Origin of the sequence: Spirosoma utsteinense, assembly GCF_014282275.1 — a bacterium.
GTDB classification, from domain to species: Bacteria; Bacteroidota; Bacteroidia; order Cytophagales; family Spirosomataceae; genus Spirosoma; species Spirosoma utsteinense.
Genome location: NZ_VFIA01000018.1, coordinates 1 through 57671 on the forward strand (window position 1 = coordinate 1; position 57671 = coordinate 57671).

General features: G+C 51.1%; 47 protein-coding genes (1 of these 47 running past the window's edge). 19 read left to right on the plus strand and 28 right to left on the minus strand.

What is annotated here, in order from left to right:
- Positions 1-299: 299 nt before the first annotated feature.
- Positions 300-1034, plus strand: a complete 735-nt coding sequence (locus FH603_RS15235) for a DUF72 domain-containing protein (RefSeq protein WP_235985618.1) — start codon at positions 300-302, stop codon at positions 1032-1034.
- Between the two features lie 113 nt (positions 1035-1147).
- On the opposite strand, the gene FH603_RS15240 is transcribed toward FH603_RS15235, so the two are convergent.
- A complete protein-coding gene (locus FH603_RS15240; RefSeq protein ID WP_186738395.1) occupies positions 1148-1534 on the minus strand; it encodes a DUF983 domain-containing protein in 387 nt (128 codons plus the stop codon).
- A 583-nt stretch (positions 1535-2117) separates the two neighbouring features.
- Between FH603_RS15240 and FH603_RS15245 the strand changes: the two genes are divergently transcribed.
- Together FH603_RS15245 and FH603_RS15250 are read left to right on the plus strand one after the other, a co-directional pair.
- Complete coding sequence (locus FH603_RS15245) at positions 2118-2315, plus strand: hypothetical protein (RefSeq protein ID WP_186738396.1); 198 nt, start codon at positions 2118-2120, stop codon at positions 2313-2315.
- A 368-nt stretch (positions 2316-2683) separates the two neighbouring features.
- Positions 2684-3982 carry a hypothetical protein gene (locus FH603_RS15250; RefSeq protein ID WP_186738397.1) on the plus strand — a complete coding sequence of 433 codons (1299 nt, stop codon included), beginning with the start codon at positions 2684-2686 and terminating at the stop codon, positions 3980-3982.
- A 305-nt stretch (positions 3983-4287) separates the two neighbouring features.
- Here the strand turns inward: FH603_RS15250 and FH603_RS15255 are convergent, their stop codons facing one another.
- Positions 4288-5124, minus strand: a complete 837-nt coding sequence (locus FH603_RS15255; RefSeq protein ID WP_186738398.1) for a helix-turn-helix domain-containing protein — start codon at positions 5122-5124, stop codon at positions 4288-4290.
- A 119-nt stretch (positions 5125-5243) separates the two neighbouring features.
- Between FH603_RS15255 and FH603_RS15260 the strand changes: the two genes are divergently transcribed.
- The 5 genes from FH603_RS15260 to FH603_RS15280 all read left to right on the plus strand — a co-directional run bounded on the left by FH603_RS15260 (position 5244) and on the right by FH603_RS15280 (position 8191).
- A complete protein-coding gene (locus tag FH603_RS15260) occupies positions 5244-6113 on the plus strand; it encodes a 3-keto-disaccharide hydrolase (RefSeq protein WP_186738399.1) in 870 nt (289 codons plus the stop codon).
- A 373-nt stretch (positions 6114-6486) separates the two neighbouring features.
- On the plus strand, positions 6487-6885 hold the full coding sequence (locus FH603_RS15265; RefSeq protein WP_186738400.1) for a VOC family protein: 399 nt from the start codon (positions 6487-6489) through the stop codon (positions 6883-6885).
- Between the two features lie 463 nt (positions 6886-7348).
- Positions 7349-7684 (plus strand): PadR family transcriptional regulator, encoded by a 336-nt coding sequence (locus tag FH603_RS15270; protein ID WP_186738401.1) that lies wholly within the window; start codon positions 7349-7351, stop codon positions 7682-7684.
- Positions 7685-7696: 12 nt separating this feature from the next.
- Positions 7697-7888 (plus strand): permease prefix domain 2-containing transporter, encoded by a 192-nt coding sequence (locus FH603_RS15275; protein ID WP_222439553.1) that lies wholly within the window; start codon positions 7697-7699, stop codon positions 7886-7888.
- Positions 7889-8191, plus strand: a complete 303-nt coding sequence (locus FH603_RS15280) for a GNAT family N-acetyltransferase (protein WP_186750424.1) — start codon at positions 7889-7891, stop codon at positions 8189-8191.
- A 19-nt stretch (positions 8192-8210) separates the two neighbouring features.
- On the opposite strand, the gene FH603_RS15285 is transcribed toward FH603_RS15280, so the two are convergent.
- Positions 8211-8516 carry a hypothetical protein gene (locus FH603_RS15285; protein ID WP_186738403.1) on the minus strand — a complete coding sequence of 102 codons (306 nt, stop codon included), beginning with the start codon at positions 8514-8516 and terminating at the stop codon, positions 8211-8213.
- Positions 8517-9005: 489 nt separating this feature from the next.
- Here FH603_RS15285 and FH603_RS15290 point away from each other — a divergent pair, with 489 nt between their 5' ends.
- A complete protein-coding gene (locus tag FH603_RS15290) occupies positions 9006-9449 on the plus strand; it encodes a response regulator (RefSeq protein ID WP_186738404.1) in 444 nt (147 codons plus the stop codon).
- A gap of 35 nt (positions 9450-9484) precedes the next feature.
- Here FH603_RS15290 and FH603_RS15295 read toward each other — a convergent pair whose 3' ends face one another.
- From FH603_RS15295 to FH603_RS15310, 4 genes are all read right to left on the minus strand, one after another.
- Positions 9485-11338 (minus strand): sensor histidine kinase, encoded by a 1854-nt coding sequence (locus tag FH603_RS15295; protein WP_186738405.1) that lies wholly within the window; start codon positions 11336-11338, stop codon positions 9485-9487.
- Positions 11339-11891: 553 nt separating this feature from the next.
- Complete coding sequence (locus FH603_RS15300) at positions 11892-12884, minus strand: arabinan endo-1,5-alpha-L-arabinosidase (RefSeq protein ID WP_235985616.1); 993 nt, start codon at positions 12882-12884, stop codon at positions 11892-11894.
- Between the two features lie 88 nt (positions 12885-12972).
- Positions 12973-14256 carry a Y-family DNA polymerase gene (locus tag FH603_RS15305; protein WP_186738406.1) on the minus strand — a complete coding sequence of 428 codons (1284 nt, stop codon included), beginning with the start codon at positions 14254-14256 and terminating at the stop codon, positions 12973-12975.
- On the minus strand, positions 14240-14710 hold the full coding sequence (locus FH603_RS15310; RefSeq protein WP_186738407.1) for a LexA family protein: 471 nt from the start codon (positions 14708-14710) through the stop codon (positions 14240-14242). Before FH603_RS15310 ends, FH603_RS15305 begins: the two co-directional genes overlap by 17 nt.
- 420 nt (positions 14711-15130) lie before the next feature.
- On the opposite strand from FH603_RS15310, the gene FH603_RS15315 reads away from it, so the two are divergent.
- Together FH603_RS15315 and FH603_RS15320 are read left to right on the plus strand one after the other, a co-directional pair.
- The gene (locus tag FH603_RS15315; RefSeq protein WP_244968008.1) at positions 15131-17728 is read left to right on the plus strand and encodes a T9SS type A sorting domain-containing protein; all 2598 of its coding nucleotides are present in this window, start codon (positions 15131-15133) and stop codon (positions 17726-17728) included.
- A gap of 249 nt (positions 17729-17977) precedes the next feature.
- Positions 17978-18610, plus strand: coding sequence for a hypothetical protein (locus FH603_RS15320; protein WP_186738408.1), 633 nt, complete (start codon positions 17978-17980; stop codon positions 18608-18610).
- A 192-nt stretch (positions 18611-18802) separates the two neighbouring features.
- Here the strand turns inward: FH603_RS15320 and mnmE are convergent, their stop codons facing one another.
- The 4 genes from mnmE to FH603_RS15340 form a co-directional block, all read right to left on the minus strand.
- Positions 18803-20179 (minus strand): tRNA uridine-5-carboxymethylaminomethyl(34) synthesis GTPase MnmE, encoded by a 1377-nt coding sequence (mnmE, locus tag FH603_RS15325; protein WP_186738409.1) that lies wholly within the window; start codon positions 20177-20179, stop codon positions 18803-18805.
- 51 nt (positions 20180-20230) lie between these two features.
- Positions 20231-21310: an oxygenase MpaB family protein gene (locus FH603_RS15330; RefSeq protein WP_186738410.1), complete on the minus strand. Its 1080-nt coding sequence runs from the start codon at positions 21308-21310 to the stop codon at positions 20231-20233.
- Positions 21311-21413: 103 nt separating this feature from the next.
- The gene (locus tag FH603_RS15335) at positions 21414-22175 is read right to left on the minus strand and encodes an MBL fold metallo-hydrolase (protein ID WP_186738411.1); all 762 of its coding nucleotides are present in this window, start codon (positions 22173-22175) and stop codon (positions 21414-21416) included.
- A 114-nt stretch (positions 22176-22289) separates the two neighbouring features.
- Positions 22290-22670: a response regulator gene (locus tag FH603_RS15340; protein WP_186738412.1), complete on the minus strand. Its 381-nt coding sequence runs from the start codon at positions 22668-22670 to the stop codon at positions 22290-22292.
- 447 nt (positions 22671-23117) lie between these two features.
- Between FH603_RS15340 and FH603_RS15345 the strand changes: the two genes are divergently transcribed.
- Positions 23118-23555: a WapI family immunity protein gene (locus tag FH603_RS15345; protein ID WP_186738413.1), complete on the plus strand. Its 438-nt coding sequence runs from the start codon at positions 23118-23120 to the stop codon at positions 23553-23555.
- A gap of 90 nt (positions 23556-23645) precedes the next feature.
- Here FH603_RS15345 and FH603_RS15350 read toward each other — a convergent pair whose 3' ends face one another.
- The gene (locus tag FH603_RS15350) at positions 23646-25178 is read right to left on the minus strand and encodes a P-loop NTPase family protein (protein WP_186738414.1); all 1533 of its coding nucleotides are present in this window, start codon (positions 25176-25178) and stop codon (positions 23646-23648) included.
- A 196-nt stretch (positions 25179-25374) separates the two neighbouring features.
- Between FH603_RS15350 and FH603_RS15355 the strand changes: the two genes are divergently transcribed.
- A complete protein-coding gene (locus FH603_RS15355) occupies positions 25375-27174 on the plus strand; it encodes an IPT/TIG domain-containing protein (protein ID WP_186738415.1) in 1800 nt (599 codons plus the stop codon).
- Positions 27175-27235: 61 nt separating this feature from the next.
- On the opposite strand, the gene FH603_RS15360 is transcribed toward FH603_RS15355, so the two are convergent.
- Entirely contained in the window at positions 27236-28174 is a 939-nt protein-coding gene (locus FH603_RS15360) for an NAD(P)-dependent oxidoreductase (protein ID WP_186738416.1), read from the minus strand.
- 139 nt (positions 28175-28313) lie between these two features.
- Between FH603_RS15360 and pdxA the strand changes: the two genes are divergently transcribed.
- The 3 genes from pdxA to FH603_RS15375 all read left to right on the plus strand — a co-directional run bounded on the left by pdxA (position 28314) and on the right by FH603_RS15375 (position 31732).
- On the plus strand, positions 28314-30017 hold the full coding sequence (gene pdxA / locus FH603_RS15365) for a 4-hydroxythreonine-4-phosphate dehydrogenase PdxA (protein WP_186738417.1): 1704 nt from the start codon (positions 28314-28316) through the stop codon (positions 30015-30017).
- A 168-nt stretch (positions 30018-30185) separates the two neighbouring features.
- Entirely contained in the window at positions 30186-31073 is an 888-nt protein-coding gene (locus tag FH603_RS15370; protein WP_186738418.1) for a YicC/YloC family endoribonuclease, read from the plus strand.
- Positions 31074-31081: 8 nt separating this feature from the next.
- Positions 31082-31732: a DNA-3-methyladenine glycosylase gene (locus tag FH603_RS15375; RefSeq protein ID WP_186738419.1), complete on the plus strand. Its 651-nt coding sequence runs from the start codon at positions 31082-31084 to the stop codon at positions 31730-31732.
- Positions 31733-31833: 101 nt separating this feature from the next.
- Here FH603_RS15375 and FH603_RS15380 read toward each other — a convergent pair whose 3' ends face one another.
- From FH603_RS15380 to fucP, 10 genes are all read right to left on the minus strand, one after another.
- Positions 31834-34176 carry a mechanosensitive ion channel family protein gene (locus FH603_RS15380; protein WP_186738420.1) on the minus strand — a complete coding sequence of 781 codons (2343 nt, stop codon included), beginning with the start codon at positions 34174-34176 and terminating at the stop codon, positions 31834-31836.
- A 378-nt stretch (positions 34177-34554) separates the two neighbouring features.
- A complete protein-coding gene (locus FH603_RS15385) occupies positions 34555-36117 on the minus strand; it encodes an ABC transporter permease/substrate-binding protein (protein WP_186738421.1) in 1563 nt (520 codons plus the stop codon).
- Positions 36114-36851 (minus strand): ABC transporter ATP-binding protein, encoded by a 738-nt coding sequence (locus FH603_RS15390; RefSeq protein ID WP_186738422.1) that lies wholly within the window; start codon positions 36849-36851, stop codon positions 36114-36116. Before FH603_RS15390 ends, FH603_RS15385 begins: the two co-directional genes overlap by 4 nt.
- Positions 36851-37132: a DUF427 domain-containing protein gene (locus tag FH603_RS15395; protein ID WP_186738423.1), complete on the minus strand. Its 282-nt coding sequence runs from the start codon at positions 37130-37132 to the stop codon at positions 36851-36853. The genes FH603_RS15390 and FH603_RS15395 overlap by 1 nt, the downstream gene beginning before the upstream one ends.
- Positions 37133-37145: 13 nt before the next feature.
- Positions 37146-38147, minus strand: a complete 1002-nt coding sequence (locus tag FH603_RS15400) for an Rpn family recombination-promoting nuclease/putative transposase (RefSeq protein WP_186738424.1) — start codon at positions 38145-38147, stop codon at positions 37146-37148.
- A 120-nt stretch (positions 38148-38267) separates the two neighbouring features.
- A complete protein-coding gene (locus FH603_RS15405) occupies positions 38268-40220 on the minus strand; it encodes a CocE/NonD family hydrolase (RefSeq protein WP_186738425.1) in 1953 nt (650 codons plus the stop codon).
- A 340-nt stretch (positions 40221-40560) separates the two neighbouring features.
- A complete protein-coding gene (locus FH603_RS15410; protein ID WP_186738426.1) occupies positions 40561-40761 on the minus strand; it encodes a helix-turn-helix transcriptional regulator in 201 nt (66 codons plus the stop codon).
- Entirely contained in the window at positions 40758-41228 is a 471-nt protein-coding gene (locus FH603_RS15415; RefSeq protein WP_186738489.1) for a hypothetical protein, read from the minus strand. Before FH603_RS15415 ends, FH603_RS15410 begins: the two co-directional genes overlap by 4 nt.
- A gap of 166 nt (positions 41229-41394) precedes the next feature.
- Positions 41395-41721, minus strand: coding sequence for an L-rhamnose mutarotase (locus FH603_RS15420; protein WP_186738427.1), 327 nt, complete (start codon positions 41719-41721; stop codon positions 41395-41397).
- 84 nt (positions 41722-41805) lie between these two features.
- Positions 41806-43191, minus strand: a complete 1386-nt coding sequence (gene fucP / locus FH603_RS15425; protein ID WP_186738428.1) for an L-fucose:H+ symporter permease — start codon at positions 43189-43191, stop codon at positions 41806-41808.
- A 510-nt stretch (positions 43192-43701) separates the two neighbouring features.
- Between fucP and FH603_RS15430 the strand changes: the two genes are divergently transcribed.
- The 3 genes from FH603_RS15430 (at position 43702) to FH603_RS15440 (ending at position 49410) form a co-directional block, all read left to right on the plus strand.
- Positions 43702-47028 (plus strand): right-handed parallel beta-helix repeat-containing protein, encoded by a 3327-nt coding sequence (locus FH603_RS15430; protein ID WP_186738429.1) that lies wholly within the window; start codon positions 43702-43704, stop codon positions 47026-47028.
- A gap of 90 nt (positions 47029-47118) precedes the next feature.
- Complete coding sequence (locus tag FH603_RS15435) at positions 47119-48036, plus strand: serine hydrolase (protein WP_186738430.1); 918 nt, start codon at positions 47119-47121, stop codon at positions 48034-48036.
- Between the two features lie 273 nt (positions 48037-48309).
- Positions 48310-49410 (plus strand): transglutaminase-like domain-containing protein, encoded by a 1101-nt coding sequence (locus FH603_RS15440; protein WP_235985517.1) that lies wholly within the window; start codon positions 48310-48312, stop codon positions 49408-49410.
- Between the two features lie 36 nt (positions 49411-49446).
- On the opposite strand, the gene FH603_RS15445 is transcribed toward FH603_RS15440, so the two are convergent.
- The 5 genes from FH603_RS15445 to FH603_RS15465 form a co-directional block, all read right to left on the minus strand.
- A complete protein-coding gene (locus FH603_RS15445) occupies positions 49447-52512 on the minus strand; it encodes a right-handed parallel beta-helix repeat-containing protein (RefSeq protein ID WP_186738431.1) in 3066 nt (1021 codons plus the stop codon).
- Between the two features lie 239 nt (positions 52513-52751).
- On the minus strand, positions 52752-54353 hold the full coding sequence (locus tag FH603_RS15450) for a hypothetical protein (protein WP_235985516.1): 1602 nt from the start codon (positions 54351-54353) through the stop codon (positions 52752-52754).
- Positions 54354-54396: 43 nt separating this feature from the next.
- Positions 54397-55539 (minus strand): acyltransferase family protein, encoded by a 1143-nt coding sequence (locus FH603_RS15455; protein WP_186738432.1) that lies wholly within the window; start codon positions 55537-55539, stop codon positions 54397-54399.
- 174 nt (positions 55540-55713) lie between these two features.
- Positions 55714-57405: an IPT/TIG domain-containing protein gene (locus tag FH603_RS15460; RefSeq protein WP_186738433.1), complete on the minus strand. Its 1692-nt coding sequence runs from the start codon at positions 57403-57405 to the stop codon at positions 55714-55716.
- A 42-nt stretch (positions 57406-57447) separates the two neighbouring features.
- On the minus strand, positions 57448-57671 hold the 3' end of the coding sequence (locus tag FH603_RS15465) for a glycosyltransferase family 4 protein (RefSeq protein ID WP_186738434.1). The gene runs 982 nt beyond the window's last position; 224 of the gene's 1206 nt are visible here — the last part of the coding sequence; the start codon falls outside the window, past its right edge — the gene reads right to left on this strand; the stop codon is at positions 57448-57450.

The window sequence follows — 57671 nt, forward strand, 5'->3', positions numbered from 1 at the left end:
CTTGTTTGAGTTCGACACAGCGATGCCGCAGCGCTTCGTAATCTGCCTGTTTGTAGGTAGCCATAAAAACCCAAAGCACAAACATTAATGGACTTACTCACGCATCAATAATCAATTCAGTATTTTTTTTGAATACCGCATTCAATCACATCGCTTCGATTAAATTCCGCTGACACAGTTCAGCGAGTACTCCCTGCCGTTATAACATATAAAGCAATTTATGATTTGATAGTGCCGTTAACTAATCTCAGCGTTCGGTCTGATCAAAGCGAGCGCACGAAATCAGGTGAACCTACGCCATGATGAATAGTCCCCTACAAATTGGCACCTGTGGCCTTGGCGGCTCAAAAGCCGCGTATGCAAGGTTATTTTCCTGTGTCGAAATTCAGCAAACATTTTATCAGCCGCCCCAACTCACTACCCTGCAACGTTGGCGAGCGGAGGTACCAACAGACTTCGAGTTCACCCTGAAAGCCTGGCAGCTTATCACACACCCGGCCAAAAGTCCAACGTACAAACGGCTCAAACGAAATCTTTCGGAACAGGAGCGGGCAGAAGTCGGGTATTTTAAATCCACCGCCATCGTTGAGGAAGCCTGGCACTATACGTTGGCCTGTGCTCAGGCATTAGGCGCTAAAAGGGTACTGTTTCAGTGCCCAGCCAGTTTTACCCAGACGCCTGAGCATATTCAGAATCTGGTCCACTTCTTCTCCCGCATTGAGCGGAAGGGCCTCACCTGCTGCTGGGAGCCCCGTGGTCCCTGGGACAAGCCTGTGATAAAAGCCTTATGCCAAGACCTTGACTTGTGGCATGTGGTTGATCCCTTTACCACGATGAGTGTAACCCCGGAACAGGTTTACTTTCGGCTTCATGGCCGACAGGGCTGGCGGTATCAATATGAGTCTGATGAGTTGTCGGATTTAACGGAGCTAATACCTAAGGATGAAGTTGGATACGTTTTCTTCAACAATATTCACATGAGGCAAGACGCTTTATTATTTAAGCAACTACTCAAGGCAGGTTCTAATTATTGATGGGTGAATAAACCTTACAAGAAACGTATAATTCAGGCGACTATTAATCGGCGAACCAACAGCCTGGAAATCCCCTACCGAGTGGTTTACTCCGCTTCTTTTAGCTTTTTCTATCAGGGGCAGTGAGTGGGCTTATGAGCATCGTAAGAAATGAAAAAATTAATCCAGGTCAACCGAGCCAACCGAAATACCACTGGGGTTAGCAAAATGATTAAGCTGATTAAAATGGCTAGAAAGTAACCCAACTCCATCGCTAGCAGCACTTCCATTACGATAAAACAACCCACAATCAAGGCCGTATAATAGGCATAACTTACGTACAGGGCACCGGTATAGTAGCCCGGCTCCCGCTCAAAACGTTCACCACAGCAGGCACATTGTGGATTCATCTCATCAAACCGTTTAAGATTATAAGGGTTACTGACAGCAAAGAAGCTGCCCTGCTGACAACGAGGACAGGTGTTGAAAAAGATGCTGTATAGTTTTGTGCCTTTGCCCATGAGATGATAGAATTTAGTAGGTAATGGAGAGCCCATCCCGATTGACCGACGCGTCAGGAAGGGCGCGTTTCTTTACATGACCAACTAGGTGGGCACTTTGTTTTCCACTAGTATACTGGCGGCTCTTATTGAATTCCTCACCAGCCGTCGCCAGTGTATGCTGGGTGGCTGAAAGACCAAATTAGCTACGGCGGGAGCCTAAATCAGGCAATGTAAAACTTATATTATTTATAGGAGCTGCTAACAATTGTTGCCAAATGAAGCTGATGACGAAAATTAAACGAATCGAAGAAGTAGCGTCAGTGTGATGCTGAGTCGTAGAATGACCCATCAGTTAATTTCCGGGCAACGATCAGTTCAACTACCAGGCTGAATGTATAGCTTTCAGTATGGTAGTTGAACTGATCGTTCAAAAAAACCACCAGTTAGGGAGCAACATCCCCTACCCGGTGGTTATCAGCTATGTTGTAGCCATTCGTAGGTAGAGGGCCATTAGCATGACGCCCATAAAGAAATTCAGCCGTAGACTTAACATCTTTAGGGGTTGGCGGTTAAGCTTATCACATCTAAAACAAGTCAAGGAATGGAAGAAGTAGAAGTGCCACCGGAAGCAGAAGCCATTTTACTGGGATATACCGAACAGAATAACTCCGCTGGAGCCAGTGAAATAAAAGCGTTTTACAAGGGCAAAGCTCAAAATGGAAACAAACTGGTTGGTCAGGCGGATGGCTACCAAATTAAATATGACCAAAACGAAGATAAGTTTTACATCGTTACCTAACCCGCATTGCTCCCTGGGTAGTCTGCTTTAAGGGAGCGACTGCCCGTTTTCTCGATCAGGTTGCGACGACTAAAGTCACGGGGCGGCACCGTTCAGCCGCTAGTAGCCAAAAGCGCTACTCAACCAAGTAAACCAGGCCATCTAACCCGTTTTGACTGGGCGTGTTTAGCGGTTCCAGACTTGACAATAGCCATCAATGGATCATTCTGCCGAATCACACGGCAGAATGACACCACCCGTTTTTAGGTTCTCTTATTTTGCGTTTGGCCCGAGCCTAATCCTCATCATTCTCTTTACTACTAAACATGACCAGCGTTCCATCTGTTTGCTGAACGGTCTACAGACCGACTACTCAACAGATAGAACGAATGAATTACATATACGCGCTGATTATCAGCCTTTTACCGCTAAGTGCCTGGGCGCAGAAAATACCCAGAGCAACCAACGCTAAGATTAAAATAACCGAAATCCTGAAGGACCCCGAAGCCGCACCGCCCAAGCTGTTTCTGAACTGTCAGAACGTAAATTGTTTTGATGACTATGTGCGCACCCAGCTTTCGTTTTTCGACTTCGTCCGGGATCGTCAGCTCTGCGATATTGAAATCCTGACCACTCAGCAAACTACCGGTGCCAGCGGCTCGGAGTACACCCTGACGCTGCTGGGCCAAAATCGCCAACAGGGTTTAATTGATACGCTCCGCTTCACTACCCGTCAGACCGACACCGACGCCATGATCCGCCAACGCTTTGTGCAATCGCTTCGGCTGGGCCTGGTGCGGTTCATGACCCGAACCAGCTTTATGCAGCAGGTCCTTGTCACCTTTCCCAAACGAAAAGCCGAACCGGATGACAAACCCAAAAGAGACCCCTGGCACTTTTGGGTTTTCATCCTGAGCGCCAATGCATCAGCCAACGGCGAAAGTAACCATAAGTACCTGTCTCTTAACGAAGATGTTAAGATCAACCGCGTGACGCTGGCTTCTAAGTTCAACTTCGACGCCTATTACAACACCACCCGCAATCGGTATGATGTAAACGAACAAACCATTGACGTTAAAAATATTGAGTTCGGGCTCTCGGCGCTGTATGTGCGTAGTCTGTCGGAACACTGGTCGGTGGGGGGCCTCTACAAAGGCTATCATTCCATTTACCAGAATATGGCCTTCTCCCAGAGTGTGTCGCCAGCCCTGGAGTATAATCTGTTTCCCAACTCGGAAGTGACCCGGCGTCAGTTCCGCTGGATCTATCAGATTGGCCTTCGCTCCCTGAGCTACATTGACTCAACAGTGTATAATAAAACCGCAGAGACACTGCCGTTCCAGCAACTGACGGGCATCTTCGCCATGACTGAGCCATGGGGTTCGCTCAACGCCAGCATCGCAGGCTATCAGTTTCTGCACGATCTGAGCAAGAACCGACTAACGTTTCAAACGACCGTTTCGTGGCGTATCCTGGAGGGGCTGATGTTGCAACTTAACGGGGAGGTTAGTTTGATCAACAATCAGATTTCACTGGCCAAAGAGATTGGAGATCCCAACCAGTTTTTGCTGGGTGGGCGGCAGTTGCCCACCCGGTTTAACTATTCGTCGTCGGTGGGGCTGAGCTTTACGTTTGGTTCGATCAACAACGCGGCCGTCAATCCGCGCTTTACTAACGTCGATTTTTGAGCATAAGCACCCGGATTTCCGTTGATAATCACTGAAACCAGTATTCAACTAATGAAGGCTTTTCTGAACGCTTTGTGAGCAACGTTTATAATTAACAAGAGGTCAACTTATCAGCTGTTCCGTGGCTATTTATAGTTGGGTATAATGAAAAGAAAGATTGCCTTATCTCCTTTCCAACTACGTGACATCACAACCTTATCTTTCTAAACTCAAGTCAGCAAAGGCGCTCAGTTGAGGAAGCCTTTTTCATGGTAATAAAGAACCTGTTTACACTTTTATTTTTCAAGTAGAATTAGGTGGTTTTGTCAAGTTTGTCTGCGGAAAGCGGTTGGCGTACTGCCCGTATACTTCCTGAACTGCTTACAAAAGTGACTTTCATCCGTGTAACCAAATTCATCTGCAATCTGGGCCAGGGTTAACGGGCTATACAGCAGTCGGGCTTCAATGAGTTTAATTCTGTGTTTGATGATGTATTTCTTGAGGGATTCACCCGTTTGCTTTTTAAAAAAGAGACTAATATAAGCTGGCGCATAATGGAACACATCGGCTAAGTGCTCGATACTGAGTTCTTTAGGCTGGTAGATGTGTTGCCGTACATACATCAGAATCGCTTCCACCGAAGCGTTGATGCCGGGCTTTACCAATGTCTGGCCAAAGAGATTTCGAGCCAGGATTATCAGCATACTTCGCATCAGGCTGTCCCGAATAATGGCAAAGTAGGGCGACTGATTGCGCTCATACTCTTCTTCCAGCACCATCAGCAGGTGGTGTAGCTTCTGCTTCTCCTGTTTATCGACAACAATAGAGCCACGACTCTGGGAAGAGGTTGTCAGCAAGGTATGTATGATCGGCTGCCAGGGGCTGTCTTTGTCCACCACAGGATGCTTATGACTCGATTCGTTGAAGCGAATAAAGCAGAATTCGGTTACCTCCTGAATAACAAAATCATGATAATCCTCTGGCCCTAACAGAAATACATCACCCTGGCTATAGCCAAACGTATTACCGTTGATATGGTGAAGACCCTTGCCTTTTAGTATAAAAATAATCTCGAAGTAGGTATGCTTATGAACTGCATGCAGCCAGGTTGTAGCCTCAAAGTGATAAATGTTAAAGGGCGTGTGCAGTATATATCGTTTCATCAGCCAATACAGAGTTATAAACATACCAGTAAAGAATGGATTTTTACAATTTGTCCAACTTTATCCTGTCTTAGTTTTGCTACCAGTTAACGAGTTCCCCTACCAAAAAAAGTATATATATGAAATACCTTGTTTTACTAACACTCAGTTTGATAGCCATTTGTATACTGCCATCCATGCATAAGCCCGACGAATGGGAACCGCTTTTGGATAAAAAATTATCTCGATGGGAAAATTACCTGAGCTATGCGCATACGCTTGACTATAATGGAAATATACCCAAAGACGCAGCAGGTAATCCATTAAAACCCATTGGTTATAACAAAGACGACACCCATGTTTTTTCCGTCCTGGATGAAGCGGGTGGCCCCGTCCTGCGGGTGAGTGGTGAGAAATATGGATGCCTGTTTACGCGCCAGTCATACGAAAATTATCACCTTGTCCTTCAAGTCAAATGGGGTACCCAAAAGTATGAACCCCGAAAAAGTAAACTGCGCGATTCGGGCATACTCTATCATTCCATTGGGGAAGCGGGTGCCGAATACTGGCGTTCCTGGATGCTCTCGCAAGAGTTTCAGATTATGGAGGGGCATATGGGTGACTTCTGGTGTCAGGCCAACTCCGCCATTGACATCCGTTCTTTCCAGTCTGAAGGTGTTATGAACCGGGTGGCAGACGAGAAGCAACCTTTTGGCACCTTTAAAAAGGGCAGTGATTCCTATTGCCTTCGGTCAGCAAATTACGAAAGTCCGGCAAGCGAATGGACAACGCTGGAACTGATCTGCTTCGAGGGGAAGAGCCTGCATATCGTCAACGGACACGTGGTGATGGTACTGAAAGACTCGCGCTATACGAAACCCGATGGGCAGGATGTGGCTATGAGAGAAGGTAAAATTCAGCTACAAAGTGAAGCGGCTGAAGTATTTTATCGGGACATTCGTATCAAACCACTGACTGCAATGCCCAAAGCGTACGCAGGCTTATTTTAAACGTGGCTTTTTATCATGATGCCTACTTGCATCATGATACCTTTTTCATTCCTTCTCCAGCTCACTATACCAAACTGATCAGTCACCAAAGGTGGCAATGGAGCTATTGTTAATGAGTTGGATAGGCTTCAGTAGCTGACCAATTGTACGGTGCTTTGTGGTTGACCTTACCAAGTTGGTGAATCGCCCAGATGCTATCAACCGTCAAGTTGCGGGGGTGAAGCGTTCCAAAATCGGGGGTAAACAGGTGGGTGGCCTCAACTCCGGTTAAAACCGGCTCGTCAAAGGTGGCAAGAACATGACGGGCCCTAATTATGCCTTACATTGTGTCGTACTTAATAAACACGCTGTTTTTCTTCAATCGCTGAATCTTATGAAACGAGTGACGGGTATAGGTGGCATCTTCTTCAAAACTAAAGATCCACACGCAATGCGCGACTGGTACAGTCAGCATTTAGGCCTTACTACGGATCAACATGGTGCCACCTTTGAATGGCGCGAAAGTCAAGACCCTGCCCAAAAAGGCGTTACCACCTGGAGTCCTTTCCCTGAACAGACCTCTTACTTTAGCCCCTCGTCGAAAGAGTTCATGCTTAATTTCCGAGTAGCTAATTTAGAAGAGTTGTTAGTGCTTCTTCGGCAAGAAGGTGTGGAGGTGATTGGTGAAATGGAGGTGTACGAGTATGGTAAATTTGGCTGGATACTCGATCCAGAAGGCAACAAAATTGAACTTTGGGAGCCAGTTGCCAATGAGCCTGATAAACTAGTGTAAGGAAACAATTTTTGGCTAACGGACCGTCCCTGCTTAGCCTATTGCCACGTATACGGCCGTAAATCCCAACCTTTCCAGCCGATGAAGCGTCCTCATCTTAAAACTAAAAGTAGCTGAGAAGATGTGTTTTAACAGTACCACAAATGTGAGCTACCCTGTTGGTTCGGCAGGCCCCACAAAATTGCCTTAAAGCGGGTGCCAGGTAAGACTGTTCCGGCATCCAGCGAAGAGTTTACTGAGCCAGTACGTGTACTATGCCTTCTCTAAAAGCACCGCCCAACGGCGGTGCTTTTTATTGTCCGTCAGCGTACGCCACCTGTCCGTTTCTGGACAAAACGATGGTTCTCAGATACGCTAAAATGGCCTCTACTGCGCTGAGGTCGCACTCCAAGAGTTTGGCAAGGCATTTGACATACAGAAATAGATGAAATAAAATGAAGCATCGAACTCTAGCCATTACGGTATGCGACGGAATGATTTAGGTGAGTTTGAAGAAGTCGTTTTATTGGCGGTAGCCGCGCTTTCGCCCAAGGCGTATTCGGTTGTCATCGCTGAAGACCTTGAACGGGAAACCGGGCAGACCGTCAGTACAGGAGCAGTACATGCGGCCCTGCAACGGCTCGAGACTAAAGGATACCTGACCTCACGGCTGGGCGAGGCCACTGCAGAACGCGGTGGTCGCAGAAAGCGGCTGTTCACCACTACAGCGCTGGGCGGGCGGGTGCTAAGCGAGGTGCAGGCCGTCCGCAACCGGCTCTGGGAGCGTATCGCTCCGCAGACCATACTCAAATGGAGTTAACCTACCGGCCGCATGAACCCAAAGGACTCGAATCAACAAAGGATACCGGCTCCCCAAAAGTGGCTCGACAAGCTGCTGAACTGGCTGGTAGCGCCCCACCTGCGCGAAGAAGTGCTGGGCGATCTACACGAGCGCTTTTCCTTGCGAGTGGCGCAGTGGGGTGAAACCGTTGCCCGCCGGTATTGGCGAGCGGTACTGGCCTAGGTGCAGCACCGCTTCAGCAAACGTGAACCACCAGAATGCCCAACGTCTTTTCTAAGCTGGGTAGCCGAGTACCATTGGGGAAAGGAAGTGGCAATCAACACTATGAAACTCGTCGTAGACTGGGCCAGACAACATTTAGATTGGGTGCGCTTGTTTGCTATGTGTTTTGAGTCAGACATCGGGTTGCAAAAAGCGCTGAAAAAGAACGGCTTCCAGTTAGAGGAGATTCGGCAAAAGGCCGTTATCAAGCAGGGAATTGTACAGATGATTGGTTGTGCGTCCCGATCCCATAGAAAAATGTAGGCGTATCTATAGTCTGCTTTCAAATGCATGAATCCATCGGACTAGTAGCGTCAATACGCTGCACTCCAACTCCCGGACTTACGTCTTTAGCGACAAGGGGAAGCCGGAGGTAAGGGAGTAATTTATCCGGGTTATTAAAACACGCCATACGCAACCCATTTCTTCCCTCCTCACGAAAGACTTCCACGTAGAAAGCACCTAAGTTATACAAGGTCTGGTAGCCGCCTTCAATCTCCAGGGCAGTAATGTAGACGCCCCATAGCTGGAGGGCGCCTTCCTGAAGCATGCGGGGTAGCTGGCGAAAATGAGCTTGCGTAATTGACATAGGGCGCACGTTGATACCATAAACGACGTTCCTTGCATCTTGTTATCAAGAACCAGCTAGTGGTTAAGCGTATGATACATCTACTGTATAGAATTTACACCCACTCATCATCACCCAGAACGGTAGCGCAGTTACTAAGTCAGTAGTGGGCATTAACGTAACGCAAGAAAAGCCTTATTACATAGCCCGGTACCACTAACAGCAGGGCCGACACGTTTTATCCACGCAATGGAAGATGGGCATCGGGAAAGCCGCTAACCTATTGATTACCGTTACGAGTCAGGTATGGCCGGGCACCCACCCCATGTTCTGTCTGGCTGTTGACGGCAGGGAGTTGGCCTAACCGGTCGTAAAAGACTCCCCTGAACCAGCTAAATTCGTGTAGCTACCCGAATTTATTTTACATTTGTATTCTATGAATTATACAAATTACACCGCTACTTTTTTCTTGCGCCAGGGAGGGCAACCGCGTAATTAAGGATGAATCAGATGAATACATTTCGCGTCCTGTTGAGTGACGATGACGAAGATGATTGTTACTTTCTGACGGCCATTTTCAACGATCTATACGGAGATCAGGTGCAGATCAGCTGTCCTTCCAGTGTGCTCGCCTGTCAGCGCCTGCTCGTCGAGCCCGAGCCGCCCCATCTGATTGTGCTGGACTTTAATCTGCCCCCAGCAAACGCCCTGGACCTCTTAGATTGGATGGCGTCTCAGCCCCACTTGCAGTCGGTGACAACCGTGTTGTGGTCGTCCCGCATCAGTGAGCAAGAGCAAGTGGCCTGTTTACAGGCCGGTGTGGTCAAGGTGATACCAAAGCAATCGGACTACATAGCCATGAAGGAGGTAATCCGGTCTGTAGTGGCTCAGTGGATACCCGAAGCCTATGCCCATAGGCAGCGAACCGATCCACCCGCGACCGCCCTGAGCTAACACTCTTTACGCTCCCCCACTGAGTTGGATAGTAACTATTCTGGTGGCTCTTCCGACCGGGCCGGGCTCGCCCCACCCTCCGGTAGATAGACCCGAAACGTAGCCCCCTCGCCCGGCTGGCTGTCAGCGGTGATCCAGCCGCCGTGGTTCTCAACGACCCGCTTGCAGATGGCCAGACCGATCCCCGATCCGGAAAATTGCTTGTCGCTGTGCAGCCGCTGAAACGCTTCAAAGATGCGATCGAGGTACTGCACATCGAAGCCAATGCCGTTATCAGACACCCCAATCTCCCAGTAAGCGCCTGGTACAGCCGTCGGAGCCCCAGCGGGCAGTTCTCCTCCCGCAACAAGCCGACTGCTAATGGTCACCTGCGCCAGGCCACCACCGGGCTTCTGGCTAAACTTAATAGCGTTACTGATCAGGTTTTGCAATAGCTGCCGCAACTGGGTCACCTCACCCGGCAAGGTCGGTAGCTCACCAACTGTGATCTGCACCCCCGACCGGGTAATAGCTGTTTCAAGATCGTCCAGTATCTCATCCACCAGCCCGGACATCGACACGGGCGCAACCACCGTCGGGGCGTTGCCAAGCCGGGCGTAGCTCAGCAGCGCTCGAATTAAGTGAGCCATCCGCCGGGCCGCCACCTGCATGCGTTGCAGGTAGTTGGCTCCCTGCTCATCCAACTCTTTGGCGTACAGTTCCACCAGCAGATTGCCAAAGGCCTCAATTTTACGCAGCGGTTCCTGTAAATCATGACTGGCCACAAAGGCAAACGATTGCAGGCTGGCGTTGGAGCGCTGCAATTCCTGGTTCGCCCGCTCCAGTGCCTGAGCTTGCTGCTGTTGGGTCAACTGGGCTTCCTTGAGAGCCGTTACATCCAGAAAACTTACCAGCACCCCATCCTCCTGTTTGACGTAGCGGCTATCGAACCAACCCTGAACGCGATCCGATTGAAAGTGCCGAAGGCGCGACAGCGGCTGCCCACTGCGCACCACTTGAACCAGATCTTCGTAAACCCCATTGGTTCGGGTAACCGGGGAATGAGCCAAGAGCGACACCTGAAAAAGTTCATCCGCCTGCCGGCCCGCTACCCGATCGTTGACCGGGTTGGATAAAGTATAGATAAAGTCAATAATCTCACCGGCCGAGTCACGGACGGCCTGATAGAGAACCAGGCCAGTGGGCACGTTATGGATGACGGCCCGCAGCAAGTCGGCACTTTGGCGGGCTACCACTTGCGCCTGTAGCCGACGGGTAAGCGACTGCTGGATAAGCCCATAAGCCTGCCAGAAAGCGAGCAGCGCCAATCCCCCGATCAGGCCGGTTAAGCCCAGGGTATAGCGATTGGCGTTCTGGGCCCGTTGCTGGCGGGTTTTGAGTAAGGCCTGCTCAACAGCCGTCATGGACCTTACGTGCTGGCGTACAGCGTCCATGCGCTGTTTACCCTGCTGAAACAGAGTGTGCGAAGCGGGGGATGCGGGCAGAGGTTTGGTTCGGACAATCCGATCGACGATGGCTACTTTGGCCTTTGCCAGCTGGTTTAACTGGCGGACCCGCCGTTGCTGGGCAGGGTTATCAGCTACTAGCTGGGGCAGGGTCCCTAGATTGCTTTCGATCTGGGACCTGGCTTGTCGGTAGGGTTCAAGAAACACACTATCCTGAGTGGCCGCGTAGCCCCGGGCCCCCGTCTCGGCATCGACCAGCAAGGCTTCAACGGCCTTGACATGATCCATGACCTGATAGGTATGAACCACCCATTGGTTGTCTTCCTCCTGCCGATGTTGCTGGTAGGCGAGCAGGAGTAAACCCAGTATTACTAAAAAGCCAGCGATGATTACGCTGAGGTCAATCCGAATCCGGTCTTTAATTATTTCTAACGAATGCGGCATGCAAAACGAGCGAAAGAAGCGAATTACTTATTTCCAACTAAGTCTATATGAATAGAGTATACTAAGTTAGTAATGATCATCATTCCGGCGATTTTGCCGGTACAAATAATTTATTAACTAAGCCATTTTCTATCGCAACGGGGGCGGCTTTCAGAGCTTTGTGTTTTTTTTAGCACGTCAGGTTAAAATCTGGCTTGGGTCTCCACCTCGGTTGGACCACTCGTGCGGACGGAGCCAAAGAATAAAAATTCAGCTTCCCTCCCCGTTACCCTACAGCCAGTCATGGTTTGAAACGTAACGTTTTCATGGACGCATCAAGCGGTTAAACTAGTAAGGGAGAAGAGCAGCTTTCTTCTGATAGATGTCCAGATATGGAAGGTTTTCGTGAACGATGGTAGTGGCAAAATCTCAAGATTTATCAATAAACCAACCCAATATGTATTGATGGGGACTACCATTTTTGAAACCTATATAAGCGTATTTCAGGATACAAGGTACCCCGTGATGGAGATACTATATGGCTTTACAACAGTAACTCAGTATTCAGGATTTTTCACTCCACTTTCGGCCAGCCCTGAGCGTCCCACCGCAATGGTTTGATCAGCAGCTTGGATTTGCCATTGTCTGTGGCATCGTAACCATGGTATACCAGATAATCTTTGCCCTCGTAGGTGTAGGTCGAATTATGGCCAACGCCGTACCAATCTTTATCACCTGCCAGCACGAGCGTTCCACCACCCTGCGTCATCATTTTACCGTTCTGATCGAGGTAGGGACCCGTGATACTGGCTGACCGGCCGACCATCAGCTTATACGTACTTTTTGGCCCACGGCAACAATAGTCGAACGAGACAAACAAATAGTAAAAACCATTTTTTCGGAAGAGAAACGGAGCCTCGACAGCCCCATTAGCCGCTTCTCCGTTTTCAGTGGTGTCTGTGCGCGGTCGGCTGGCTAATGTATACCATTCCGAAGGAATGGCCGGGCCGGTTAGATCATCGCCTAATCGAACGAGCTTGATACCACCCCAGAAGGAGCCAAAGGTCAGCCAGGCGTGCCCGGTCGTATCAACGATCAAATTCGGGTCAATGGCGTTCCAGTTGTCTCGACCGGGTATTGACTGGATAACCAGTCCCCGATCAATCCATTGGTAGTTGGGGTCAGCCGGATTTAGTGTCTTATTGGTTGTCAAGCCAATAGCCGACGAATTTTTCCCAAATACCGACGAGGAATAGTACAGATAATAAATCCCCTTGTGAAACGAAATATCGGGTGCCCAGAAGTCATTGGGACGCGTTGCCGGATTGGTCTGCGTTGTCCAGGTGGGGGCCGATTCAAAAACCGGCTTTTCACTTTTCCAATACCGTCGGTCCGTCGATGACCAGACGCGAATGCCTTTACCGGTCGCAAAGACGTAGTAGGTACTGTCCTGCCGAATCATAACTGGGTCATGGACCGGAATTAACGGAACTGTTTGTGCCCGGGCTATCCCGGAGAAAAGCAGTAGCCCGATCATACCGAACAGAATATTATAAGAGCGCATCATTTTGGTAGCAACAGGAAGGTAGAGGGAAGGTGTCAATGGTAAATTAAATCATCGAACTCGGCCATACCAACTTTTATGTGAAAAGCGCCTACTGAGCCGTCAAAATATCCTCCCAGCGTGTGGTGTAACACGGTGAGAGGTACTGTGGCTTCATGGGCCAATCGGGATTGTATTGCTGGGAGGCCATCCGCAGTTTATCCCGCCCATAGCGGCCATTGAGTCTATCTACCACACTGCCCAGCTTTATCCACCGCTCGTCGGGACCCTCGACGAATACGCCTTTCTGCCGGTAGTCGGCAGGCACCAGATCGGACAGAATAATCCCGACTTTTTGGTAATTATACCCGAAGGCAAAAATCGACCGAAGCGACTCCTGGGCATAGGTGAGTAATTCGGCTGTGCTGTTGGTCGGATGGGGCAGTTCGACGGTGCGGCTGTTGTAGTACGCTTTGGCGGGCTGGCCATTCCCGGGTGTTTTGCGGAATCGGTTCGTGTGGAGGAATACCGTGACCGTACCACATAACGAACGCTGACGACGCAGCTTCTCACAGGCACGGGCCAGGTGAGTCGTCAGCGCATCATTGATCGTATTCAGGTCAGGAATCACCGTACCGAAACCAGGGGCCGTACAGATGGTTTTTTTCGGTAGGGGGCTCACGTCCAGCATGCGACACGGCACCCCGCGCAGTTCGTACACCAACCGTAGCCCGTTGACGGTCATCACCTGCGCCACCCAGTCGTCAGGCGCATCCCGCAGTTGAGCCGCAGTCTCGATGCCGTTCTTTTTGAGCTTGCTGGCATAGCGACGCCCGACGCCCCAAAGATCACCAACAGGAAACCCTGCAAGCGCTTCGTTGACCGCTCCTTTATTGTCCAGTATACATACGCCACCCAGTTCGGGATGTTGCTTGGCCAGGCGATTGGCCAATTTCGCTAAGGTCTTGGTGGGTCCAAACCCGATCGATACCGGAATACGCAGACACTGTTTGACCGTATCGCGGATCGCCTGCCCCAGCCCCTGATACGTTGGGTACAGGCTCTCATACCCGTCGACTTGCAGGAATGCCTCATCGATCGAGTAAACTTCCACATCCTCCACGAATTGTGTCAGTAAGCTCATCAAACGTGAGGAGGTTTCGCCGTAGAGCGTATAGTTGGAGGAGAAAACGGCGATGTCGTGCTGTTGCCGAAGCTCTTTTGTTTCGAAGAAAGCAACGCCCATTTTTATCCCTAGTTCTTTTGCTTCATTCGAACGCGCGACCACATTTCCATCGCGGTTCGATAGTACGATGACGGGCTTTCCTTCCAGCGTTGGATTGAAGCTTCGTTCTACTGAGCAGTAAAAGTTATTAGCATCAACGAGGCCGTACATACCTGGGTGGTTTAGACACGACGTAGGTTACCACACCTAACACCAGGAACTGATCCTGTTGAAGATGCACGTAGATGGGTAGATAACGCTCGTTACTGGATTCGAGCATGATCTGTTTACCCTGCCGGACGAATCGTTTAACGCAACATTCTCCGTTGACCCAGGCCACGATCACGCTACCGGTTTGCACGGGAACAGCGGAATCAACCACGAGTATAGAGCCGGGAAAAATATAATCGCCAATCATACTTTCGCCCGTGGCTTTGACAAAGTAAGACGTTTCTATGTTGGGCACACAGAGATCCTGCAAGTTGAGTCGGCGCTCAATGTGGTTTTCAGCAGGACTGGGAAATCCTGCCTGTACGCCAGATGAATAGAGCGGAATCGGTGTTCGGTCAGACGGATCAATCCGGTATATATTCTCGAGCGGAATGGCGTCAATGGCTTCTATCATAGCATCAATGAATACAAAGAGTCGCTATATTAAAGTTTTGTTATATATAATACAAATATTGCATAACTGTAGACACTCTAAATCATGACTGGAAATCAACAAGAGTTCTTCGGAGCACGGGCATAGAGAGGACAACTGTATAGATGTGGTGTGAAGTCATTCGATGAACGACGTACACAGTTATGAATTACCATTACCAAACTCAATTGGCAATGAGAAGACGCCGAGTTGACGAATGACATAACCAAGTGGCAACAATTTCCGTAAAATCAACCCAACTAATTGAGGACGAAGACAGTACGCATGTGGGTAATCCTCCTACAAATTGTCTACCGTTGGTACAGAAGTACGCGTGTTAATTGCCCGGAGCTACTTAGTATTACGAGGTATCCCAATCTTCGTAATTCTAAAGCTTCCGCTATGAATAAACGTGTTACCACTCAGGCACTCGGTTGGTTGATCGGGTTTCTCCTGCTCTTCTCCTGGAACCTCCAGGCAAAGGTTAATGCGCCCCATCGTCCAATTCCGTTTACTGAATCTTTTGACCTATCGAATCCGACCATTGACGCCCCACCAATCAGTTTAACGGCTATGGTTGGCACGCCCTTTAGCTATCAGGTGATCAGAACTCCCTTCACCTTCAATATCTCCGTAACAGGGCTGCCCGCCAATGGGTTGAGCCTGGTCGCGCGGGGTATAGATGTCACCATCGAGGGAAGACCTATTACGGCAGGTGTGATGAGTTTGACCCTCAACACCACGGAAGAGTCTGTCCCTACTACCAGAGAGCTGATCATCACGGTCAGCCCCCCACCCCCACCTCCGCCCCCGCTCAGCCTGACGGCCATGGTCGGGACGCCGTTTTCCTACAAGTTACCCATCACCGCATACACGACCAACACCTCCGCGATTGGGCTACCCGCCAACGGGCTGAGCGTGGTCAGAGATATTGTTGAGCTTCACATTAGGGGCACTCCCATCACGGCAGGTGTGATGAGCGTGACCATCATCAATACCGAATCAAATTCCGCCCCCATTGAGAGGGTCTATATTATCACGGTCACCCCCCCACCGCCACCACCGCCCCCTGTCAGTCTAACGGCCATGGTTGGGACGCCGTTTTCCTACAAGTTACCCATCACCGCATACACGACCAACACCTCCGCGATTGGGCTACCCGCCAACGGGCTGAGCGTGGTCAGAGATATTGTTGAGCTTCACATTAGGGGCACTCCCATCACGGCAGGTGTGATGAGCGTGACCATCATCAATACCGAATCAAATTCCGCCCCCATTGAAAGGGTCTATATCATCACCGTCAGCCCCCCGCTTCCTCCAATTAGCCTGACGGCTACCGTCGGAGTGCCTTTTAGCTTCGGTCTGCCTTCTCTGCTACCGCTGGGGGGCTCGACCACCCTCGGCGTGACAGGCTTGCCAGCCAACGGTCTGAGCGTTCAATTAAGCTTCAGCTCGCAAGTCATCATCGGGGGGACGCCCCTGACTTCCGGGGTGATGAATCTGACCTTAGTCAACTCCCAAACCCCCAGCGAAAAAACCGCCTGGCGGGCCATCACCATCACCGTCAACCCCGCACCGGGAACCCCGCCTGCTAATAATCCACCCGTTGCGCCCAGCATTCCCAGTCAGACAGCAACGGTAGGCGTAGCTTATTTTCAGAACACGCCTTCCTTCACCGACCCCGATGGGCAGGCCATCGCCGTGCAGGCGTTCGGGCTGCCACCCGGCCTGAGTTACACGGGCACCGCCAGCGGTATTGTAGCCGGTACGCCTACTACGGCAGGTGTGTACTCGGTCTCGCTGGTGGGAACGGATCTGGGCAACGGTACCCTAACGGGTGGGCTCTCGGCTACCACCGTTTATACCATTACCGTAAATCCGGCCTCACCCGGTGGCGGTTCGCTCGCACTGCTGGCTCCGACTTATAACTGTACCACGGGGGCCTTCAGGTTCAACACCAGCGGAGGGGACAGCTCACCCATTACGTTTGCCGCTATCGGGATCACTGGCCCAACGACCAATCCAGACCAATTTGTCGATACAGACCTGCGTACGGCTGCCGATGCACCCCTGATTACGCTCTCGGCCACCCAGAATGGCACACTCGTCACTTACGTGTGGAACATCCGAGCCGTATGTCCGGTGGGTCCGGGCACTCCGCCCGTCAACCCGCCCAGTGGTGCGCTGACGCTGCTGGCTCCGACTTACAATTGTACCACGGGGGCCTTTACCTTCAACACCAGCGGGGGTGACGGCTCACCTATCACCTTTGCCGCTATCGGCATCACCGGCCCGACGACCAATCCGAATCAATTCGTTGATATAGCACTACGCACCGCAGCTGATGCACCCCTGATTACGCTATCAGCTACCCAGAATGGCACGACGGTGACCTACGTATGGAATATCCGCGCCCAGTGCCCAGTCGGTCCGGGTACTCCACCTGTTGATCCACCAGTTGGCTCAGCCTTTCTGCTATTACCTCCAACCTATAACTGCGAAACGGGAGCCTTTACCTTCAACACCAGCGGAGGCAACGGTACAACAATCGAGTACCGGGCCGTGCCGGGCATCACCGATTGGACGACCAATCCCAATCAGTTTGTCGATGAAGGCTCGCGAACGGCTAATGATGTACAACCCTTCCTGTTACAAGCTCGTCAGAATGGTGTTGTTGTGACCCTGGTGTGGAACCTGAAGGCCACCTGTGGCCGGGCCCGGCTGGGGGCTCCTGAGCTGGAGCGTGGCTTGACGGTACTGGTATTGGGCAACCCGGTCGTGGGTGAGACGGTTCAAGTGGCGGTGAGTGGCGCTGAAGGCCAGCCGCTGCGGGTAGCGCTGACGAACCTACAGGGGCGCCCGGTGAGCGAAACGCACATCGGGCGGGCGGCTGCCATGGAGCAGATTAGCGTGCCGTTGGGTCGTCCTGGGGGCATGTACCTACTTCAGGTGAGCAGCCCTGGTCAAACAAAAGTGGTGCGGGTGCTGAAGGCTGATTAGTTAGCTTCACCCTACCGTCAAAAGCCCGAATCACCACGATTCGGGCTTTTTGTTAAAGTAAATTAACCCTAATAGAGGTATAGCTGTAGATATAAAAGGCATTGACCGTAGTCGGTTGACCGCTACCGGTTGATCAGTTCCGTATTTCTACGCAGCCTGTTCCATGTACTCTACGCTAAAACGGCAAGAGCACATCGACAACCTTTGTTTGGCTGTTTACTATCGAATAGCCTGTAAACCAACACTATCATGGCTCTTCTCACCACATTTGAACTGCTGGTAAAGCGCATTGCGCCAACCCCAGGCGGCCCCGCCAACCCGTCCAATGCGCCATTCCGTCGCGTTGTGCAGGGATACTTCCTAACCATTGCCTACATCCCCGATAACAACTCGGCAGACTTATCGATCAGGATGCGTTTCACCACCAACATTGTCAGTGAGGATCTTCTAGACCCCAATAACCGGCTGTATCGCGGCCTGACAGGAACCAGCCCGACCAACTCGAATCACTCGTTCGTGGTCGACAATGCCGGGGCGCAGACAGCTACCCTGCTGACTGCTTTAGCACCGCTCGCTACCTCGCAGCCGTTTGAAAGTACGCCGTTTACTATCCAGCCGGGCCAAACCATTTCGGCGGCCTTGTTTCCCAATGTGGGCAATCCGTTTGTGTTGAGTGCCGAGAATCTGGCGGTGCGGGGCTACGCCGAGATTTTAACGGAAAACGGGGAGCCATCCAATGACCAGTTGCTGATTTCAGCCGAACAGCGGGGCACCCTGCTGGATAATGACTATCCGGTTTTCAACAACACCGATATACTTGACTTCGACCAGATTAGCTACTCGCTCCCCCTGGCGGGCGGCAGGGCGCTGATCAGAATATAGGGTATTCATTGCGTATTGAGCCAGCAAAGAGCCCGCTAACCAATCATCGTGGCGGGCTTTCTTATTGCGGGACAGTGGCTGTGGTAACTGTATCAGCAGAAGGTATTCTATGGCACTCAATCGGATATCAACCTTCCTGTATCGTGAGTTCAGGGACCTAGATGGCTTTACTGTTACTACTAGTGAGAGGTATTACTTTCCGATGCAGAACTTGCTGAAGATCGACTCCAGCAAATCATCGGTCGTGATCTCACCGGTCAACTCGCCCAGATGTTGTAGGGCCACCCGCAGATCCATCGCCAGCCAATCGGGGGTAGCGCCCGCGTCCAGGCCGGTAATGGCCCGGGCAAGCGCTTCGTCAGTACCGGTCAGGTGTTCGTAGTGGCGGGCGCTGGTTACGACGGCGCTGCCCGTCTGCACAGCCGCATCGGTACGAACGCGAGACGATAAGGCCGTTTTCAACTCGTCCAGATTCGTTTGTTTGGCGGCCGATATCCAGACAACGCTTTCGCCAACGATATTTGCCAGCTGCTGTTTTTTTTCGTCTGTGATCGCGTCGAGCTTGTTCCCGACAAGCAAATAGGGCTTGCCTGATGAACGCACCTCGTTTACAACCTCTTGCAGATCATCAGGCGATACGTTTAGCCCGTCGAACAGGTAAACGACGAGGGCAGCCTCACGCATCTTTTGCTGTGTCCGTTCAATACCGATAGCTTCGATGGTATCGGTCGCTTCGCGCAAACCGGCCGTGTCGATCAGGCGGAAGCGGATGCCATTGATGAACAGTTCATCTTCAATGACGTCGCGGGTAGTGCCGGGAATGTCGGATACGATGGCTTTATCTTCGTTCAGCAGGGCGTTCAACAGCGTCGATTTTCCGGCGTTGGGCTTGCCAACGATGACGGTGGGCACACCATTCTTGATCACGTTTCCGACCGAGAACGAGTCGATCAGCGGGTGTAGCACCCGCCGGATGTCGAGCATCAGTTGACGGAGCTGGTCGCGATGGGCAAACTCAACGTCTTCCTCACCAAAATCAAGTTCCAGTTCGACCAGCGCCACAAAGTCGATCAGTTGCTGACGGAGCCCTTTCAGCTGTTTCGAGAATCCCCCCCGCAGCTGGGTGAGCGCGGCCCGGTGACTGGCGTCGGAGTCGGATGCAATCAGGTCGGCAACCGCTTCGGCCTGTACCAGATCGAATTGACCGTTCAGGAATGCCCGTTGCGTAAACTCACCGGGTCGCGCCAGCCGAACGCCCTCCTGGGTGAGCCGGCGCAGAATCTGCTGAATAATGAACTCCGACCCGTGGCACGAGATTTCAACTACGTCTTCTTTGGTAAATGACTTCGGAGCGCGAAACACCGTCACCAACACTTCGTCGATGATGCCGTTCTGCTGATTTCTCAAGGTCCCAAAATGGGCGGTATGTGAGGCCTGTTGCGTAAGGTCTTTTCCCCGGAATAGCCGGTTGGTGATGGCAATGGCGCCTTCGCCCGATACGCGTACAACGGCAATGGCACCAATACCCGGCGCGGTAGCCAGGGCGGCAATAGGTTCTAACTGGTACAAATTCGTTGGGTGGTTTGTAGTTTACGACGTGTGATGCAACAACACCACATCTCAAAAACCGGGAAATGTCGTTGGAAAAACAGGCAGGCGACTTACCACGTTGACAATCCGTTTCTCAAGGGGCACGCTTGGTATGCCCAGTGAATCGGCATAGTCGTCGCCCAGAAACAAACGCATTTGAGCCGCTGCCAGGTTCCGGGTAGCGTCGGGTCGGTTGGTGGCGGCACCACCCAGGCTTCCAATTGCATTGAGCAATGAGCGGGTCAGGCCCACACCCGCTTCTGACGGCCTGAACTGCCGTCGGGCAATGGACCGGTCGAGCTGGTAAGCTTCCCGTAGATTGGCGGGCAGCAGTTCATCGGAAATACCGTTTACAGAGGCAATGACATTGGCATGGTGCAGGTAGTCTTCCTCTTCCTGATCGGTGACGGTGACGCCCGTTTTACGCAAGCCCCGAAGGACGATGTAGGAAAACGCCAGATTGGTACCGGCCATATCTTCCTGATTGACGGGATAGCCCCAGTCCATGTTCCACCGCCCGGAATGCAGACCAAACCAGCGAGCGCCGGCATGAATCAACCGAATTTTAAGCGTGCGGGCAATGGCTTTAGGTGGTTTCCCCGCAGGAAGGGTAACCGGGGCAATACCACCGCGATCGGGTGAGGAAAAAACAGCCCCTGCCCACTCCTTTGCGTTGTTCACGCCAAAAACCCATTCGCCGGTTTCCTGCAACCGGCGGGCCGTGTCATTCTTGATACGCTCGGTGAGCCACAGCAGTTGAACGCCATTGGCACCCATGTAGGTATAGGGCAGCGAGTAGGTACCCAGCGCCAGCCCGATCTGGCCGGCATGTTTCTTAAAAAAAGCCATTCCACCAGCCATTCGTTTCTGATCGGCCCATACCGGCAAGCTGGCCTGATCACGAAAGAACGCACCCACTACGTCGGGTTGTTTGTCCGTCGTGAAGTCGGTGGTGTTGGCCAGCCAGCCCATCAGCTGCCGCAGCCCCGCTGAGCCACTGGCTTCTGTAACAGCGGCCATAACGGCATCGGCTGGCGCATCGCCCTGTTGGCGGTACTGGTTCAGAAGTTCGTCAGGAAACAGACGGGATGTTTTAACGAGCGCGGGCATGATCTTGGGATATATGCCGATAACGCCGGGTGGAAGGAATTGGTTTGTCGGGCGGCCCCCATGATCGGGCTAGTCCACTGATTGCCGACGTACAGGAGCGAGGCTACAGATGTATCTGCAGGCCGTCATAACCTAGCCGGATATTGGCCGGCAACTCGCGCTCGACTTCACGGTGAAGGCCAAGTTTATGGCTGATATGGGTAAAATACGTCCGGTCGGCACCAATACGCTGCGCCAACGCCACGGCCTGATCGAGGGTGAAGTGCGAAATATGGGGCATGCGCTGCAGCGCATCGAGGATCAGTACTTTGGTGCCATACACTTTCTCCAACTCGTCGTCGGCGATGTGATTGAGGTCGGTCAGGTAGGTAAAGTCATTGATGCGGAACCCATAAACAGGCAGCTTATGGTGCATTACTTCGATAGGAGTGACTGGAATGCCCAACACATCGAACGGCTCATTTACGATTTCGGTAGTACGAACGTGCGGAACACCGGGGTATTTATGTTCGGCGAAGATATAGGCGAACTCCCGCTTCAACTGAGCCAGTACGGTGGGGCGGGCATAGATGGGCATGTCCTGTCCCGACCGAAAGTTATAAGCCCTCACTTCATCCAGCCCGGCGGTGTGGTCTTTATGTTCGTGGGTGAACAGTACCGCATCCAGTTGTTTGAGCCGTAGCCGCAGCACCTGCTGGCGAAAATCAGGCCCGGTGTCGACCACGAAACTGCGTCCCTCGACAGCGATATGGATCGAGGCTCTTAGCCGTTTATCGCGGTAATCGACAGATTGGCAAACGGCGCACTCACATCCAATCAGCGGTACCCCCGACGATGTTCCCGTTCCCAGCAGAGTGACAAGCATAATTGATCGGTCGTTTGTTAGTTAGTCATACGTCATAAGTGGCTGACTCGCGAAATCAACACGCGCATCAGCCACTTATGACGTACGACTAACTAACAAACGACTCTGTTATCTTTATTTATCCGTTAGCTGATTTACGACTTCAACCAGGCGGTCGAAGTTGAGGGGTTTCACCAGGACATCGTTGAAACCCGCCGTTTTAAATTCTTCTTCAGTGTAGTTCTTGGCATTACCCGTAATGGCGACGATGGGCACAGAAGCTTTTTCTTTCTCCGGCATGGCCCGAACGCGTCGAACACACTCCATACCATCCATAACGGGCATGTTGATATCGAGCAACAGGATGCTGAAATCTTCTTTTTCCAGAATCTGTATCACCTGTTCGCCATTCTTGACGGCTGTAATGTCGTAGTGCTGAAACTCAAGAATTTTGCGGGCCAGATTCTGAATAACGGAACTATCTTCGGCAATCAGGACGCGTTTGGAAGCTGACATATGTCTTTGGGGATCGTATTTGTTTGGCGTGGTGAAATTAGCAGTTTAATCGGCAAACACAAAAAAGGCTTACCCGGCCCTACCTGCCGATACAGACGTCAGTAAGGTAATCAAATAGCGATAAATGTAATAATACAATGAAAATTATTTGATTTTTTTACATTCGGGTAACACCACGTATTATTTTTTTCACTAGGTTTATACTCTCAACTCTATCAGACTTATTGAGTTACTGCCTTACGACACTGAGACTGACAGGCTATAATCAGGTGAGCACGGGCTTACACGCGGCTATATAGAAAGAACGTATAGATGCACAAGTAACTACCTGCCCTACTCCTGTTTTTTTATCCTCTAAACAGTATCGGTACATTATCCTCCGGTTTGCCCTACGGTGTTGAGTTGAATTGACTGGTCTTCTTTTCGAAACCTTCCTCTTTTACTGCTATGAAACTCACCGGACCCGAAGGCGGATTCGAGTTGAACATTCTCGATTATGAATGCAGCGACTCACCTTATTTTATGGACCGTAACTGGCTTATCATTAGCCTGAAAACGAGTTACCACGGTCAAAAATGCGTCAAAACGGCTCCCATTTTATCAACATGGGAGGTCGAACTGTTGCTCAAATGGATGCGCTCGATAGCGAATGGCCGGGAAATCTCACCCAGGCTCAGCTTTGTTGAACCGGCCCTTGGATTTAACAACCTATCTGGCGGTCTGGGCAACTACCGGCTGGGTATTAAACTCGGTTCGGCAGCCCGTCCCAACTGGCAACGCGATTCAAATCCGTTCTATCTGCCCGTCACCCCCGATAACCGTGAATTGCAAGGGGCGATTCTGGACCTGGAGCAGCAATTACGGCGCTTCCCGGTACGGGAGTAAATAAGCTAAGCTGGTACAACTATGAGCCGTGGCTGACACGCACCCTTAGGGTATGTACCAGCCACGGCTCACTTACAGACTACCTGTTTATTAATACTTATCCTCGTCCTCGTCTTCTTCCTCCTCACCGAATGAGCTGTTGGGATCGAACATGGAGCCGAGCAGATCTTTAAAAGACTGCCCTGTATCCATAGCTTTCTTGCCAACCAGCGAATGTTCAGCCAATCCATGAAGGGCGAACTCCATCATGAACAGCTTCTCGGCTTTGGTTAATTTTGGATGGTACTGGTCTACTACGTCGTCGAGGCCGTCGATGGTTTTCAGGCGGGCTTCGTAGTCACGGTTGGTCAGGTCGTTGAGAATATCCATCGTATTGCCTTCCCCGAACCAGTCCGTAATCTTCTTGTAGGGATTGCCCCGTTTATCTTTCTTGGCTTTCTCCGGATTAGGAAAATACTGGAGGAACTGGTTCCGGATCGCTTTCCCGATCAGGTTCTGCGCTACTATAACCGGCCCTTCCACTTCGCCTTCGTATACCAGTTCGACTTTACCACAGATCGCCGGTACTACGCCATACAGATCGGCTACGCGCACGTACGTTTCTTTTTCACTATTGAGCAAAGTACGTCGCTCGGCCGATGACAGCAGATTTTCGTAGGCCGAAATCGTCATCCGGGCCGACACACCGCTTTTCGCATCTACATACTCGCTCTCGCGGGCTTCAAGTGCCACCTGCTCAATCAGATCAGCTGTAAGCTCGTTGGTTTTCACCATGCTTTTTTGCTCGTTCTTGACAACCGCTTCCTGCATCGTGATCTTCTTACCGATCTCAATGGATTTTGGATAGTGGGTCACAATCTGCGAGTCGATCCGGTCTTTCAACGGCGTTACAATACTGCCCCGGTTCGTATAGTCTTCCGGGTTAGCGGTAAACACAAACTGGATATCGAGCGGCAGGCGAAGTTTGAACCCACGAATCTGGATGTCACCCTCCTGTAAAATATTGAACAGCGACACCTGAATCCGGGCCTGCAAATCGGGCAACTCGTTGATAACGAAAATACACCGGTGCGAACGCGGGATAAGGCCGTAGTGAATTGTCCGTTCGTCGGAATAAGGCAGCTTCAGCGTGGCAGCTTTGATCGGGTCCACGTCGCCAATAAGGTCAGCTACCGACACATCGGGTGTTGCCAGTTTCTCCGTATACCGGTCATCCCGGTGCAGCCACGTAACGGGCGTTGCATCCTCTTTTTCAGCAATCAGATCAATGGCAAAGCGCGACAGCGGTTCGAGCGGATCATCGTTCAGCTCCGACCCGGCCACGACCGGTATGTACTCGTCGAGCAGGTTCACCATCAGCCGGGCAATCCGGGTCTTGGCCTGACCACGAAGACCCAGGAGGTTGATGTGGTGCATGGACAGGATCGCCCGTTCGACGTCAGGGATTACCGTGTCCTCATACCCCCAGATCCCGGGAAAGACAACTTCTTTGTTCTTGATACGTTCGATGAGATTCTCCCGCAATTCCTGCTTGATTGGGCGGGATACGTATCCTGCGGCTTTTAACTCGCCAAGGGTCTTTATTTTAACTAAATTCGTTGATTTCAGGCTGCGGTAGTTCATTGATACTTGATGGATAATAAAAAAAATGAAGAATAGATAAGCCGATACTCCGGACTTTTTCAGCGAATGTTACCCGCGCTATTCATTCCTCATCCTGTATACTACGTAACAGGCTTTCGAAAGAAATGGTTTTTGGACGCCGAAAATGGCTAATTTTACCAGGAAGTGCCGGGTACAGATTGCATTTGCTGCTTTTATGAAATCACGATTATCGCTTTTTGTCTGCTTCCTCCAGTTACTTGTCGGGTGGAGCTGCCGTGTCCAGACCAATCCTCCAGAACTAATCACAATCGCCCCTACGAAAGCATTTGTTGGTACAGAAATCAGCCTGACAGGCTATCAGTTCGGGGCTGATCCGATAGTAACGGTTGGGATAGGAGCAACAGCTGTTTCAGCCACCCTGATAGCAAAGGACGAAAATTCGATTCGCGCTGTTGTTCCCCTGGTACCACCCGGCCTGACACAGGTCAGGGTCAGTAATGACCAGGGTGTTTCTGACCCGTTGCCTTTTGAGGTTCAGCAGCCGCCCCCTACCCTAACCGGCATCACCCCCGGTAATGGTCTGCCGGGCACCGCCATCGTACTAACGGGTAATTACCTGAATCAGATCCGGCAGATTCGCTTCAACGATGTCAGGGCTGTTGTTCAGGACAGTTCGGCGCAGGCAGTCACCGTTGTGGTGCCGGACAACCTACCACGTGGTCCATTAACGATCGTCGTTGAGACGGCAGGGGGCATTTTATCGGGCGATTTCATCCTGGCGGGCACCCCCCAGATCACCAGTGTCTCGCCTAAAATAACCCGCCCGGGGGCAGAGTTGATTATCCAGGGGACAAACCTCACTGATGCCATCATACGCATCAACGACCAGCAGATGGACCGCACGAGAACGACGATCAAAGACACCGAAATTCGGACGATCGTTCCGGAATTTGCTACTACAGGTCGAATCACGGTCACGGTTTTTGAGAAGCTAATAGCCAGCAGCACCGATACCGTACAGGTTATTCAGCCGCCATTCATTACTGCCCTTGGCGCACGGGACGGTGTTGCCGGGGATAAACTTCTGCTCACCGGCGGTAACCTGCGCGACGTATCGGCGGTATCGTTTGGTACGGTTGCCGCCCAGTTTCGGATCGTAAGCAATACCGAAATCGAGGTCATCGTACCCCCATTGGCCGTTACAGGCTCGGTTACGATAGCCGTGAGTAGTGTTGGCGGTAACAGCCGGGCAGCCGACCCCTTCTTTTATTACCAGAAGCCCGGCGCCATTACCTTCACACCAGCACGTCAGGTACGCAGCCGGGCAATTACGATATCGGGGCAAAACCTGTATCGTATCACCGATGTACGCATCAACGGCCAGTCTGTATCTATTACGGACCGGGTTGAAGGGTCTCAACTGCTCGTTAACATACCCCCCGATGGTACCAGCGGTCTCATCACCGTCGTTAACCGGGCGGGGTCAGTAACGTCGGCAATTCCGCTGGTGGTGGTGCAGAAGCCGCTGATTACAGGCACCGTGCCGACCAAAGCCAAACTCGGCGACCGGGTTATCATACAAGGCGATTTCCTGCTGGATGCACAGATCTTTTTCAGCGGTACAAACACCCCGGCGATCGACGCTGGCAGGAACGACGATAAGGAACGGTGGGTACTGGTCCCTAACGGAGCACAAACCGGACCGCTGCGTATTGTGAATGCGGCAGGCGAAACAACGACCAGTGTCTTTACGGTAATCCCTCCCGTGTCGATCATTGACTTCGCTCCTAAAACCGCCAAGGTTGGTGCTACTCTGGTGATATCGGGTCAGAATCTAACGGCTGTACAGCAGGTTAAATTCAGCAACGGGACATCGTCGGCCGCTACATTCGTCGTCGATGCGAATGGTCAGCTGGTAGTAACGGTACCGGTCGGTGCTGTCACCGGTCAGATCTGTTTGACGAGCGAGGGCGGAGTGACCTGCACCAGCACGAATTTCACGCTGGAGAAATAACCGTCATTTTGTTTTCAACCCACGGTCGTGGGTTGAAAACAAAAATAAAAAAGAGAACGGGTTAACCCTGGGTTAGCTGCCTGATCAGTACCTCGTTGATCCGGATATAGCTTTCGTGGGTCCAGCCTGCGATATGGGGTGTTAGCACAACCCGGTCCGATTGGCGCAGGTAATCAAAAGCCTGTTGCTGGGCGGGCGTTAGTTTGCTTAATTTTTCATTCTCAAGAACATCCAGACAGGCACCGCGCAGTTTACCTGATTCCAATCCCCGCACAACGGCCGACAGAGCGACAATTTCACCCCGTGCTACGTTCATGAGGTAAAACGGCTTCGCAAACTGATCGATAAATTCATCATTCACCAGCATGCGTGTATCGTCGGTCAAGGGGACATGTAGACTAAGCACATCCGCTTCGGCCTGAATCTGCTCCAGGGTAGCCTCCTGGGCGTACTGATTTCCATAATTGGTCAGGTATTTATCGTAGGCCAGCGCCCGACATCCAAATCCGCTGAGCCGACGTGCGGTTGCACTCCCGTTATTGCCATATCCGATAAGACCTACCGTAAGACTACCCAGTTCGTAGCCCCGGTTTCCTTCACGGTCCCAGATTCCCTGACGCACTTCGCGGTCGGCCCGGAGTAAATTGGTCAACAGTGCCAGGAGCATACCAACAGCCTGTTCACCCACGGCATCGCGGTTACCTTCTCCGGCGTGGAATACCCGAATGCCCAGCCGCCCGGTCGTCTCCAGATCGATCAAATCAAGCCCCGCCCCGGCCCGACCAATGAACCGCAGGTTGGGTGCCTGACTGAGCAGTTCGGCGTCGACGGTGGTTTTGCTTCGGATGATCAACCCGGCATACGGTTCGAGTTGCTGAATCAGTTCAGCCCGGGTAATCCTGGGCTGATAGGTATAGGTAAAGCCAGCTTCACTGAGCAGGTTGAACAGCGACGGGTGCATTTCGTCGGCAATGAGAATGGCGGGCAGGGTCTGGGACATCCGTTGTGTTTTCGTAACTTGCAGTCTATACAACCAGCAGCGAGCAATAATCGGTCGGCTATTTCACTGATAAATGGACTATTTTGGTCAATGACTGGCTAATTACCGCTCCCTGAAAGGGCGAAACTAACAAAAGTACATGGAACAACGCCAACCCGACGAACCGAACGAATCACGTGTCAATCCGTCGCCTAAGCAACCGTCTGATAGTCAGAATACGAATAGTCTGCCCCCCAACGCACAACCATCGTCGGATGAGCGGGATGCAGTCCAGCCGGAGTCTAGCCCACGGGATGCCACCCAGCGGGATGCCGCCCAGCGGGATGCCGCCCAGCAAAATCCGAATCAACGAAACAATCGGCAGCAGGGTCGTGGCAACAACGGGCAACGTGATAACCGGAATCGCCCGGACGGTGGACCCCGCGAAAATAGTGTACGCGCTACGGCTCCCCAGGAAACCGGACCAGAGCCGGAAGGCCAAAATCAGCGGGAAAATGCACCACAAAACGCCCCGCAGCAGCAGAATCGAGGGCAGCGGGATGCTACCCAACGAAATGAGGGGCAGCGGGACGCTGGCCAACGAGGTGGCGGCAAGCGGGATGGAGGCCAGCGTCCAAACCGGAATGAGGGTCGGCCCAACGGCCGCGACCGTGGGGTCGATCCGCGCGAGCGCGACCTGAACGAGGGTGATGCGGAGAGCCGCGCCCGCGATGATCGCTATCGCGCCGAAGACCTGGATAGAGATAAGTCCGACGGTCAGTCAAATCAGCCAATCGAATCGCAGGGTCGGGAAGACCGGCTGGTAATTGGCATCTCCCTGGGTGATTACAACGGTATCGGTCCGGAAGTCATTCTTAAGGCACTCCAGTATAACCGTCTCCAGAAGCTATGTACGCCCGTTATCTACGGCTCTATGCGTATCCTGAACCGATACCGGAACCTGATCGACATGAAGGACTGGAACCTCAACGGGACACCTAATGTCGGCCAGATCAGCCATAAACTAACCAATGTCATCACCTGCTGGCCCGATCAAAGCCAGGATATTCAACCGGGTCAGGTCACCCCCGAAGCAGGTCAGGCCGCCCTGGCCTGTTTGCAGCGGGCTGTCGATGATTTAAAAGAAGGTAAGCTGGATGCACTTGTAACGGCACCCATCAATAAATACAATATTCAGTCGGAAGAATTTCAGTTTCCCGGCCACACCGAATACCTGGCCCAGCAATTCGAGGTTCAGGATAATCTGATGTTCATGGTGAGCGATACCCTCCGCGTTGGTGTGGTTACGGGTCATGTACCGCTGGGCCGCGTTCGCCAGAACGTCACCCGCGAACGCATCGCGCAAAAGCTGAACCTGATGATGCAATCGCTGAAGCAGGATTTCGGTATCGAGAAACCAAAGATTGCCGTACTGGGCCTGAACCCTCATGCGGGTGAAGAAGGATTACTGGGTAACGAGGAACAGGATATCATCAAACCCCTGTTAACCGACCTGCGCAATAAGGGCCAGCTGGTGTTTGGCCCCTACCCCGCCGACGGGTTCTTCGGTACGCGAAATTATAGAAACTTCGATGCCGTGCTGGCCATGTATCACGACCAGGGTCTGATTCCTTTCAAAGCAATTGCCTTTGAAGAAGGGGTCAACTTCACGGCCGGCATGCCCGTCGTGCGAACCTCCCCCGATCACGGTACAGCCTATGATATTGCAGGCAAAAACCTCGCCGACGAAACATCCATGCTTCAGGCCATTTACACGGCCATCGATGTAGCCCGTCAGCGAAAAGAGTTCTTGGAACTGGAAGCCGGCGCGTTGAAAAAAACAGCTAATAAGTCGGTTAGTTAAATACAGTTGGTCAGTCGGTGAGTTAATGAGTTAATGAGTTAGTCAGTGGCTGACGCATGAATCCCGGATGCGTCAGCCACTGACTAACTCATTAACTGACTCACTAACTGACTGACTCACCAACTGACCAACTGACTTACTGGTTACCACATTATAACCCTACAACTGATGTTAAAATCAATGACCGGCTTCGGCAACGCAACCGTAGAATCTGGCGGTTTAGCCGTGACGGCAGAAGTTAAAACGCTGAACTCTAAATTTTTAGATATTTACTGCCGGATGCCCCGGCAGTTTTCGGATAAAGAGATCGAATTACGGGCTCTGTTAACCCAGCAGCTGGAACGAGGGAAAGTTGAACTGTCGCTAAACCTGGCCCGTACCAACGCCATCCGGCCGGGTACGATTATCAACCGCCCGCTGGTAGCCGCTTATGTCAATGATCTGAAGGAGACAGCTGACAGTATGTTGATGGCATTTTCGGATAGCGATGTGCTTCAACTGGCTTTGCAGCAACCCAACGCCTACCTGACCGAGTCACATGATTCGTCGGCCGACGCTTCGGACTGGGCCACTGTTCAGGCGGCCGTGGCCGACGCTATCCGCCGATGCGACGAATTTCGTCGGCAGGACGGTGCCGTACTGGAAACTAAATTTCAGGAATACATTCAGATCATCACCGACCGCCTGGCCGATATTGAGGAGCAGGATGTGCGCCGGATTCCGGCCGTGCGTGAGCGTATGCGTAATTCAGTGAAGGAGCTGCTGGATAGTGACACCTTCGACCAGAATCGCTTCGAGCAGGAGTTGATGTACTATGTTGAAAAGTTCGATATCTCGGAAGAGAAAGTCCGGCTTAAAAATCACCTCAGCTATTTCCTGGAGGTGCTGGCCACCGAAGAAGCAAATGGCAAAAAACTGAATTTCATTTCGCAGGAAATTGGCCGCGAAATCAACACCATCGGTTCCAAAGCCAACGACGCAGCCATTCAGCGGTTTGTTGTCCAAATGAAAGATGAGCTGGAAAAGATCAAAGAGCAAACGATGAATGTGATTTAAGAGCCCTCATGCAGCCATTACCTCTCAACGTTTATCAGGATCACGATACGCTTACAGTGGCTCAGCTACTACTCGGCTGCGAGCTGGTGCATGAGTCGCCGGACGGCCCTACAGCAGGCATTATCGTTGAAACAGAAGGCTACATAACGGGCGATCCGGCTTGCCACGCTTACCGACGGGCGACGCAACGAAACGCGGCTATGTTTGGGCCAGCCGGCACGCTCTATGTATACCAGATTTACAACCATTACAACTGCATCAACGTCGTTACTGGGCCGGAAGGCGTAGGAGAAGCCGTGTTGATACGCGCCCTGGAGCCAACCGAGGGCATTGAGCAAATGGCTCTCCGACGCAACGAAGCCTTTAAAACCGGGTTTGAACGATACCGCAACAACACCATCGATGCCGATACCGCCGATGGGTTCAGGAACCTTGCTAACGGTCCGGGCAAACTGGTCATCGCGCTGGGAATCAACCGGCAAACGCACAATTTTGCCTCGCTTACGGATAAAACAGGTGACACATCATCCATTTTTATTCGGGGGCCGGTTCTTCACGACTTTGAGATGGTGACGACAACCCGTATTGGCATCAAATTCGGGGCGGAGTTACCGTATCGGTATTATATCAAGGGCAACCGCTTCGTCAGCAAAAAATGATAAATTTTCCTACCGGTCATGCTCATCAATACGTATGTATGTACTACTGATTGATGGCATGATCGGTAGCTATAGCCTGGGTATAATAGCCCATCTCTTGCTCACATCAATTTGATGGCTGCCTCTCTAAAGGCCGGTAGCAGGCGTTGCAACAACTGGCTTTTTAGGTTCACTTCTGCATAAATACTGCTTATCCAGACCTGCACTTTGAGTTCCACACTGTCACCACCGATGGTGGTGACCACAATTTCGGGTGGCCTATTTTTTATGGCCCCGTCTACCTGACTTACTTCGCTCGTCATAATTTCCTGAACCCGTTGGAGGTCGGTGTCACTGCTCACTTTCAGCGTGATTTCAGTTTTCAGATATACATCGCTCGACGTCCAGTTGACTAACCGATTGGATAATAAATCGCCGTTCGGTATGATTACTTCCGACCCCTGCGCGGTAATCATGCGGCTCGAACGAATACCAATATCCCGTATCCGGCCTTTCTTATCGGCCAGTTCTACGTAGTCCCCTATCTGGAACGGTTTTTCGAAAATCAGGATGATCCCCGACACAAAATTACTGACGATGTTTTGCATGCCCAGGCCGATACCAACGCTGAGCGCCCCCAGCACGACCGTAAACTTATCGATCGAAATACCCGATGCTGCAATAGCCAGTAGTATACCGGCAATCAGGATAACCAGCCTGACCAGGGCCAGTACCGAACTGAGTTGGCCAACTTGTTCATCAGCAGTTGAAAAAGAGCTTTCCCCAAATAGAAGACCAATATTTTTCTGTAAAAGGCTCGACAAATAGAGAACCACAGAAAACGACAGCACATTGCTCAGCGTAAAACTGATGCTGCCAAATGAGCGGGGCCTGGTGAGTAAATGACTGACCAGATTATAGACCTCATCCGCTACACCCAGGTTTATAAAAAACACGATCAGCCATAAAGCAACAGCAATAAATGCCAGGCCTTTTTTGAAAGACCGCCGTACATGACTGACGTTCACCCGGGAAAACAAACCCTGCGAGCAGGCACTTATATTTATTTGAAGTTCCAGCGCTTCCAGCACCACTTCAATGAAAAGACCTAACCCCGCCAGTTGAACAAGACTGATTACAGCTGTAATACCGACAGTCTTTGCTAAGCTGATGCGCCCAATAATGTTAAAGACGATAGCCAGACCCTGTAATAAGAGGTATAGTAACGTAACCATCCTGACAATTCGGGCGCTGACATGCTGCCGTGGTAACCGCCGGGCAAAAGCAATGCCTATATACATAAATCCAGCGTTCAGCACCAGTAATCCCAGCCGCATAAACAAGGAATCGTCGACCAGCGAATTGGCTATGATCAGCACGATATACATAGCGCCGATTACTAACCAAAGCCGCATTTCATGTAACGAGAAGCGTTCCCACAAATGAACTACAATAACCAGAAACAGCAGAAACTGGGTAATTTCGATGTAAACAGAAGGCGATTGAGGCTCAAACAGGGGCGGTAGGTTCAATAACACCAACAGCGACGCGGCAACAGGAACAGGCTTCAAATTATCAAGTTGAAGTGAGCCTACTGTTGGCCGGAGCGAAGGCGTTCGGGCTTTTCTGTAATTGGCAAGCACCCAGACGAAAAATGTCCCGGTTAGCAGCAGCAGCAAAAGACGATTGTCCCAGGTAGACGCGAAGAAATAGTTGACTATTTTAGCCTGGCCCCGGTAGCTTGCTAAAAGACGCTCAGGCAAATTGCTGACAGCAACCGTGGACGGGGCCTCCCACAGGTAAGGAGACTCCTTTCGGAACGCATTTTCCGTTGACTTATCCAACCGCTCATTGATAGCTGTCTGTAGATTACTGATCGTTAGATAGGTACCCGATACATCAGCCAGCAAGCGGCTTACTGTATCCAGGCGGGCACTGGTACGGGTGCCTGCATCCTGCAACTGCCCTTTAAGACCAGCCAACTGATCGGCGTATAACTTTTTGTCTGTACTATCAGTACTAGCTACAGTCAGTAGAGAATCTGTACTCAGGGCCAGCACCTGGTCGAGATTGCCTTGTAAATCGTTGCTCGATCGGGAAAGCAGTGTCCGCCAATCGGTCAACTGCTTGAGAGCATCGTTCAGAATCAGGCTATAGTTAGAGAGATTTTTGGAGTCGATCGTTTTCCCATGGGTACGGACGTCGGCCGCTACCGGAGCGATGGTTGTCTTTACAGTTGCCAGTCCAGCCCGTACGCGCGTGATTCCATACTTTTTTTTATCAGCGGCCTTTATCTGGGTGATGACCGACTGTGCCTTTTGTATCTTAAATAATAAAGTATCCGGAATACTTTGGGCAACCGGTTTAGCGGTGGTACTATCTGTATTCTGGCCTACCAACGGCCTACAGACGCCAATCAGCAGTAAACTCACCAACAATGCATTAAGATAGATTCGAATAAGCATGCAGTCTCGAATAGGTTGTGTTACATCGGCAAAGACAGAATGGCACCCACCAGGCAGGTACAATTGGCGGGTAACTCCATAAACCATCGACCCCGTCAATCGAGACAGGGCTTCCTTTTATAACCAAGGTCGGGCTACGGGTGTTTATTAAACGGTCTATCTACGCGCTCCTACGGGTCGGTGCTCGGTAGAGCCTATCATAGAAAACAGGCTTGATTTTGTTACAGGAATCTGAACTTCACAGCAATCCGCCTACGTCACGCTTAGGTTAGCAAAATCCCGGAAAGCTGCTCTGTGTGGGGGTTACTGGCAGCTTAATTGCCAGATCAGTATAAATTTTGTTGGCAAATCAGATAAAGGGACTGATTTATACCCGCCTTACTGATCATTTTTCAAGTACCGGACTAATCCCTCTATGGACTCGATGCGCAATGCCTGTGCCTGATCCCGGCGCATCATCAGTGAGTAACTGTTATTGAACCCCAGGGGATTTAGCCAGACCAGTTGGTACCGCTTCTCAAATTGCTGATTGACATACGCATACACGGAGTCCGGTTGCATGGATAGCGTATTGAGCGTACCGGCTGGATGTTGTAGAATCACCAGCAACCCTGTTCCGGTATATTCGGGGTAGAAATCGATGGCCCCGGTACGGAGTGCGTCGAAGCAGATTTGTGTTCCTCCCAGCCCCGTTCGGGCAACGACACGCAGTTGGGTATAGCCTTCGATAAGCTGCCGGTAAATCTCCGCCAGTATATACTGTTCGGTAAACACCTTCGAGCCCATCACCACTGTCCCGGTACGGTCGACCGACGCAGGTACTTTATACAAACCCACTTTTCTCAAAAAATCACGGGCAATGGTTTCGGGCGACTGATGCAGGTAATCGGCCCGGTAATTCAGGTCTGTCATGACTGAATCGGTCAGCTTCCCGGCCAGTTGGTTTAGCGTTGGGCCGAGGTCGGGATAGCGGTCGAGCGTAGCCTGCCGAACAACGGGGGCCGCCCCATAGGGCGGAAATGCATGTCGGTTATCGTCCAGCACCCGCAGATCGAACGCCTTGATCCGGCCGTCGGTCGAGTAACCACTGATGATATCGACCTGATGACGGTGAATGGCCTCGTACATTAAATTCTGATCGATAAGTCGGGGATTTACAGTCAAACCATACGTTTTTTGCAGACCGGGATAACCGTCGGCACGTCCGAAAAATTCGTGGGCAAATCCTGTTACAAGCTTATCCTGCCCATAAGGCAATAAATAAAACGCCGACAGAAAGGGCACGAGTATTACCAGGGCTACCGTACCGATGCGCACATTGCGGCCTGACAACCGCTGTAGTCGGGCCAGCCCCAAATCGAAACCTACAGCCAGCAGCGCGGCCGGAATTGCACCGGCCAGCATCATGTTGACATTGCTCAACGCAATACCGCTAAAGATAAACTCCCCTAGTCCGCCAGCCGCTACATAAGCCGCCAGTGTAGCCACGCCCACGTTAATGACCGTAGCCGTGCGAACGCCCGCAAAAATGACAGGTAATGCCAGCGGCAGCTGAACTTTCGTTAAAATCTGGACATCGGTCATGCCCACACCGCGAGCCGCTTCGATTATGGATGGGCTAACTTCGGTAATGCCAACGAACGTATTGCGAATAATTGGCAGGAGTGCATACAGAAACAGCGCAACCAGCGCCGGTCCAATACCGATACCCAGCAGGGGAATCAGAAATCCAAGCAGTGCTACACTTGGTATGGTTTGTAACACGCCTGCTATACCCAGAACACCACTCGCCAGTTGTTTTTTGCGGGCGATCAGGATGCCCAAGGGCAAACCAATCAATAAGGCCAGCAGTAATGATACGAATGTCAGGCCAATATGGGTGAGCGTCTGTTCAAGTAGTTTACTGGCATTATCGCGGACGAAAGTAAAAAAATCGATCATTCCAGTTGGTTACGTCGCGGTTGGTCGTCCAGAAAATCGCGGACAAAATCAGTAGCGGGGTGATTCAGAAGTTCGTCGGGTGGCCCAATCTGTACAATACGTCCTTTATCCATGAGTGCAATCCGGTCGGCCAGTTCAAGGGCTTCGCTCACATCATGCGTAACTAGCACCACGGTCGTTTCTCGTAGTTCGTTAAGACCAAACAGTTCCCGCCGTACATGCCGACGGGTAAAAGGATCTAGCGCGCCAAAGGGTTCATCCATCAGTACTACCGGTGGGCGGGCTGCCAGAGCACGTGCCAGACCAACGCGCTGCCGCTGACCTCCGCTTAATTCGGCGGGGTAGCGATTCAGAAGCGATTCAGGTAGTTGAAGTTTATCAATCAGCTCGCGGGTACGTTCCTGAATTTGAGTGGGTGTCCAGCCAATGAGTTTCGGCACTGTAGCGATGGCCTCGGCAATGGTATAATGTGGAAACAGCCCTCCGTCCTGAATTACATACCCAATCCGTCGGCGCAGGCCAGGGCCATCCTGTTGAGCAACGTCTACACCATCGACGCTGATTGAACCGCCCCCGGGTTCAATCAGCCGATTCATCATCTTAAGCGTTGTGGTTTTACCGCAACCGCTGGTACCCAGCAACACCAGCGTTTCGCCCGGCCCAACACGCAGGGATATATCATTGACGGCTGTATGATCGCCAAACCGCTTCGTCAAGTTGCGGACGTCGATCATTAGTGCGTAACCTGAACGCCTTTCCAGAACGCAACCCGGTCTTTAATTTCACTGGCTGCCGGTTTTGGGTCGGGGTAATACCAAGCTGCATCGGCGTTTGTTTTCCCGTCTACAGTCAACGAATAGTACGAAGCGAGACCTTTCCAGGGACAGGTGGAGTGTGTCTGACTATCGCTGAGATAGGTAGCCTTAACAGACTCTTTAGGGAAATAATGATTATTCTCAATAATGATGGTATCATCACTTTCGGCGATGATCTGACCATTCCAAATGGCTTTCATAACGTATGTGTTTTTATTTGTTTATAAATTTTTCAATTGCTTCTACAGGTAGATCGACCAAAGAAGCCACTTGCGCTACAGAAAAGCCTTTGTCCAGCGCATTCTGGATTATCCGGGCTGTAGCCAGGTAACTCCCCTGTTCAATCCCTTGCTGAACTCCTTGCTCGATGCCTTTTCCAATACCTAACTGAACACCCTGTTCAATCCCCTGCTGAACACCTTGTTCGATACCTAGCTGAATACCCTGCTGAATGCCTTTTTCGATGCCTTGCGTGATACCCTCTTCAATTCCTTTTTCAATACCATCCATTTCGGCGAACGATAGAACGTTCTGTAAGTCCCGATACGATTTTAAGCTTTGCTCGTACCGATCCCGCTCCGCCCGGTCGAAATTCGCTACCTCGGCCGCTTCAAATAACCGGTGAAAGATACGCTCTTGTAACTGTTCAGGGCGTTCCTGCAAATCAGGTAAATGCTTGAACAGGTACAACCATTTGTCAGACTGCGTTTCTAACTGATCTTCGGTTTTTGTGAACTTGGGCATTTCCATGTAGATATACGTTAGCTTATCGTAAAATACTTCGTTGTGCTGATCTTTCAACTGTACCGTATTGATCACATCTGCATTAGCGGTTAACACAAAGTCCAGTACCGCCACAGTATATACCGATGCCAGTTTAAAATTCCAGTTGCCAACCTGACCCTGTTCCTGAATGGGGAAAGACGAGTAAAATATACTGCGATCCCTGAAATAAACCTGTCTCGCCTTCTGTAGCTCCACGATGAAGCGGTCACCATTCTGGCTTACACAATATAAATCGAAAACGGCTTTTCTATCCAATTCGTTTACGCCAATACATTCATTCCGAGCATATTGGAGATCTGTGATCTGATGCTTCTGTGGCAACAGCTGGTTCAGAAAGTCAATCAGCAGGTCTTTGTTGGCTTCGGTGCCAAACAAACGTTTGAACCCGTAATCTGTGAACGGATTGATAAAGCGAGATATAAAGGCCATACAGGGTGGGATGATCTCCACTGTAGACGTACAGAGTCGAAAAAAAGAACAAACGGACCTCTGTTCTTTTTAATACCTGAAGCCAGCCCACAGGCGTATAGCCCTGCAACGACCTTGGTTTCATTTCACCACCTGAAATTCAATCACGGAGCTATCATAAACGCGGTGTGTCGCTTTTCTGAAATCCTTCTCGTCGGCCTTGAAAATATTATCCACGTATGTCTGTGGATTGCGGTCAATGAGCGGGAACCACGTACTCTGCACCTGAATCATCATCCGGTGGCCTTTCTTGAAGGTGTGGAGTACATCCTGTAGCCGGAAGTTCACGTCGGTTATTTCGTTAGGCTTAAACGGTTCCGGCTTTTCGAACGAGTTGCGAAACCGACCGCGCATAGCTTCCGAACGCACCATCTGCTGGTAATTACCCAGGGTGATGTTTTTATTGGGCATGTATGGATTGTTCGGCTCATCGGGTGGATACACATCGATCAGTTTCACTACCCAATCAGCATCCGTTCCCGTTGTGCTCACCTTTAGTTTAGCCATAATCTCACCACCCAGCGTCATGTCTTCGGTTAGTACATCGGTCTGGAACACCAGCACATCGGGCCGTCTACCAGCAAAACGCTGATCTTCCGACATATAGTTGAACGGCGTAAACCCTTGTGTTGTCGTAATATCCTCGGTGTAAGGAACAGGTTTCATGGGGTCTGAGACGAACTCGGAGAAACTATTTCCGCTCGGATCGGTAGATCCCATGACTTTGTTGGTGGCCAACCCACCACCTGTCATCAAATAATACTGTTTCGTCTGGGCATCCGGCGCGGGCCATTTGTCGAACGTGCGCCACTCGTTTCGGCCCGTATTGAACAGGTAAGCTTCGGGCAGGCCCGTTTTACCATCGCCCGCTCCTTTCAGAAAGTGGCCAAAGAACGGTGCTTCGATGTTTCGCTGATAGAACGTTGCTACACTATCACCAAAGTAAATGTTGCTGTGCATCGTATGCCCCGTCTCACGCGACCAACGGCCGTGCCCGAAAGGCCCCATTACCAGTGTATTGTAGGTACCTGCGTTATTTTTCTCGATCGTTTTATAAATGTTTAGCGGGCCGTATAAATCCTCAGCATCGAACCAGCCGCCAACGGTCATCACGGCAGGCCTGACGTTTTTGAGGTGCGGGAGGATGCTGCGCTTTTGCCAGAACTCGTCGTAGTTGGGGTGCTCGACGGTTTCCTGCCAGTAGAAATTGTCTTTATAGTAGTTCTTGACATTTTTCAGGGGCCCCAGGTCATACTGAAACTGAAACCCATCCTTCGAGCCCGTTTTTATGAACGCATCATCATACCATGACTTCGTCGTAGGGCCGGGGGTCTGGATACCGAAGACCGGAAACGTGAACAGATACGCCAGGATGAACGCGCCATTATGGTGGAAGTCGTCAAAGAAGAAATCTGACACCGGTGCCTGAGGTGAGGCCGCTTTCAGCGCAGGGTGCGCGTCAGGTAGTGAAGCTGCTGTATAGAAACCAGGATAGCTAATCCCCCACTGCCCAACGCGCCCGTTATTATTCGGCACATTTTTGAGCAGCCATTCGATGGTATCATACGTATCGGAACTCTCATCGGGCGACCCGGCAGTTGCGGCCGTTGAAACGGTGGACCGGGATAGTTTACGTCCTTTCCTGACAGCCGGTTGGGGATCGGGCAGGTTGGGCGTCATATTGGTCCATTTACCCTCCGATGCCCAGCGCCCCCGTACGTCCTGATAGACGAATATGTACTTATCGCGCATGAGCGTACCCGATGGACCAACCGAAGCCGGATACGCATCAGGACCATAGGGAGCGACACTATAGCAGGTTCGCTGCATCAAAAACGGATATGTATTTGCTGCTGACGCCCCTTTGGGCACATAAACGGCCGTATGCAGTTTCGTGCCATCGCGCATTGGAATTTTGTACTCGAACTTCTGAAAATTATCCCGAACGTAGTTAGCAGCAGGGGATGTCTGCGCCCATATCAACGCAGGTGTCGATAGTAGTAGCAGGAGTAACCGGTAGACAGTGTATTTCATGTAGACGCGAATGATAGACAGTCAAATATACGGGTCAAAAACAAAAATGCCGGTAAAGGTTGCGCGTCTTAACGGCATACCTTCAACCGGCATTCGGATACCCAATCTACCCTCTGCTACTATAGAATTTTTTACATTCAATAAGTCGCACTATCCTAATCACTGCATTCCCCTACCGGTTAAAATAGAGAAACACGGTCGGTGTCAATAAAACAGTCCATAGAACGGCTACCAACAATTCCCTGTAACAAATATGCGTTTTATTTATTTATATCAATTTTCGTAAACTACTAATTAACTCAATTATTTATTAAACGTACATTTATTTTATAAGTATACCTTAATCTGTTTCGTCTAACTGAAATAATTGCTCTACAGATCGGTCAAATACCTGCGCCAGTTTCAACGCCAGTACAGTGGAGGGTATATACCGGCTAGTTTCTATCGAATTGATTGTTTGTCGGCTTACCCCGATTCGATCTGCCAAATCGGCCTGCGATAGATTATGTTCAGCGCGCTCGACTTTCAAACGGTTCTTCATGCAATTATTCGTTGATTACTGCGAAAAATAAGCCACCGAAACCAGCCAATAAACACCAATAAAACGGTGAACATGTTGTAAATCATAACGTTAAAAAACGCGCCATCGTAGACCGCTACAATGGCGATAGCCAATACCAGATAATTGACGTAAACGCTCCATTGCAGGGCTTCGAGCTGCAACTGACCAATCATTTCGTCCTCGACTTTTTCCCGTGAGAAGGCGATAAACAGCAAGCCGGCGATGACACCAACAGCGGCTAACTCATCCGTAAAATTTGCGTTGCTAAACAACGACGCGAAAAAGTCATCCGATTTAAACATGTGTGATCCGGGCGAAACACTGCCCAACGAATCAAACAGGTCGAATTCTTCGTAGAACGCTGCCAACCCAAGTAAAGCAGATGGAACAAAAATCAACCAGCCAATCAGCCGGTAGTGGTGCGGAAAAAGCCATTTCGTTTTCATATCGACCCAATGTTTCTTTTTCATCAAACGCAAAGTTTACTTTACATATTGTCAAGTAAAATTGTCATGTTTTAACCATTTTAATTGCTTAAAACAAATCTACCCGTTAACACCCACTGGCAGGGTGTTAACGGGCAGTCAAACAGAGGGATGCAAACAAGTTTACTTACAACACAAAGATTCGCTTCATTGGTAGCCACTTCTGACCCGGTTCAGCATAGGGCAAAGCTTCCTGGTAGCGCCACATAAGGGCTTCCCACTCCTGTACTTTTGGATTAGCCGCGTCCATCTCAGCCTTGCGCTCAAGACTAAAGTCATCGGCCGTATCCATCAATAATACCATTCGGTTTTCGATTCGGTAGATCTCCATCACGGTTATACCGGCATCATACATACTTTGGCGTATTTCCGGCCAGATAGCTTCGTGGTAATGTTCATATTCGGCAATCAGAACCGGGTCATTTTTGAGGTCAAGTGCAAAGCAGTAGCGCATACTAATCAGCTATAAATAATACAGAAACCGCTCTGGCAGGATCGATTACGTTTGGCTGCCAGAGACCACAAACGCCCAACCAGGCTACACAGCCACTGATTCCTGCGTCACCTCATCCCGTCTGGACTGGTACCCATTCAGGGCATAATACACGATAAAAGCAAAGCAGATCAGCGGTACGGCCAGCGCATAAACAGCACCTCTGGCAAACAAAGCGCCCGCTACAAGCGGCATAAGCGCACCACCCACAATGCTCATGATAACCAGCGAAGAGGCTATCTTCGACTCTGAAGCTCCCAGGTTTTTGGTAGACAGCGCGAAGATGGTGGGGAACATGATCGACTGGAAAAAATAGGTGAAGCTGAGCGCAATCACGGCCGTAACACCGCCTGTCAGCATCGACAGGATAATCATTGCTACTGAACCAGCCGAGAAAATAGCCAGTACCCGGTTGGGCCGAATCCGGGTCATCATCGACGTACCCACAAAACGCCCGATCATAAAGAGCACCAAGGCAAAAGAGGCATGAAAACCTGCAATCTGCGTTGGCGACATGTCCATTGGCGAACCGGTCAATGTGTTGATCGCATTCATATAAGCCTGTGCCAGTGCCCAGTGCCCATCACGCGAAAAGTCGAGTTTAAGATCGACAAAATACCCCCAGAGCGTTGCCTGAGCGCCCACGTTGGCAAACTGAGCGATAATGCCTAAGGATAGATGCCGATGTCGTAAAACCCGTGTGATGGGAACACTACCGGAAGTTTGTTCCTCGGCGGCCCCGACTTCGGGCATTTTGGTTATGGCAAATAACAGAGCCATGAACGCCACCATCAGCCCGATTACTAAATACGGTCCCTGCACCGATAATGCCTCCTCTACCCGAATTGCTTCGGCTGCTGCGGGAGCCATGGCGGTCAGCATGTCGGGGGTATACTCCGTTTTAGAAAAGATAAACATGGCACCAATAATGGGGCCCAGAATGAGGCTGATCCCGTTGAAGGACTGCGAAAAGTTCAGTCGCCATTCGGATTTGGCCGGATCGCCGAGTACCGTCACATACAGATTGGCAGCCGTTTCCAGAAACGCGATACCACACGCCATGGTAAAGAGAGCAAACAGAAAAAAGCTGTAGACCCTGACTTCGGCCGCCGGGTAGAATAGAAAGGCTCCGCCCCCGTAGAGCAATAAGCCAAACAGAATGCCACGCTTGTATCCATACTTCCGCATCACATAACCAGCAGGCAGCGCCATAAAGAAATAGCCGAGGTAGAAAGCAAAATCAACGATCCCAGCCTGAAACCGATTGAGATCCAGTGCAATCTGGAACTGCTTGATGAGCGACCCGTTCAAGCTGTTAGCCAGTCCCCACAGGAAAAATAAACTTGTGACGAGGACAAAGGCTATGCCGACGTTGCCGGTTGATTCACCCTCTTTGATTTTGATGTTCTCCGTTGTTGGTCCGAGTGCCATTGATCTTGGTTTAGTCGTGTTTGGTCGTGTTGCTGATCACGGGGATACGATTGGCAGGTTTATGCATAGTGCCCCTTTATTCCCGAACGGCAAACACCTTTTATCTGCCCCACCGTCGAACCAACCTATCTAATCCCTGTCCTGTGCCAGTTGCCACAGCGAATAAAGACTCCCGGCGGTTAGAGCTACTTAGTCACCTGAGCAAGTCTCCACACCAGGATACCCCAATCCTGCGATACGGCTGGTATTTAGGGACGTAGACAAATTAATGGCCTGATTTTTGTTTGCATTTGTAGTATACCAAAACAAAATATATTATCTCACTTATATACTTATAAAACAAATAGTAAACACAACGAGAGTTATTCAGATGGGAAATGGTTAGTCGGCCCATCAAGTCATGAACGACTGTAACTCCCCTGCCACCGTTTCGCCCTTAACTTTTCCTGTCCTGTGATACGTTTATTTACAACAAATTGTAGCTCGTTCATTCATCGTATAGTTTCACTTTTGCTGTTGGTTACACTTTGCTCGAATGGCGTAGCCCAGACTACCTACTATATAGCCGCCAACGGCAGCGATGGCAATAGCGGTCGGTCGGCCGAAAGCCCGTTTCAGAGTCTGGCCAAAGTCAACGCTACCCTGTTACAACCCGGCGATCAGGTCTTGTTTCGCCGGGGCGATACGTTTCGGGGCGGGCTGCTCATTCGCCAGTCCGGGTCTGCCGCACAACCTATTCGTTTCGATGCCTATGGTACGGGGGCCAAGCCAATCCTTAGTGGAGCCATACCCTTAACCAACTGGACTAAAGTAGGAACAGATACCTGGCAAACAACCTGTTCGGCTTGCACCGGGCCGGTAACCGGCGTCTTCCGCAACGACAAGGCCCTGCCGCTGGGGCGCTACCCCAACCCCGGCGATACGAACAAAGGTTATCTGACGGTTCAGACGCACCAGGGCAACAGCCAGATCACCTCCAGGCAACCCATCTCCCTCAACCTGAATACGGGCTGGAAAGGCACCGAAGTCGTTATCCGCACCATGCAGTGGATTACCAACCGGTATGGCTTCAGCAGCCAGTCGGGGAACGTGCTCAATCTGGCAGCGATTAACTCTGGATACGGCATTCAGGATGGATGGGGATACTTTGTCCAGAACCACCCCGCGACGCTGGATCGGCCGGGTGAATGGGCGTTCGATACCAGTACAAAAACCATCCAGCTCTACGATGCCACGGGCGACCCCAACAAACAGAATCTTACGGTTACAGCCGCTGATCAGGCAGTCGACCTCGCTTCAGTTCAGTATATATCCCTGACAAACCTGAGCCTGACACAGGCACGAACCGCTAATTTATCTGTTCGTTCCGGCTCCAGCCTGACGTTCTCCAACCTCGACATCCTGAACGCAGGCGAAGATGGTGTGGTCATTTCGGGAACGGGGCAGGCCATTGTCATCGAAAACAGCACCATTCGGTACATCAATAACAATGGGGTCTGGATAGGACCTTATCAGAATGTTACGTTTCGCAATAATATCCTGAACCATGTAGGCGTCGATGCGGGACGCAGTACGAATAACGATGGACAGGGAAACGGACTTCAAACATCCGTTAGTCAGGCAATGCTGATCGAAAACAACCGCATCGACAGCATCGGCTATAACGCGATCTCGTTTACCAACAGCACGACCATTCGTAAAAATGTCATCTCGAACTTTTGCCTGACCAAAAGCGATGGCGGTGGTATCTACACCTGGAATGGCAACAAGAATGCGATGAGCGATATTCACCTGACATCGAATATTATCTTCAACGGCATCGGCGCGCCCGAGGGTACGCCCGGTGGTACTTACTCGGGTGCCAACGGGATTTATTTCGACGACTGTACCCAGAACGCCGACATTACCGGCAACACGATCTTCAACTGTACCGGGCTGGGTATTTATCTGCATGCTGCCTCTAATCTGAGCATCTCAGGCAACACCAGCTATAACAACAGCGAAGGCCAGTTGGCGCTTACCGACAATAAGGGGGTTTGTACGCCCCGCAACAATTCGATCCACCACAATATTCTGGCGGGACGAATCTCCAGCCAGACCGTCGTTAAATACGAATCCAACGTATCGGATTTGAACCAATATGGCACCTTCGATAACAACTCCTACATCCGGCCATTCGAAGATATTTTCAAGGTCCGGGCCATCTATAACGATGGCACTACCGTTGGTTCCGACCTATCGCTGGCTGAGTGGCAAACCCGATTCGGGAAAGACATGAACTCCCGAAACAGTCCGGCTACCTTCAACGACTATGTAATAACGACCACCGGAAAAAGTTTGCTCACCAATACCTTCGGCAGTACCAACGAAAACTGGGAGACCTGGAGCCCCTATGGCAATGGCCGCGCCCAATGGGACAACACCAATCGACTCGATGAAGGTAGCCTGCAGGTGGGCGTGGCATCGGCTTCCAACAAGACCGATTCCTACGTACTGGCCTACACGAACATTGGATCGGTAACTAAGGGGAAAACATACTATCTCCAGTTCGATGCCCTGGCGTCGTCGGCCAAACGAGTTGATGTTTTCCTACGACAGCGCAGCGGCTCCTATCAGGATCTGGTTCCCCGGAAAGTGATTATGCTAAATAACGAACGCATGACCTACGAGGTAGCTTTCACGCCAACAATGGACGAAGCAAGTGCGCTGCTTGTCTACCAGGCATCGGAAGATGGGCAAACCGCCTGGTTTGACAACATAGGCCTGAAGGAAGCCATACGAACCGACGTCAATCCGGATGAATGCATCCGGCTATTCTATAATCCAACCCTCCGCGACAGCGTGGTCCTGTTCACCGGCGGCTACCGCGATGCCATGAATCGTCCCTATGCTGGCTCACTAACGCTGGCCCCCTTAACCTCTCTATTGCTGATAAAAGATCCTACGTTCGTGCCCCAGGAACGCCCAACCCTGGTGGCCGACCTGAGCCTTACTTTACAAACCGACCGGCAGGTACTGCCAGCGGGCCAGTCGCTCACGGTTCGACTGAGGATACGAAATGAACAGCTAACGGTCGCCAATGGCGCTGTTAGCGGCCAATGGACGTGTCGGTTACCCAGCGGGCTTCAATTTTCAGGTGTCAATGGCGTGCAGTATACGGATGGCGTCTTGAGTGGAGCCATACAAAATCTACGGGTAGGTACTGACACGACAATTGTGTTTCTGCTCAAGCTGACGCAGCCCGGTACGTACCGACTGGCAGCCCAGATAACGACTGCTACCTTATCGGACCCCGACAGTACGCCTGGCTCAGGCACCGCCGATGGAGAGGATGATGCGGCCCTAGTATGTTTCCGGACGCCTGATGCGGGGAGCGTCATCTATGAATCGCCTAACCCTGGCCAACGCCCGTTGCCGGTTGTAACTACGAACCAGCCTGCTCCCAACCCAAACCGGGTCGACCTGAGCCTGCAGATGGCGTTAAGTAATCGCAGCCCGGCCATCAATGAACTGGTAACCTGTACGATCTGGGTAAACAACGGCGGGGGTGCTGTGGCGGGAACGGTACAGCTACAGAATAAACTGCCGGATGGGCTTGACTTCGTTGGCGGAACTGGCTGGTCGGCCAACGGAAAGCTGCTGAGCACAAGCCTGACTAACGTACAGGCGGGCGGTGTGACGAGCACGTCGTTTCAGGCGCGGGTAACCAGTGGAGGCCGATGGATCAATCAGGTGCAGATTACCCTGTCGGACATAGCAGACACCGACTCAATAGTTGGCAACGGTTTCGAGAACGGCGAAGATGATCAGGCCCAGGCCGATATTCGGGTGCGTTAGTGACAGCGTCATTTTGGCCGGGCATAGTGCATAAATGCACGCGATTGACTAGATTTTGGCTTAGTCTGTTCGTTTATACAATCTGCATTCATGAAGCTTTTATACCGCGCCATCCCTTGTCTGGCCATTGCCTTTACTTGTTTAGTTGCCCTCCGGCAACCGGGAGTGGCCCAGTCCCGTCTGACATTACCCGATTTACGGCAGAAAATCGACCGCGAACTAAGCCAGCAGACCGGCATCTTCGCCGTCGCCTTTAAAGACGTAGCCACTGGCCAGGAACTGCTGATTCGGGAACGGGAGGAATTTCATGCGGCCAGTACGATGAAAACGCCGGTTATGATTGAGGTCTACAAACAGCAGGCTGCCCATAGCCTGTCGCTATCGGATTCCATGCTCGTCAAAACCGAATTCAAAAGTATTGTCGACGGCAGCCCCTACAGCCTGAATGCCAAAGACGACAGCGATACATCGATTTACCGGCAGGTGGGTACCCGCCGAACGCTGGGTTCGCTGGTGTATGACATGATCATTGTCAGCAGTAATCTGGCTACCAACCTGGTCATTGAGCGGGTGGGGGCCCAACAGGTCACCCAAACTATGCGAGATCTGGGCGCTCGCGACATTCAGGTACGGCGGGGCGTAGAAGACAGTAAGGCATTTGCCAGGGGACTCAACAACACAACGACGGCGTACGACCTGATGATGATTTTCGACAAACTGGCTACCGGCCAGGCGGTGAGTCCCGAAGCCTCGAAGGCTATGATTGGAACCTTGCTTGACCAGCGGTTCAACGACGCCATCCCTGCCCGGCTGCCGGCATCGGTAAAAGTAGCCCACAAAACAGGTTCTGTTACAGGCGTACGACACGACTCAGGCATTGTCTTTCTACCCGACGGGCGAAAATACGTGCTGGTCCTTTTATCGAAGGACATTTCTGACGACAAGAAAACATCGGCCACGATGGCTACCGTTTCCGAATGGATTTACCAATACATGATGCAGGGGTGAGCTGCCCGGTGCAACCCACCAGAACTGGCCGATGAGCAAATTGGTGGCCTATCAGCGGCATAATCAGATCGTTTACGACCGAATCAAGGCCCGGCACCTGTGACTACCGCCCTACAAAAGAAAGTAACAGGAGGAGCAAAAAAGAAGGATCAAGAGTTGAAACGTTTCAGATTATTGTTTTGATACTTATTCCATAGGATTACAGATTATAAAGTCCTTCCAAACCATTGGCTGAGCGCGCTGACTTAACCGTCAATGCCCCCCAAACAGCTTATGGACACCAAACTACGGCTCGCAGTGGAACCACCGAGCGGTGCCGGGGTTTATAAAGATGGAAGCAACAAACCAATGAACGACAAACGAATTCGACACCCCTACCCTGCCTGGTTATGCCAGAGCCTGATTGTCTTATTGACAACAGGTCTGCTGTCGGCTACCACCGCACCGCCAAGGCAGCGGACAGTGGAGTTTACCTATAAAACGGTCGTAAGCGCAGGAACAGCCGGGAACCGTACCGTAGACGTTTGGGTACCAGTGCCACATAACAGTCCTTTTCAAACGATTACGAACCTGATCATTATGTCGCCTTATCCGTATCGGATCGACACGGCGCAGTACGGCAACCGGATAATGCACCTCACGGTTGCCAATCCAACAGCCAGCTTTATGATCGACATGCGGTTTACGGCCACTCGCAAAGAGCACATTCAGGAGCGGCTGGAAGCCGGTAACAGCCCGAAATCGATTGTGGCACCAGCCGATCTGGCCCATTGGCTGAAACCAGACCGGCTGGTACCTATCGATGGAAACATCAAACGATGGGCGCAGGGAGTAGTCGACTCCGTTGGGGCCAGAACAGACCTTCAGAAAGCAAGGGCCATCTACAATCATGTTATCGCTACGGTGAAATACGACAAAACGGGTACCGGCTGGGGGCAGGGCGATATTTACTATGCCTGCGATACGCGCCGGGGAAACTGTACCGATTTCCATGCTATATTCATCGGTTACTGCCGGGCGGTTGGTATTCCGGCGCGCTTCGCCATTGGCTTTTCGTTGCCCACCGATCGACCAGCCGGTCAGGTGAGCGGTTACCACTGCTGGGCTGAATTTTACCTGAAAGGCGTTGGCTGGGTACCCATCGATGCATCGGAAGCAGCCAAGAACCCGTCCCGACGGGCCTATTTCTTTGGTGCTCATGATGAGAACCGGATCGAGTTTACCATTGGCCGGGATCTCGTGCTTCACCCTAGGCAGGCGCAACCCCTAAATTACTTCGTTTATCCGTATGCCGAGATCAACGGTAAACCCGTTACCACCCTCGTCAATACATTTACTTACCGCAACCTGCCTGCCGTTTCTGCCCGACGGTAACCTATGTCTGTCAGCTGGCAGGCAAATACTAACTGGCTAGCGGCCTGCTTTCACCAGTTTCATCGCGTCCATCTCCCCGTTGTCATACAGGACACGCAGCACATACTGACCGGCAGGCAGCTGCTCGCCAAACGATACCTGCTGCCCCCGCCGGGGCGGTTCGAGCCTGTATTGCAAACGACCCAGCAAGTCAAAGACCTCGATCGTTTGTACCGAACGCCCGGTAACAAAAGTAAACTCGGCCGTCGCTGGATTTGGAAAGATCAGGCCACCAGTCAGAGTTTTCGGCTGACTGATGGGTTCAAGCCCCGTTACCAGTTCACCCTGTTCATTGACTACCAGCACCAGCATCGCCCTGTCATCCTCCCCATCATCCATACCCGAGTCGGGCGTGCTGTCAGGGTCAGCGTAGGTGGAGGCTGTTACCTGAGCCATTATCTGGTACTTGCCGGGGGTGGTTACGCGAGCCTGAAAAACGAAGGTCGTGTCGGTCGTTAAGTGTTTCACCAAACCCGTCAGTAGACTGTCCTGGTATACGAAGCCGGTTTGATTTACCAGGGTAAGATTAGCCGGTAGTCGACAGGCCCACGTCACCTGATTCTTGACCAGCCCCTTGCTGCCCGACTCGTTTTGCAGTGTAAGTGATACCGAAACGACATCACCAAGTTTAGTCGTTTGCTTACTCCTAGTCAACGACAGACGAACATCGACTGGAGGCATCGGGTCCTTCAGCAGCACCACCGACGAAAAAGGCGCCACCCGCACCTGGCGACCGTGGTAGTGATTTTTCACATCCCGGTACGTGTCCGGCAGCGAGATCAGACTATCTCTCGTTGTCGGATTGAACACCAGTTTAACATAATCGGCCGGATCGACGGCGGTAATCGTGGCTTCCTGCAGGCGAATGTTGTCGAGCCACATGGACTGTCCGTCTTCGGGGGTTTGAAACGTAAGGAGCGCATCGGCTTCATCGGCTGAAGCCGTAAACGCCAGTTCGTAACTCTGACGCGTTGGTTCCGCCAGCAAACTATACCGCTGCGTCAGGTCCTGATACGGTGCTTCGCGCTGCCGCAAAAAAACGTCGATCTTTTTGTTGGCGGTTGCAATGACATCGAACCGGAGCAGGTAGGTCTTTGCGCGGGTAACGGCCTGAATGTTCTTGTAAACCAGCACGTGCGAATCCTGGTTGTTGGTCGTCGTTGAGAAATCGACCCGGAGGCTCCCGCTGTCGAGTCGATTCGTATTATCCCAGACAGCCTCCCCGTTTCCGTACGAACTCCAGGTACCCCACTCCTCGGCGCTACGGTCGAAGGGGCTACTGATGCGGTTTTGAGCAGTCAGGTTTCTGACCTGGTAATCTTTGTAGGTGATCGGGCTGGTTTTGGACGTGCGGTCGTGACCAAAGCGATCCTGCCACTGCGGCAAAGCGAGGTCGTTTCCAATAGTTTTGTTATAGACCGTTCTAATGGTGAACGCATCGTCGAAGGGACGCGCAAAGTAGTTTTGCCCCATAGAGCCGTAGCTAGCCAGGTCGTTGGCTGCCGACATGTAGCCCACAACGCCCTGATTCCGTAATGGACTCATGAAGATATTCTGCCAGATTTTGTTCCCCTGCGTTACACACTGGTTCCCGTCATTGTACAGAATAAGTTGAGCAACGCTGTTATTGAAGGCCGTATTACGGATCAGACTAATCGTACTGACGGCATTCATATAAATCCCTACCCCCTGACAGTTGGCAATCGTGTTATCGATCAGTTCAATGCCTTCGGCGCAATCATCCAGGAAAATGCCGTGTGCGCCACTCAGGGTTTCATCCGACGTTCCGCCGGGGGTACCAATTCCGTTGCGCACGATGTTCGACACGATCTTTATGTTGTTCATAGGCCTTTTCTGGCCATTCCAGACATAGAGCCCTCCCCCATCGCTTTTGGTCATGCAAAAGTTAGATACGGTGTTGTGGCGGATGGTCGTGTTGTTCCAGAAATTGATACCCACATAGCCAATGCTATCGACAATATTATTCTCGATCAGCGTGTTGGTCGCCACCGACTGCAGACCCGTAAACTGGCCATCACCACTTTTGCCACGTCCCGGCAGCAGACCGATATGGCGGATTATGCTACCGCGAAGGGTAAAGTTGGTATAGGCGCTGCTGGCAATCCCGTTGTTATTAGCGTTAGTGATCTGGCTGTTCTCAATCAGAACATCGTGGCCCGACCCGGCAAAAACGACCCCGTCCTCGCCAGATTCGGTAAAACTGTTCTGACTCAGCGTTAGATTCGATACGTTCCTGGCGAACAGGTTTTCGGTCCGGCTTTCCCGAACCTGCAGGTTTCTTACCGTGACATACGCCACATCCGACGCATCCACCCCCCGATCGATAACCGTTGCTGTAATGCGTTGGCTATTGGGGTTTGTCTGCGCGTCATAGAGTCGAATCAGTTTCCTGACAGGGTCGTAGTACCACTCCCCGGACTGATCGAGGGTAGCCGGGTGATTCTGGATAAAATAACCCCATCCATCCGTCAGGATGTACGTCGACATATTGGCCAGCGAAAGCGTATTACCCTGCTGGCGGGAGATGGTAGCGTGGTCTATGATCCAGTATGTTGGCCGAATAACCACTTCCCCTCCTGTCCAGTCTGTCGATAAAGGCTGTTCGCTGGTGATCTGGGTATTTCCGGTATGGGACTGTACAGTCAGGTACCCCCGGCTGGGGGCTTCCGGGTTAGGATAGCGGCCTAGTGGCAGAGCGGTCCCGTTACGATACAAGCCTGTTAATCGCGATCCACATTCCCGGCAGGGTGCCTGCCACACGTTTCCACCGATATTCGTCCAGTTGGTGATCGGCGCAGACCCGGTAATAACGGGTTTAGGGCCGCTGCCATAAGCGTCGAACACAATGGGTTTGTCGGCAGCACCCGACTGTCGTATCACCAGACCGCCCCGAAACGTATCGCCCCGGCGAAGCAGGATGCTGTCGCCAGGTACTAACAACAGGCTGTTTACTTTCGTAAGGCTCTGGAATGGAGTAACAATAGAACGACCCGAACTGGCATCGCTACCTGTAGCGGCAACAAAGTAAGTAGTCTGCGCCATACTTATGAAAGGGGCAGCCACAACAAATAAGAGAACAAGGCTAGAACAGCCAAGCCCTTTTTTGCCGATATTCATTCAGAATAGTAATTTATAACGCTGAAGTAGAGTATTATTTAGACTTATATATATATGTTCCGTCACTCAACTAGAGAAATAAAAATACTAACAACACGTCATCGCATTGACTGGATATGAATACAGCAAGCTTGTTTTAGTAATATATGCGTCAGGAATTGATCTTAAAATGTACACTCTAGTAATCGGTGTCCTTCAATATCGATAGGAAACTCATGGATGATACGAATCTGCCGGTTATTAAAATAATGTTCGAACTGGTAGTTGCTCACCTCATCGATTACATAAAAGCGGGGAAAATTTGTTCGGTTAAATTCCTGCGTAGTCACGATGTCAGTTACGTGATACTTCTCCCGCACCGATTTCAATATCTTATGTTCTACGGTAGCACTCAGGATATTACCTTCTGCCGAAGCGGTTTGCCAGTTGAGCAAATAGCGAACAGACGGTATATTTTTATGAAACCAGATGGGTAGAAAGTAATCGGCCGTTTCGACGAAAACGGGGTAGCGCTTATCTAGTTGGGGCAGATAAGCTAGTACATCGCTCGGGAATATAGATGTCTTTCGGTTTTGATAAAACAAAAAAGCCATCAGTAACAGCATGTATACAGGCAACAGCCGGGCAAACCGATCGAACCTTAAACGGGGAAGAAACACATGATACGCGTAGACAAGTTGAAAAACCACCAGCAAATGGCTTGGCCATAAATACCGGCTGATAAAGACAGATGTGTATACCAGCGAAACAACCAGCGCAATCACCAGCGTAGCCAGATAAATAAATCCCGCCAGGAGGTAAAACGAGAAAGCCTTATCATACCGGAAAGCCTTAAATCCATCCTTCAGGCGCGGCACGGCCAGGTACAGAAACAACCCGGCAATTCCTATAAACCGAAGCACAGGAAGAAACCAGAAGGAAGGGCTCCGTTCCAGCCGAGAAGAGAAGCCGGGCAAAATCTCGCCAACCGTGCTGAAAAACGAGTGTACTGTAGGCACTGGTATCCACGAATGCGGCTTGCCAGCCTCGGTCTGGATCACAAAGCTCGGATACCAGATCAGCAGCCAGGCCACCAGAATCAATACGAAGCTGCCAATGATAAGCCCGTACCGCCGATCAGCCGACCACCACCACAAACCGACAATAAAGGCTCCTGAAGCTGCCAGATAAAAAAGACCAAAGCTATGGGTTAGTGTCAGTAGTAGGCCCACTACCGTGTGCATAACCAGTAGTGATAGCCGACCGGGGGATGAGATCAGCTGGTGCAGGATGATAAAGTAACCGCACCCAATAAGCAGGAACAAGGCATACGCCCGAATCTGAGTGGCCAGGCTCAGGTTCAGATAAGTCAGGCTGATGATCCCTGTAATCAGTACGAAGTTGGTAACAGACGTGTGGGTACCGGTGAGACGGGTGGTATACCTATAAAATAAAGCAATGGTACTGGCGAAGATCACAATAGAAACCGCCCGTAAAAACTGGGGATTCAGGCTAAACACATGACCAATCAGCCAGTACAGGTTTGCGAAAACCGGCGGATTGGCGTCCATGCCGCTCACTACCGCATCGTTCAAATGAAACAGCGATGGGTCTGAAACCAACGTATAGCTGAGCACCTCATCCATCCACAACCATTTTTCCTTGAAGAACAAGGAGACGAAAAGGCCGAGCGCAATCACGACAACAATACTCAGGCTTAACAGACCCGTTTGCCATCGCAGATCGCTGCGTGTGTCTATCAGGTCCTCTTTTAATGCCGAATTCATGGTAAAAATCAATTAGAGATAAGGCATTTATAGTAAACGTTGCTTACCGAACGCCAAACAAAGGTCGTATCAGCCGAAATGGACGAATGAGGAAGTGATAGAGGAGAAAGCAACCACCAAAGGTGCCAGCGATAAGGAGGACAAATTTTACCTGCCAGGGCCAGTCTACGGGAGCCAGATAGTACCCCAATATAATGATAAGTGTCTGGTGGAGGATGTAAAATGGATACACCGCGCCGGACGCATACTGGAGAAAAGCATTGTTGAAGTTAAGGTATTTATACCCAAAACCGCAAATAGCCAGAAGCCAGCACCAGTAGTTGGCAACTCGTAATACGGTGAAGACAAGGATTTCGAGTTCAGTAAACTCATGCCAGTTTCTCCAGTAGACAAGCAACAGCACCACGGTCATTGTACTGGCCATACCCAGTGTAAGCAGCCGATACCGACTAAAGGTTCGCCAGAACAAAGGCTGACTGCAAAATACATAGCCAAAAGAGAATAGCGTAAAATACCGATAGTGGGTCTTCCAGTCATTGATAAGTCCCCGCTCGTTTTCGGGTAGATTCAGGAACTCACCCAGCAAAAGCCACGCTATAGGAAGGCCAATAAACCAGATTGGCTTTTCGAAGAGTACCGCCCATTGCGCCGTTAGCCGTTTACCATCCGGGGTTCGCAGGGCCAGACAGAAAGGTAGCGCCACCAGAGAGTAGACGAACAAATAGCCCAGGTACCAGAGATGATGCCATCCAAGATTACCTTCTGGGTAAAAACCAGAAGAAAAGAGCGTACTATAAAACTCGACGTATGAATAGGTTTGTCCCCCACTAATCCGCTCCAGGTAAATCTGGGGTGGAATAATGACTAGCATACCAAAGAAGAGTGGCAACAGAATTCGACGGGTCCGGTCTTTAATGAACGTTTCGACCGAGCGTTTCCCCAGTGACCAGTACACACCAGCGCCAGAAATAATAAATAAAAGCGGCATTCGCCATTGAATGAGGAAAACCAATGGGTAGTTCAAACTATAACTAACCACGTTGTTTTTAAGGAACCACTCCCAATGACTGAAAAATAAAGCCGTATGGAAAAAGATAAGCAGCGTAAAAGCAATAACCCGTAGCCAATCCAGGTCATATCGACGCAGAGAAGCGGTAGTTTTTGTACTTGTGACAAATGTCTCCATAACGTACGCCAAACAACTCATCTAACCTTGCCAGATAAGAGTTGAGAGACATTTAGTGAGTCAACAGGTAAACCGGAGTACCAATTGATACGCCGGTTTACCTGTTGATTTCATTGACATCAACTTAGAAATGAGTGTTAAGGAGTGTGGATAGTCAAATACAGACCGGTGTGATTAACGGTCGTAAGCAGTCGTTTGTGGGGTAACACTGGTCCAGCCAGCCAGCCAGTTTTCAGTGCCAAAAGCGCCACGGTACGTAACCGGTGAGAAGAACGCATTCGTCAGTTTATCACCTGTTATAGCCCCGGCTAGTATGGGTGACCCAGCCTGAGGCACAAAATTCGGCGTATCGAGCGTGAATGTGTTGGCGTTCAGCAGCAATGACGCCACATCTGTCGACGCGATCACTACGTTGGCACGACCCGCTCCTGATACATAAGCCGTAACCTGCTCAGTGGTGGTAGCCCCACCCCCAACGATGGGCGTTAACACATTGGCTAATACAATACCTTTTAAGTCAGTTATCCCGTTGGTAATACCTGTAGCTGAGGCTACAGACTCCAGATGTATACCTTCTGGATATCCGTAAACCAGCGAATTATAGATACTCACCGTGCTATTCCGGCGCAGGTATATACCCGCTCCGTATGAAGCCCCACCCGCTGTAGTTGTGGGTGTAGTACTATAAGCAAAGTTGCTCATGTTCGAAAAAACGGCTACCCTCTGTGTATATCCGTTGATTGGGACTACGGCCTCTACATCGGTCGTTTGATCCGTATCGAAATTTTCGATCTCGAATCCGTTCGACCCGGACTGATCGGCCGTAGCAGGATTACGTAGTGCTACCCCAAACTGCACATTACCAACATAGCCCCAATCCACCGTCCAGTCATCATCGGCGTTGCGATAGGCATACAGATTTTTTGCGTTGACCGATCCACCAAACCAGGCAAACGCGTCACTGGCGCTGTAAGAAACCTGAACATGGTCGATCGTTGTAGCATTACCCACACCAATCATAGACAAACCGGCGAGCCGCCCCGCCCCCGCATATTCGATTCGTACATACTGTAGCGCACCGGAGTTATCGAAGGGTTCGCCATAGGCTTCAATCGTGTTCCGAATACCATTCGGATAAGGCGTTGCCCGGGGCCGGTTGATGGGTGATTTACCGATCAGTACAACCCCGCCCCAGTCGCCGGGATTACGACCACCGGCGGCTTTGGCCGAAGTAAATATAATTGGTTGCGCAGCCGTCCCTCTGGCTATCAACTGAGCACGACGTTCGATGATAAGCGCACCAGCCTGGTTGGTACCTGAAGGATCGCTCTCGGGACCGGCTCCTTTGATGATAGTTCCCGGTGCTATGGTTAGTGTAAAGTTTTCCGGTATATACACTTTGCCCCGGAGCACATAAACCGTATCGCTCGACCAGCTCTGATTTCTGAAATAGGTCCCCTGTTTCTCTGCAACCGGCTTCGCCCCTGCTGGCGTCGGTACCGTTGCTGAGGGCGTGAACGAAACGGTACTTTGAACGGTTTGGCCACCCGTCGTTACGGAGATAGGACCAGCTACGGCTCCCGTTGGCACCGTAACCACAATGCGGGTAGACGTTATGGAAACAATCGTTGCCGACACCCCGCCAATAGACACAGTAGTACCTACTGCCGCTGAATCGAAATTGGTACCATTGACTGCAATAGTACTACCAACCGGGGCCGTGGCCGGGTCGATACTGGTGATACTGGGCGCAAGAGCAGGCTGCGGCTGCGGATCGTCGATGACGTCCTTTTTGCAGGAAACTCCTACCATTACCAAGCCCAGGAAAAAAAAGAGTATCCGGGAATAATGCTTAATAAAATTCATAGCGTTGAGATAAATAATAATGATTTGCAACTTGACATTCAATTAGGTCAACTGTTCGACACTGACCCCAACGTTGTGTTTACGATAGAGATCAATGTACTGATCGGCAATAGCTTCGATTGGAAAACGGTCCCGTACAATAGCTATCGCTCGTTTCGACGTGCGGGAATATAAATCAGAATCGGAAAGCAGTTTATCGGTAGCCGTTACAATGGCATCGACGCGCGTAACATCAACCAGCAGCCCACCGTCGTCTACAACCCAGG

Excerpts from the sequence above, each read along its gene's own strand:
- FH603_RS15235 (WP_235985618.1), top strand. The coding sequence starts at position 300 with ATGATGAATAGTCCCCTACAAATTGGCACCTGTGGCCTTGGCGGCTCA.
- FH603_RS15240 (WP_186738395.1), bottom strand. The coding sequence starts at position 1,534 with ATGGGCAAAGGCACAAAACTATACAGCATCTTTTTCAACACCTGTCCT.
- FH603_RS15245 (WP_186738396.1), top strand. The coding sequence starts at position 2,118 with ATGGAAGAAGTAGAAGTGCCACCGGAAGCAGAAGCCATTTTACTGGGA.
- FH603_RS15250 (WP_186738397.1), top strand. The coding sequence starts at position 2,684 with ATGAATTACATATACGCGCTGATTATCAGCCTTTTACCGCTAAGTGCC.
- FH603_RS15255 (WP_186738398.1), bottom strand. The coding sequence starts at position 5,124 with ATGAAACGATATATACTGCACACGCCCTTTAACATTTATCACTTTGAG.
- FH603_RS15260 (WP_186738399.1), top strand. The coding sequence starts at position 5,244 with ATGAAATACCTTGTTTTACTAACACTCAGTTTGATAGCCATTTGTATA.
- FH603_RS15265 (WP_186738400.1), top strand. The coding sequence starts at position 6,487 with ATGAAACGAGTGACGGGTATAGGTGGCATCTTCTTCAAAACTAAAGAT.
- FH603_RS15270 (WP_186738401.1), top strand. The coding sequence starts at position 7,349 with ATGCGACGGAATGATTTAGGTGAGTTTGAAGAAGTCGTTTTATTGGCG.
- FH603_RS15275 (WP_222439553.1), top strand. The coding sequence starts at position 7,697 with ATGAACCCAAAGGACTCGAATCAACAAAGGATACCGGCTCCCCAAAAG.
- FH603_RS15285 (WP_186738403.1), bottom strand. The coding sequence starts at position 8,516 with ATGTCAATTACGCAAGCTCATTTTCGCCAGCTACCCCGCATGCTTCAG.
- FH603_RS15290 (WP_186738404.1), top strand. The coding sequence starts at position 9,006 with ATGAATACATTTCGCGTCCTGTTGAGTGACGATGACGAAGATGATTGT.
- FH603_RS15295 (WP_186738405.1), bottom strand. The coding sequence starts at position 11,338 with ATGCCGCATTCGTTAGAAATAATTAAAGACCGGATTCGGATTGACCTC.
- FH603_RS15300 (WP_235985616.1), bottom strand. The coding sequence starts at position 12,884 with ATGATGCGCTCTTATAATATTCTGTTCGGTATGATCGGGCTACTGCTT.
- FH603_RS15305 (WP_186738406.1), bottom strand. The coding sequence starts at position 14,256 with ATGTACGGCCTCGTTGATGCTAATAACTTTTACTGCTCAGTAGAACGA.
- FH603_RS15310 (WP_186738407.1), bottom strand. The coding sequence starts at position 14,710 with ATGATAGAAGCCATTGACGCCATTCCGCTCGAGAATATATACCGGATT.
- FH603_RS15315 (WP_244968008.1), top strand. The coding sequence starts at position 15,131 with ATGAATAAACGTGTTACCACTCAGGCACTCGGTTGGTTGATCGGGTTT.
- FH603_RS15320 (WP_186738408.1), top strand. The coding sequence starts at position 17,978 with ATGGCTCTTCTCACCACATTTGAACTGCTGGTAAAGCGCATTGCGCCA.
- FH603_RS15330 (WP_186738410.1), bottom strand. The coding sequence starts at position 21,310 with ATGCCCGCGCTCGTTAAAACATCCCGTCTGTTTCCTGACGAACTTCTG.
- FH603_RS15335 (WP_186738411.1), bottom strand. The coding sequence starts at position 22,175 with ATGCTTGTCACTCTGCTGGGAACGGGAACATCGTCGGGGGTACCGCTG.
- FH603_RS15340 (WP_186738412.1), bottom strand. The coding sequence starts at position 22,670 with ATGTCAGCTTCCAAACGCGTCCTGATTGCCGAAGATAGTTCCGTTATT.
- FH603_RS15345 (WP_186738413.1), top strand. The coding sequence starts at position 23,118 with ATGAAACTCACCGGACCCGAAGGCGGATTCGAGTTGAACATTCTCGAT.
- FH603_RS15350 (WP_186738414.1), bottom strand. The coding sequence starts at position 25,178 with ATGAACTACCGCAGCCTGAAATCAACGAATTTAGTTAAAATAAAGACC.
- FH603_RS15355 (WP_186738415.1), top strand. The coding sequence starts at position 25,375 with ATGAAATCACGATTATCGCTTTTTGTCTGCTTCCTCCAGTTACTTGTC.
- FH603_RS15360 (WP_186738416.1), bottom strand. The coding sequence starts at position 28,174 with ATGTCCCAGACCCTGCCCGCCATTCTCATTGCCGACGAAATGCACCCG.
- pdxA (WP_186738417.1), top strand. The coding sequence starts at position 28,314 with ATGGAACAACGCCAACCCGACGAACCGAACGAATCACGTGTCAATCCG.
- FH603_RS15370 (WP_186738418.1), top strand. The coding sequence starts at position 30,186 with ATGTTAAAATCAATGACCGGCTTCGGCAACGCAACCGTAGAATCTGGC.
- FH603_RS15375 (WP_186738419.1), top strand. The coding sequence starts at position 31,082 with ATGCAGCCATTACCTCTCAACGTTTATCAGGATCACGATACGCTTACA.
- FH603_RS15380 (WP_186738420.1), bottom strand. The coding sequence starts at position 34,176 with ATGCTTATTCGAATCTATCTTAATGCATTGTTGGTGAGTTTACTGCTG.
- FH603_RS15385 (WP_186738421.1), bottom strand. The coding sequence starts at position 36,117 with ATGATCGATTTTTTTACTTTCGTCCGCGATAATGCCAGTAAACTACTT.
- FH603_RS15390 (WP_186738422.1), bottom strand. The coding sequence starts at position 36,851 with ATGATCGACGTCCGCAACTTGACGAAGCGGTTTGGCGATCATACAGCC.
- FH603_RS15395 (WP_186738423.1), bottom strand. The coding sequence starts at position 37,132 with ATGAAAGCCATTTGGAATGGTCAGATCATCGCCGAAAGTGATGATACC.
- FH603_RS15400 (WP_186738424.1), bottom strand. The coding sequence starts at position 38,147 with ATGGCCTTTATATCTCGCTTTATCAATCCGTTCACAGATTACGGGTTC.
- FH603_RS15405 (WP_186738425.1), bottom strand. The coding sequence starts at position 40,220 with ATGAAATACACTGTCTACCGGTTACTCCTGCTACTACTATCGACACCT.
- FH603_RS15410 (WP_186738426.1), bottom strand. The coding sequence starts at position 40,761 with ATGAAGAACCGTTTGAAAGTCGAGCGCGCTGAACATAATCTATCGCAG.
- FH603_RS15415 (WP_186738489.1), bottom strand. The coding sequence starts at position 41,228 with ATGAAAACGAAATGGCTTTTTCCGCACCACTACCGGCTGATTGGCTGG.
- FH603_RS15420 (WP_186738427.1), bottom strand. The coding sequence starts at position 41,721 with ATGCGCTACTGCTTTGCACTTGACCTCAAAAATGACCCGGTTCTGATT.
- fucP (WP_186738428.1), bottom strand. The coding sequence starts at position 43,191 with ATGGCACTCGGACCAACAACGGAGAACATCAAAATCAAAGAGGGTGAA.
- FH603_RS15435 (WP_186738430.1), top strand. The coding sequence starts at position 47,119 with ATGAAGCTTTTATACCGCGCCATCCCTTGTCTGGCCATTGCCTTTACT.
- FH603_RS15440 (WP_235985517.1), top strand. The coding sequence starts at position 48,310 with ATGGACACCAAACTACGGCTCGCAGTGGAACCACCGAGCGGTGCCGGG.
- FH603_RS15445 (WP_186738431.1), bottom strand. The coding sequence starts at position 52,512 with ATGGCGCAGACTACTTACTTTGTTGCCGCTACAGGTAGCGATGCCAGT.
- FH603_RS15450 (WP_235985516.1), bottom strand. The coding sequence starts at position 54,353 with ATGAATTCGGCATTAAAAGAGGACCTGATAGACACACGCAGCGATCTG.
- FH603_RS15455 (WP_186738432.1), bottom strand. The coding sequence starts at position 55,539 with ATGGAGACATTTGTCACAAGTACAAAAACTACCGCTTCTCTGCGTCGA.
- FH603_RS15460 (WP_186738433.1), bottom strand. The coding sequence starts at position 57,405 with ATGAATTTTATTAAGCATTATTCCCGGATACTCTTTTTTTTCCTGGGC.